The organism is Streptomyces sp. NPDC101181, from assembly GCF_044767975.1.
Classification (GTDB): domain Bacteria; phylum Actinomycetota; class Actinomycetes; order Streptomycetales; family Streptomycetaceae; genus Streptomyces.
The window spans coordinates 286,267-343,937 of record NZ_JBIWOX010000004.1 but is presented as its reverse complement, the minus strand read 5'-3'; the positions used below and the strand labels follow the sequence as shown (position 1 = coordinate 343,937).

Annotated in this window: 39 protein-coding genes; 27 read left to right on the top strand and 12 right to left on the bottom strand. The window is 70.8% G+C overall.

Annotation, left to right across the window (positions count from 1 at the left end):
• The first annotated feature begins 93 nt into the window (after positions 1–93).
• Together ACIRRU_RS09905 and clpX are read left to right on the top strand one after the other, a co-directional pair.
• On the top strand, positions 94–777 hold the full coding sequence (locus ACIRRU_RS09905; RefSeq protein ID WP_403678348.1) for an ATP-dependent Clp protease proteolytic subunit: 684 nt from the start codon (positions 94–96) through the stop codon (positions 775–777).
• Positions 778–933: 156 nt separating this feature from the next.
• A complete protein-coding gene (gene clpX, locus ACIRRU_RS09900) occupies positions 934–2,229 on the top strand; it encodes an ATP-dependent Clp protease ATP-binding subunit ClpX (RefSeq protein WP_363199528.1) in 1,296 nt (431 codons plus the stop codon).
• Between the two features lie 87 nt (positions 2,230–2,316).
• Here the strand turns inward: clpX and ACIRRU_RS09895 are convergent, their stop codons facing one another.
• On the bottom strand, positions 2,317–3,297 hold the full coding sequence (locus ACIRRU_RS09895) for a hypothetical protein (RefSeq protein ID WP_403678346.1): 981 nt from the start codon (positions 3,295–3,297) through the stop codon (positions 2,317–2,319).
• A 136-nt stretch (positions 3,298–3,433) separates the two neighbouring features.
• Between ACIRRU_RS09895 and ACIRRU_RS09890 the strand changes: the two genes are divergently transcribed.
• The 18 genes from ACIRRU_RS09890 to galE all read left to right on the top strand — a co-directional run bounded on the left by ACIRRU_RS09890 (position 3,434) and on the right by galE (position 30,990).
• The gene (locus tag ACIRRU_RS09890; protein WP_403678344.1) at positions 3,434–6,055 is read left to right on the top strand and encodes a valine--tRNA ligase; all 2,622 of its coding nucleotides are present in this window, start codon (positions 3,434–3,436) and stop codon (positions 6,053–6,055) included.
• A gap of 122 nt (positions 6,056–6,177) precedes the next feature.
• Positions 6,178–7,710 carry a bifunctional folylpolyglutamate synthase/dihydrofolate synthase gene (locus ACIRRU_RS09885; RefSeq protein ID WP_403678343.1) on the top strand — a complete coding sequence of 511 codons (1,533 nt, stop codon included), beginning with the start codon at positions 6,178–6,180 and terminating at the stop codon, positions 7,708–7,710.
• 5 nt (positions 7,711–7,715) lie between these two features.
• On the top strand, positions 7,716–8,069 hold the full coding sequence (locus ACIRRU_RS09880) for a DUF4233 domain-containing protein (RefSeq protein ID WP_363199524.1): 354 nt from the start codon (positions 7,716–7,718) through the stop codon (positions 8,067–8,069).
• 231 nt (positions 8,070–8,300) lie between these two features.
• On the top strand, positions 8,301–8,714 hold the full coding sequence (gene ndk / locus ACIRRU_RS09875) for a nucleoside-diphosphate kinase (RefSeq protein WP_363199523.1): 414 nt from the start codon (positions 8,301–8,303) through the stop codon (positions 8,712–8,714).
• 288 nt (positions 8,715–9,002) lie between these two features.
• Positions 9,003–10,022, top strand: a complete 1,020-nt coding sequence (locus tag ACIRRU_RS09870) for a rod shape-determining protein (RefSeq protein ID WP_084746080.1) — start codon at positions 9,003–9,005, stop codon at positions 10,020–10,022.
• A gap of 155 nt (positions 10,023–10,177) precedes the next feature.
• A complete protein-coding gene (gene mreC / locus ACIRRU_RS09865; protein WP_403678340.1) occupies positions 10,178–11,227 on the top strand; it encodes a rod shape-determining protein MreC in 1,050 nt (349 codons plus the stop codon).
• An 8-nt stretch (positions 11,228–11,235) separates the two neighbouring features.
• Complete coding sequence (mreD, locus tag ACIRRU_RS09860; RefSeq protein WP_403678339.1) at positions 11,236–11,901, top strand: rod shape-determining protein MreD; 666 nt, start codon at positions 11,236–11,238, stop codon at positions 11,899–11,901.
• A gap of 99 nt (positions 11,902–12,000) precedes the next feature.
• Positions 12,001–14,220: a penicillin-binding protein 2 gene (gene mrdA, locus ACIRRU_RS09855; RefSeq protein ID WP_403678337.1), complete on the top strand. Its 2,220-nt coding sequence runs from the start codon at positions 12,001–12,003 to the stop codon at positions 14,218–14,220.
• On the top strand, positions 14,220–15,413 hold the full coding sequence (gene rodA, locus ACIRRU_RS09850) for a rod shape-determining protein RodA (protein WP_403678336.1): 1,194 nt from the start codon (positions 14,220–14,222) through the stop codon (positions 15,411–15,413). Before mrdA ends, rodA begins: the two co-directional genes overlap by 1 nt.
• 29 nt (positions 15,414–15,442) lie before the next feature.
• Positions 15,443–16,963, top strand: a complete 1,521-nt coding sequence (locus tag ACIRRU_RS09845; RefSeq protein WP_403678334.1) for a CHAD domain-containing protein — start codon at positions 15,443–15,445, stop codon at positions 16,961–16,963.
• Between the two features lie 52 nt (positions 16,964–17,015).
• Positions 17,016–18,944 (top strand): TIGR03960 family B12-binding radical SAM protein, encoded by a 1,929-nt coding sequence (locus tag ACIRRU_RS09840; RefSeq protein ID WP_403678333.1) that lies wholly within the window; start codon positions 17,016–17,018, stop codon positions 18,942–18,944.
• 482 nt (positions 18,945–19,426) lie between these two features.
• Entirely contained in the window at positions 19,427–20,209 is a 783-nt protein-coding gene (locus ACIRRU_RS09835; RefSeq protein ID WP_403678331.1) for a TIGR03936 family radical SAM-associated protein, read from the top strand.
• 226 nt (positions 20,210–20,435) lie between these two features.
• Positions 20,436–24,638: an Rne/Rng family ribonuclease gene (locus ACIRRU_RS09830; protein ID WP_403678329.1), complete on the top strand. Its 4,203-nt coding sequence runs from the start codon at positions 20,436–20,438 to the stop codon at positions 24,636–24,638.
• A 333-nt stretch (positions 24,639–24,971) separates the two neighbouring features.
• On the top strand, positions 24,972–26,090 hold the full coding sequence (locus ACIRRU_RS09825; protein WP_403678327.1) for a DegT/DnrJ/EryC1/StrS family aminotransferase: 1,119 nt from the start codon (positions 24,972–24,974) through the stop codon (positions 26,088–26,090).
• Positions 26,087–27,112, top strand: coding sequence for a Gfo/Idh/MocA family protein (locus tag ACIRRU_RS09820; protein ID WP_403678326.1), 1,026 nt, complete (start codon positions 26,087–26,089; stop codon positions 27,110–27,112). Before ACIRRU_RS09825 ends, ACIRRU_RS09820 begins: the two co-directional genes overlap by 4 nt.
• Positions 27,109–28,722: a glycosyltransferase family 2 protein gene (locus ACIRRU_RS09815; RefSeq protein WP_403678324.1), complete on the top strand. Its 1,614-nt coding sequence runs from the start codon at positions 27,109–27,111 to the stop codon at positions 28,720–28,722. Before ACIRRU_RS09820 ends, ACIRRU_RS09815 begins: the two co-directional genes overlap by 4 nt.
• Positions 28,723–28,726: 4 nt before the next feature.
• Positions 28,727–30,013: a nucleotide sugar dehydrogenase gene (locus tag ACIRRU_RS09810; protein WP_403678322.1), complete on the top strand. Its 1,287-nt coding sequence runs from the start codon at positions 28,727–28,729 to the stop codon at positions 30,011–30,013.
• A gap of 2 nt (positions 30,014–30,015) precedes the next feature.
• Positions 30,016–30,990 carry a UDP-glucose 4-epimerase GalE gene (gene galE, locus ACIRRU_RS09805; RefSeq protein ID WP_403678320.1) on the top strand — a complete coding sequence of 325 codons (975 nt, stop codon included), beginning with the start codon at positions 30,016–30,018 and terminating at the stop codon, positions 30,988–30,990.
• Positions 30,991–31,073: 83 nt separating this feature from the next.
• On the opposite strand, the gene ACIRRU_RS09800 is transcribed toward galE, so the two are convergent.
• From ACIRRU_RS09800 to ACIRRU_RS09750, 11 genes are all read right to left on the bottom strand, one after another.
• Positions 31,074–33,194, bottom strand: coding sequence for a glycosyltransferase family 1 protein (locus ACIRRU_RS09800; RefSeq protein WP_403678318.1), 2,121 nt, complete (start codon positions 33,192–33,194; stop codon positions 31,074–31,076).
• Positions 33,191–34,567: a glycosyltransferase gene (locus tag ACIRRU_RS09795; RefSeq protein ID WP_403678385.1), complete on the bottom strand. Its 1,377-nt coding sequence runs from the start codon at positions 34,565–34,567 to the stop codon at positions 33,191–33,193. The genes ACIRRU_RS09800 and ACIRRU_RS09795 overlap by 4 nt, the downstream gene beginning before the upstream one ends.
• 111 nt (positions 34,568–34,678) lie before the next feature.
• Complete coding sequence (gene wecB / locus ACIRRU_RS09790) at positions 34,679–35,782, bottom strand: non-hydrolyzing UDP-N-acetylglucosamine 2-epimerase (RefSeq protein ID WP_403678317.1); 1,104 nt, start codon at positions 35,780–35,782, stop codon at positions 34,679–34,681.
• The gene (locus ACIRRU_RS09785; protein ID WP_403678315.1) at positions 35,779–36,990 is read right to left on the bottom strand and encodes an acyltransferase family protein; all 1,212 of its coding nucleotides are present in this window, start codon (positions 36,988–36,990) and stop codon (positions 35,779–35,781) included. Before ACIRRU_RS09785 ends, wecB begins: the two co-directional genes overlap by 4 nt.
• 90 nt (positions 36,991–37,080) lie before the next feature.
• A complete protein-coding gene (locus ACIRRU_RS09780) occupies positions 37,081–37,683 on the bottom strand; it encodes an acyltransferase (RefSeq protein ID WP_403678314.1) in 603 nt (200 codons plus the stop codon).
• Between the two features lie 79 nt (positions 37,684–37,762).
• Positions 37,763–39,610: an FG-GAP-like repeat-containing protein gene (locus ACIRRU_RS09775; protein ID WP_403678313.1), complete on the bottom strand. Its 1,848-nt coding sequence runs from the start codon at positions 39,608–39,610 to the stop codon at positions 37,763–37,765.
• A 95-nt stretch (positions 39,611–39,705) separates the two neighbouring features.
• A complete protein-coding gene (locus ACIRRU_RS09770; protein WP_403678311.1) occupies positions 39,706–40,206 on the bottom strand; it encodes a hypothetical protein in 501 nt (166 codons plus the stop codon).
• A 116-nt stretch (positions 40,207–40,322) separates the two neighbouring features.
• Complete coding sequence (locus ACIRRU_RS09765) at positions 40,323–40,784, bottom strand: hypothetical protein (RefSeq protein WP_403678309.1); 462 nt, start codon at positions 40,782–40,784, stop codon at positions 40,323–40,325.
• Positions 40,785–40,814: 30 nt separating this feature from the next.
• Positions 40,815–44,183: a hypothetical protein gene (locus ACIRRU_RS09760; RefSeq protein WP_403678308.1), complete on the bottom strand. Its 3,369-nt coding sequence runs from the start codon at positions 44,181–44,183 to the stop codon at positions 40,815–40,817.
• Positions 44,184–44,435: 252 nt separating this feature from the next.
• Positions 44,436–45,464 (bottom strand): hypothetical protein, encoded by a 1,029-nt coding sequence (locus tag ACIRRU_RS09755; RefSeq protein WP_403678306.1) that lies wholly within the window; start codon positions 45,462–45,464, stop codon positions 44,436–44,438.
• A gap of 223 nt (positions 45,465–45,687) precedes the next feature.
• On the bottom strand, positions 45,688–46,074 hold the full coding sequence (locus ACIRRU_RS09750) for a peptidase inhibitor family I36 protein (RefSeq protein WP_403678304.1): 387 nt from the start codon (positions 46,072–46,074) through the stop codon (positions 45,688–45,690).
• A gap of 556 nt (positions 46,075–46,630) precedes the next feature.
• On the opposite strand from ACIRRU_RS09750, the gene rplU reads away from it, so the two are divergent.
• The 7 genes from rplU (at position 46,631) to ACIRRU_RS09715 (ending at position 57,478) form a co-directional block, all read left to right on the top strand.
• Entirely contained in the window at positions 46,631–46,951 is a 321-nt protein-coding gene (rplU, locus tag ACIRRU_RS09745; RefSeq protein ID WP_006124389.1) for a 50S ribosomal protein L21, read from the top strand.
• Positions 46,952–46,965: 14 nt separating this feature from the next.
• Positions 46,966–47,223, top strand: a complete 258-nt coding sequence (gene rpmA / locus ACIRRU_RS09740; protein WP_403678302.1) for a 50S ribosomal protein L27 — start codon at positions 46,966–46,968, stop codon at positions 47,221–47,223.
• Between the two features lie 158 nt (positions 47,224–47,381).
• Positions 47,382–48,818, top strand: coding sequence for a GTPase ObgE (obgE, locus tag ACIRRU_RS09735; RefSeq protein WP_403678300.1), 1,437 nt, complete (start codon positions 47,382–47,384; stop codon positions 48,816–48,818).
• A 468-nt stretch (positions 48,819–49,286) separates the two neighbouring features.
• On the top strand, positions 49,287–50,786 hold the full coding sequence (locus ACIRRU_RS09730; protein ID WP_403678298.1) for a D-ribitol-5-phosphate cytidylyltransferase: 1,500 nt from the start codon (positions 49,287–49,289) through the stop codon (positions 50,784–50,786).
• A 227-nt stretch (positions 50,787–51,013) separates the two neighbouring features.
• Positions 51,014–53,113, top strand: a complete 2,100-nt coding sequence (locus tag ACIRRU_RS09725; protein WP_403678296.1) for a hypothetical protein — start codon at positions 51,014–51,016, stop codon at positions 53,111–53,113.
• Between the two features lie 180 nt (positions 53,114–53,293).
• Positions 53,294–54,526, top strand: a complete 1,233-nt coding sequence (locus ACIRRU_RS09720) for a glycosyltransferase family 2 protein (protein WP_403678294.1) — start codon at positions 53,294–53,296, stop codon at positions 54,524–54,526.
• Positions 54,527–54,709: 183 nt separating this feature from the next.
• On the top strand, positions 54,710–57,478 hold the full coding sequence (locus ACIRRU_RS09715; protein ID WP_403678293.1) for a CDP-glycerol glycerophosphotransferase family protein: 2,769 nt from the start codon (positions 54,710–54,712) through the stop codon (positions 57,476–57,478).
• Positions 57,479–57,671 lie beyond the last annotated feature (193 nt).

The following is a 57,671-nucleotide window of genomic DNA, read 5'->3' as shown; positions in this document are numbered from 1 at the left end:
CCGGTCCCCACCGGACCGGCGGCACCCCTTACCGCCCCTCTCCCGTACGCCGAGCCGTACGCCGAGACCTCCAGCCCACCGAACGCCACCAGGATGGTGAACACCCACATGAACAACTTCCCCGCCGCCTCCGCGAGCGGCCTCTACACCGGCCCGCAGGTGGACAACCGCTACGTCGTCCCGCGCTTCGTGGAGCGCACCTCGCAGGGGGTGCGCGAGTACGACCCGTACGCGAAGCTCTTCGAGGAGCGCGTGATCTTCCTGGGCGTCCAGATCGACGACGCCTCCGCCAACGACGTCATGGCGCAGCTGCTGTGCCTGGAGTCGATGGACCCGGACCGCGACATCTCGATCTACATCAACAGCCCCGGCGGCTCGTTCACCGCGCTCACCGCGATCTACGACACGATGCAGTTCGTGAAGCCGGACATCCAGACGGTCTGCATGGGCCAGGCCGCCTCGGCCGCCGCGATCCTGCTGGCCGCCGGCACCCCGGGCAAGCGCATGGCGCTCCCGCACGCCCGCATCCTCATCCACCAGCCGTCCTCGCAGACCGGCCGCGAGCAGCTCTCCGACCTGGAGATCGCGGCCAACGAGATTCTCCGTATGCGCAAGCAGCTGGAGGAGCTGCTGGCCCGCCACTCGACCACCCCGCTGGAGAAGATCAGCGAGGACATCGAGCGCGACAAGATCCTGACGGCCGAGGGCGCCCTGGCCTACGGTCTGGTCGACCAGATCGTTTCCACCCGCAAGACCACCGCGGGCGCATCGCTCTGACGTCGGTCTTTCCCCTTGGCACATTCCGTATCCACGGCCACGGCCGTGTGAACCGTGCCAAGGGGGGCCCGAACGGGGGCCCAGGCAAGGTACCGTCGGATAGAGGCACCAGGAGCCGCTGAACCAGGCGTCTCCCAGGCGAAGGGGAAGCACCTCGTGGCACGCATCGGTGATGGCGGCGACCTGCTCAAGTGCTCGTTCTGCGGAAAGAGCCAGAAGCAGGTGAAGAAGCTCATCGCGGGACCCGGTGTGTACATCTGCGACGAGTGCATCGATCTCTGCAACGAGATCATCGAGGAGGAGCTCGCCGAGACGAGCGAGGTCCGCTGGGAGGAGCTTCCCAAGCCTCGCGAGATCTACGAGTTCCTGGAGGGGTACGTCGTCGGGCAGGAGCCCGCGAAGAAGGCCCTCTCCGTCGCGGTGTACAACCACTACAAGCGGGTCCAGGCCGGGGAGAACGGCGGCGGCGCCGGTCGTGAGGACGCGATCGAGCTGGCCAAGTCGAACATCCTCCTGCTGGGCCCCACGGGCTCCGGCAAGACGCTGCTCGCGCAGACGCTGGCCCGCATGCTCAACGTCCCCTTCGCCATCGCGGACGCCACCGCGCTGACGGAGGCCGGCTACGTCGGCGAGGACGTCGAGAACATCCTGCTCAAGCTGATCCAGGCGGCCGACTACGACGTCAAGAAGGCCGAGACCGGGATCATCTACATCGACGAGATCGACAAGGTCGCCCGCAAGAGCGAGAACCCCTCGATCACCCGCGATGTCTCCGGCGAGGGCGTGCAGCAGGCCCTGCTGAAGATCCTGGAGGGCACCACCGCCTCCGTCCCGCCGCAGGGCGGACGCAAGCACCCCCACCAGGAGTTCATCCAGATCGACACGACGAACGTGCTGTTCATCGTGGGCGGCGCGTTCTCCGGACTGGAGAAGATCATCGAGTCCCGGGCCGGGGCCAAGGGCATCGGTTTCGGCGCCACGATCCGCTCCAAGCGGGAGATCCAGGCGAGCGACCAGTTCCAGGAGGTCATGCCGGAGGACCTGGTGAAGTTCGGGATGATCCCCGAGTTCATCGGCCGTCTCCCGGTCCTCACCTCGGTCCACAACCTCGACCGCGAGGCCCTGCTCCAGATCCTCATCGAGCCGCGCAACGCCTTGGTCAAGCAGTACCAGCGCCTCTTCGAACTCGACGGCGTGGAGCTGGAGTTCGAGCGCGAGGCGCTGGAGGCCATCGCCGACCAGGCGATCCTGCGCCAGACCGGCGCCCGCGGCCTGCGGGCGATCATGGAGGAAGTCCTCCAGTCCGTGATGTACGAGGTCCCGTCCCGCAAGGACGTCGCCCGCGTGGTCATCACCCCGGACGTGGTCCGCGACAACGTCAACCCCACCCTGGTCCCGCGCGAGCCGCGCACGATCGGGAAGAACGACGGCCGCCACGAGAAGTCGGCGTAGCCGCAGGGGAGTCACGCACACGCCGAAGGGGCGTTCACCGGGCGGCCGGTGAACGCCCCTTCGGCGTCGGGTGGACCGGACGCCGGGTCAGATCTTGGTGCGGGAGGTGTTGTAGAGCTTCGCGGCGATGGCCGCCACGTCGTCCTGCGCCATCGACTTCCCCGTCAGGGCCGAGCCGATGTCGATGCCGACAACGATGCCGACCGTGCTGTAGTCGGCCCAGATGCAGACCGGGGTGGTGAACTCCTTCGGGCCCTTCGCCGCGGTGCCGTTGATCGACTTCATGTCCTGGCACCGCATCAACGCGCCCTCGAACCCGGCCGGCTTCACGTCCTTGGGCTCGCCGATCAGGGAGACCTTCTCACCGTCGGAGTCCTTCGCCATGTTCTTCTCGGCCTCGCTGAAGGCCTTGTCGAGCGTCTCCGCCGGGTCCGACACCTCGCCCCAGATGCCCTGGAGCAGCAGCATCTTCTGCGCCAGCGGGTTGGCCTTGGTGCCGGACATGTACTGGGCGGCGGCCTCGTTGGGCGATGTGACCCCCATGGCCTCGGCGTCGGCCTTGTCCTTGCCCGTCATCGGCCCGGACGGCGGCTTCGACGTGGAGTCCTGCCGGTAGTCGTCCACCGACTCCGCGGGCGTCAGCTTGTACCCCTTGGTGGAGTCCGCCACATCGCTGCTGCCGCCGCTGCCGGAGGTCAGGAAGTACACCCCGCCCGCGATGACCGCCAGCGCCACCACGGCGACCCCGATGATCAGCCCGGTCTTCTTCTTCGGCTGCGGCGGCTGCTGGCCGTAGACCGGCTGGCCGCCGTACGGAGGCTGCGGCGGCTGCTGACCGTAGGGGCCCGGCTGCTGGGCCTGCGGGTAGCCGTAGCCCTGCGGGGGCTGCTGGCCGCCGTACGGGTTCTGCTGCGGCGGCACACCCTGGGGGGCCTGCTGCGGGTAACCGTAGCCGGGCTGGCCCTGCGGCGGAGGCGGAGCACCGTAGGGGCCGGGCTGCTGTCCGTACGGGCCCGGCTGGCCCTGCGGCTGCTGGCCGCCGTATGGCCCCGGCTGGTTGTAGCTCATCGCGGTGTCCCCTCCACAATCCTTATACGTTGCGAACATCCTGACGGAAGCCGCCCTGACATGGGGAAGCGGGCCCGACACCGTTACGCAAACAACCCGTTTCAATGCACGACTGTGACGGCCCTAAACTATCCGCGTGACCGAGAACTCGACGCAGCCCAGCATCAGCACTCCCGAACTGCCGACCACGTACGCGCCGGCCGACGTAGAGGGGAAGCTGTACGAGCGCTGGGTGGAGCGCGGTTACTTCGAGGCCGACGAGCACAGCGACAAGCCGCCCTACAGCATCGTCATCCCGCCGCCGAACGTCACCGGCTCCCTCCACCTGGGCCACGCCTTCGAGCACACCCTGATCGACGCCCTCGTCCGCCGGAAGCGGATGCAGGGCTTCGAGGCGCTGTACCAGCCGGGCATGGACCACGCGGGCATCGCCACCCAGAACGTCGTCGAGCGCGAGCTGGGCAAGGAGGGCAAGTCCCGCCACGACCTGGGCCGCGAGGCGTTCGTCGAGCGCGTCTGGCAGTGGAAGAACGAGTCCGGCGGCCAGATCTCCGGCCAGATGCGCCGCCTCGGCGAGGGCGTCGCCTGGTCCCGTGAGCGCTTCACCATGGACGAGGGTTTGTCCCGGGCCGTCCAGACCGTCTTCAAGCAGATGTACGACGACGGGCTGATCTACCGCGCCGAGCGCATCATCAACTGGTGCCCGCGCTGTCTCACCGCGATCTCCGACATCGAGGTCGAGTACCAGGAGGACGACGGCGAGCTCGTCTCCATGACGTACGGGGAGGGGGAGGAGACCATCGTCGTCGCCACCACCCGCGCCGAGACGATGCTCGGTGACACCGCCGTCGCCGTCCACCCCGACGATGAGCGCTACCGCCACCTGGTCGGCAGGCGGATCAAGCTGCCGCTGACCGACCGCACCATCCCCGTCGTCGCCGACCACCACGTCGACCCGGAGTTCGGCACCGGCGCGGTCAAGGTGACGCCCGCGCACGATCCGAACGACTTCGAGATCGGCAAGCGCCACGACCTGCCGTTCCTCACGGTCCTGGACGAGCGCGCGGTCATCACCGTCCCCGGCCCCTTCCAGGGCCTGGACCGGCTGGAGGCCCGCTCCGCCATCGTCGCGGCCCTGCGCGCCGAGGGCCGGATCGTCGCCGAGAAGCGCCCCTACGTCCACTCCGTCGGGCACTGCTCGCGCTGCAAGACCACCATCGAGCCGCGCCTGTCCCTCCAGTGGTGGGTCAAGGTCGCCCCGCTCGCCCAGGCCGCCGGTGACGCGGTCCGCGACGGCAGCGTCAAGATCCACCCGCAGGAGATGGAGAAGCGCTACTTCGACTGGGTCGACAACCTCCACGACTGGACGATCTCGCGCCAGCTCTGGTGGGGTCACCGCATCCCCGTCTGGTACGGCCCGAACGGCGAGACGGTCTGCGTCGGACCCGACGACGAGGCGCCCACGGGCGAGGGCTGGACCCAGGACAGCGATGTCCTGGACACCTGGTTCTCCTCGGGCCTGTGGCCCTTCTCCACGCTCGGCTGGCCCGAACAGACCGACAGCCTCGCGAAGTTCTACCCGAACTCCGTCCTGGTCACCGGCTACGACATCCTCTTCTTCTGGGTCGCCCGGATGATGATGTTCGGCCTGTACGTCAACGACGGCGTCCCGCCGTTCGGGACCATCGTCCTGCACGGCATGGTCCGCGACGAGCACGGCAAGAAGATGTCGAAGTCCTTCGGTAACGTCGTCAACCCGCTGGACTGGATGGACAAGTACGGCTCCGACGCCCTGCGCTTCACCCTCGCGCGCGGCGCCAACCCCGGCACCGACGTGCCGATCGGCGAGGAGTGGGTCCAGGGCTCGGCCAAGTTCTCCAACAAGATCTGGAACGCCACCCGCTTCGCCCTGATGAACGGCGCGACGATCGAGGGCGAGCTGCCCCCGGTCGAGGAGATGTCGGTCACCGACCGCTGGATCCTGTCCCGGCTCAACAAGACGGTCGCGGACGTCGACGCGTTCTACGACGACTTCCAGTTCGCGAGGATCAGCGAGGCGCTGCGCCACTTCGCCTGGGACGAGGTCTTCGACTGGTACGTCGAGCTGTCCAAGACCACGTTCTTCGCGGGCGGCCGCCCGGCGGAGGTCTCGGGCCGGGTCCTCGGCGAGGTCCTGGACGTGATGCTGCGGCTGCTGCACCCGATCGTCCCGTTCGTCACGGAGGCGCTGTGGACCGCGCTCACCGGGCGCGAGTCGATCGTCATCGCCGAGTGGCCCGGCGACTCCGGCTTCCGCGACGACGCGGCCGAGAAGGAGATCGAGCTGGTCCAGCAGGTCGTCACCGAGGTCCGCCGGTTCCGCAACGACCAGGGCCTCCAGCCCGGCCAGAAGGTCCCGGCCCGGCTGACCCTGACCGGCACCGCGCTCGCCCCGCACGAGGCGGCCATCCGCCAGCTGCTGCGGCTCCAGCCCGCCGAGGACGGTTTCCAGGCCACCGCGTCCCTGCCGGTCGCCGGGGCCACCGTCGCCCTGGACCTGTCCGGCACCATCGACGTGGCGGCCGAACGCAAGCGCCTCGGCAAGGACCTGGAGGCGGCGCGCAAGGAGCACGCCCAGGCCACGGGCAAGCTCGGCAACGAAGCCTTCCTGGCCAAGGCCCCGGACCAGGTGGTCGACAAGATCCGCGGGCGGCTCGCCAAGGCCGAGGCCGACATCGAGCGGATCTCCGCCCAGCTGGCGGCGCTCCCGCAGAGCTGACCGGCCGACCGCGCAGCCCCCGTACCCCCGGCCGCCCCGGGGGAGCGGGGGAGTCGCCGTACCCCCGGGCGACAGCCCCGGGTGCCGCGCGCGTTGTCGGCGGCCATCCGTAGACTGGCCCCGTGAGTGAGCCCCGCCCTTCAGACCGGCACGACGAGCCCGATCCCGACGACGCCTTCGAGGAGATCGTCGACGAGGAGACCCAGCGCGACCCCGACCTGGCGGTGATCGAGGCCGGGAGCCGCACGCTGCGCGCCCACTCCGGCCAGCCGCAGGGCGAAGCGGTCCCGGCCCGCCCCGCCGACCCCGAGACCGACAGGGCGCTGCGCGCGGTGGAGCAGGAGCTCGCCGGGCGCTGGGGCGAGACCAAGCTGGAGCCCTCCGTCACGCGCATCGCCGCCCTGATGGACGTCCTCGGCGAGCCGCAGCGCGCCTACCCCTCGATCCACATCACCGGGACCAACGGCAAGACCAGCACCGCCCGCATGATCGAGGCCCTGCTCAACGCCTTCGAGCTGCGCACCGGCCGGTACACCTCCCCGCACGTCCAGTCGATCACCGAGCGGATCAGCCTGGACGGCTCCCCGATCGAGGCCGAGCGGTTCATCGAGACGTACGAGGACATCAAGCCGTACGTCGAGATGACCGACGCCCAGCAGCCCTACCGGCTCTCCTTCTTCGAGGTCCTCACCGGCATGGCGTATGCGGCCTTCGCCGACGCCCCCGTCGATGTCGCCGTCGTCGAGGTCGGCATGGGCGGCACCTGGGACGCCACCAACGTCATCGACTCCACCGTCGCCGTCGTCACCCCGATTTCGCTGGACCACACCGACCGGCTCGGCACGACACCCGCCGAGATCGCGGGGGAGAAGGCCGGGATCGTCAAGGAGGGCGCCACGGTCGTCCTGGCGCAGCAGCCGGTGGACGCCGCGCAGGTGATGCTGAAGAAGGCCGTCGAGGTGGACGCCACCGTGGCCCGCGAGGGCATGGAGTTCGGCGTCGTCTCCCGTGAGATCGCGGTCGGCGGCCAGCTCATCACCCTGCGGGGCCTGGGCGGTGCGACCACCGAGTACACCGACATCTTCCTCCCGCTGTACGGGGCCCACCAGGCGCACAACGCGGCCGTCGCGCTCGCCGCCGTCGAGGCGTTCTTCGGCATCGGCGCCGAGCAGGCCCGCACCCTGGACATCGACGCCATCCGCAAGGCGTTCGCCTCGGTGCTCTCGCCCGGCCGCCTGGAGGTCGTGCGCTCCAGCCCGACCGTCGTCCTGGACGCCGCGCACAACCCGGCCGGGGCCAAGGCCGCGGCCGACGGCATCTCCGAGGCGTTCAGCTTCTCCCGGCTGATCGGCGTGGTCGGCACCAGCGGCGACAAGGACGTCCGCGGTCTCCTGGAGGCCTTCGAGCCGATCTTCGCCGAGATCGTCGTCACACAGAACTCCAGCCCGCGCGCGATGGACGCGGACGAGCTGGCCGCGATCGCCGTGGAGGTGTTCGGCGACGACCGGGTCCAGGTCGAGCCGCGCCTGGACGACGCCCTGGAGGCGGCGATCACGCTGGCCGAGGAGGACGACGAGTACGCGGGCGCCGGGGTGCTGGTGACCGGTTCGGTGATCACGGTCGGCGAGGCCCGGCTGCTGCTGGGAAGGGGCTGAGGGGGATGCGGACGCTCTGCGCCTCGACGCTGATCGGTGAGTTCTTCGTGATCGGCTTCGCCGGTCTCGTCGCGATGAAGCTGGACGACGTCTCGATGGCCGCGGTCTGGACGGTCTGTGGCGTCGGGATGGCGCTGTCCGTGCTGCTGTGCGGGATGATCACCCGGCCCGGCGGGGTCCAGCTGGGCTGGGCCCTCCAGGTCGCGCTGGTCCTCAGCGGTTTCGTGGTCCCGATGATGTTCATCCTGGGGCTGGCCTTCGGCGGGCTGTGGTGGGCCTCAATCCACTACGGCCGCAAGATCGACGAGGCGAAGGCCCGCTGGGCCGCCCAGCAGGAGGCGGGCGGAGCGGCTGCCTGAGGAGGCGGCCCGGAAGCGCGGACAGGGGCGGGCGAGCGTGGCCCGGGGGCGCGGAACAGGGGCCCGCGCTCACCCGTCCGGCGGCCCGACACGCCCGCCCGGCCACCCGGTCCCGGCCGCGCTCAGGCCAGAAGGTGACCCTCGGTGAACCCGGTGCGCGAAGGGGCCCCCGCGCCCCTGTAATCTCGCCCTCACCGCACCCGTAACGCCTGGCATTGCAAGGAGCCGCACATGACCCAGCGCACCCTCGTCCTGCTCAAGCCCGACGCCGTCCGCCGTGGCCTGATCGGCGAGATCGTCGGCCGCATCGAGCGCAAGGCCGGCTGGCGGATCACCGCGCTGGAGCTGCGCACCCTGGACCAGGAGACGCTGGAGCAGCACTACGGCGAGCACAAGGGCCGCCCGTTCTACGAGCCGCTCATGGAGTTCATGGCCTCCGGCCCGGTCGTCGCCCTGGTGGCCGAAGGTGAGCGGGTCATCGAGGGCATCCGGGCCCTGGCCGGACCCACCGACCCGATCGCCGCCGCGCCCGGGTCCATCCGTGGCGACTTCGGCACGATCACCCGGGAGAACCTCATCCACGCCTCGGACTCCGAGCAGTCCGCAGAGCGAGAACTGAAGCTTTTCTTTCCCGGACTTTCCTGACCCGATCGGCCAAACAGCGCTGTCCGCCCGGGGCGACCGAAGTAATTCGGTCGCCCTTCGGCATAGGGTTCGGTGTCGCGGGAACGCATCCCTCCGACGTAACGTCACCATGGGTAGGACGGGCACCCGTTCCGCCCACACCGGCGAAGGACCCTCGCGCTGTGTCCGTGCATGCGGCACTACGATGGAAGCTTCCACGCCCACAGCGCCAACCTCGCCGACCAGAACAAGCCATCTTCGCTTCCTGGGAAGGCCCGACGCATCCTCATGGGGAACAAGGGGAACTCAATGTCGTTCATCGGCCGTGACATGGCTATCGACCTCGGGACTGCCAACACGCTGGTGTACGTCAGGGGGCGCGGCATCGTCCTGAACGAGCCGTCCGTCGTGGCCATCAACACCAACACCGGCGGAATTCTGGCGGTCGGCTCCGAGGCCAAGAAAATGATCGGCCGTACACCGGGCAACATCGTTGCCGTACGGCCGCTGAAGGACGGCGTGATCGCCGACTTCGAGATCACCGAGCGGATGCTCCGCTACTTCATTCTCAAGATCCACAAGCGCCGCTACCTGGCCCGCCCCCGGGTCGTCGTCTGCGTGCCCTCGGGCATCACCGGGGTCGAGCGCCGCGCCGTCATCGAGGCGTCCACGCAGGCCGGCGCGCGCCAGGTGCACATCATCGAGGAGCCCATGGCGGCGGCGATCGGCTCCGGGCTCCCGGTGCACGAGGCCACCGGCAACATGGTCGTCGACATCGGTGGCGGCACCACCGAGGTCGCCGTGATCTCGCTCGGCGGCATCGTCACCGCCCAGTCGATCCGCACCGCCGGTGACGAACTGGACAACGCGATCATCCAGCACATCAAGAAGGAGTACTCCCTCCTCCTCGGTGAGCGGACCGCCGAACAGATCAAGATCACCATCGGTTCGGCGTACGACATGGACAAGGACGAGCACACCGAGATCCGCGGCCGCGACCTGGTCTCCGGGCTGCCCAAGACGGTCGTCATCTCGGCCGCCGAGGTCCGCAAGGCCATCGAGGAGCCGGTCAACGCGATCGTCGACGCCGTGAAGACGACGCTCGACAAGTGCCCGCCCGAGTTGTCCGGCGACATCATGGACCGCGGCATCGTCCTCACCGGCGGCGGCGCGATGCTCCGCGGCCTGGACGAGCGGCTGCGCCGCGAGACGGGCATGCCGATCCACATCGCCGAGGACCCGCTGGACTCGGTGGCGCTCGGCTCCGGCAAGTGCGTCGAGGAGTTCGAGGCGCTCCAGCAGGTGCTGGACGCCCAGCCCCGCCGCTAGCGGCGGACACCACCCGATCCGGTGTGCGGGCGCTGCCGCTCCGCGCACCGGATCGTTGATATAGATCGTTGCCGTACGGGTGCCGACGCGGAGCCACGCGCGGCGGCGTACATCCAGGCACGAACATTCCGACGAGGAAGGCACGGCCGCCGCACGTGAGGGACACACGAGAGAGCCGGCTGCTCCTGGTGCTGCTCATCGCCATCGCATTCGCCCTGATCACGGTCGATATCCGAGGCGGCGAGGAGTCACCGGTCGACGGCGCGCGGCAGGCCGCCGCCACCGTCTTCGGGCCGATCGAGAACGGCGTGGCGACGGCGGTCGACCCGGTGGGCAACGCCATAGGGGCCGTCCGGGACTCCGGCAACCGGCACGACCGGATCTCCACCCTGGAGCAGGAGAACGCCGCCCTGAAGGCCAAGCTCGGCAGCGACGACCGCACCAACAGCCGGGTCCGCCAGCTCGACGCCATGCTGAAGAACGCGGGCGCCGGACAGTACGGGATCAAGGGCGCCGAGGTCATCGCCATAGGAGCGGCCCAGGGCTTCTCCTGGACGATCACCATCGACGCCGGATCCGACGACGGCATCCGCCGCGACATGACCGTCCTCAACGGCGAAGGGCTGGTCGGCCGGGTCACCACCGTCGGCCCCGGCACCGCGACGGTCCTGCTCGCCAACGACCCCGACTTCACCGTCGGCACCCGGATGGAGAAGACCGACGAGCTGGGCTTCGCCACCGGCCAGGGCTCGCGCCCGCTGTCGGTCCAGTTCCTCAACGGCAAGGCGAAGGTGAAGGCGGGCGACCGGCTCGTCACCTTCGGCTCCAGCAAGGACAAGCCCTTCGTGCCCGGCGTCCCGGTCGGCGAGGTCGTCCGGGTGGACCCCTCCGGCGGTGCCCTGACCCGGACCGTCTACGTCAAGCCGTACGTGGGCTTCACCAAGCTCGACATCGTCGGCGTCGTCGTCCAGGCCCCGCGCCAGGACCCCCGCGACATGGTGCTCCCCAAGCAGCCCGCCAAGGCGAAGCCGAAGCCGACCCCCACGGTCACCGTCACCGTCCAGCCCAACGGCGACCTCGTCGACGGTTCCGGCAAGGTCGTCGGCAACACCGACGAGCAGCAGGGCGGTGACGCCGCCGGAGACCAGGCGGGCCAGAACCAGGCCGGCGACGCCCCGCCCGGCACCGCGGACAACGAGGAATAGAGCTGCCCATGCCCCTCAACCGGACTCTGCTCTCCACCGTCCTGGTCGTCGTCGCCCTGGTCATCCAGGTCTCCGTCCTCGCCCGCCTCCAGCTCCCCGGCGCCGTCCCGGACCTGCTGCTCCTCACCGTCCTCGGCCTGGCGTTCGTCTACGGGCACGTCAGCGGGGCGCTCATCGGCTTCGGTGCGGGACTCCTCGCCGACCTGGCCCCGCCCGCCGACCACGCCGTCGGGCGCTACGCCCTGGTGCTCTGCGTCATCGGCTACCTCGCCGGGCTGGTCCGCCCGGAGAACGGGCAGCTCAAGTCGGCGCTCGCCCCGATGGCCGTGGTCGTCGCCGCCGCGCTCGGCACGACGCTGCTCTACGCGGGCGTCGGTGCGCTCGTCGGCGACACCGCCGCCCGCCATGTGGGCCTCGGCAGCCTGCTGTTCACCGCCGCCGTCTACGATCTGCTGCTGGCGCCCTTCACCGTGCCGCTGATCATGGCGCTGGCCAGACGTACCGAGAACGACCCGGTCTCCGAGGCCTCCGGCGGCAGCAGCGATGTGGCCGCGGGCTGGCTCTCCTCCGGCACCGGGCTCCGCATCGGCAACCAGCGCGGCGGACTGCGCGTCAAAGCAGCCCGCAGCCGCGCGGCCCGCGCGGGCCGTATCAAGGGGGTCAAGCGACTGTGAAGCCGTACGCGACCGAGGGCACCGGGGGCACCGCGTGAGGCTCCGCCGCCCGGGGGAGCACCCCCGTACCCCCAGCCCGACCACCACCGGGGGCGCCCCGTGAGCAACATTCCCGAGACCGGGCGGACCCAGCGGGTCCAGATCCGGCTCATCGTCATCCAGGTCCTCGTCTTCTCCCTGCTGCTCACCCTCGGCGGCCGCCTCTGGTACCTCCAGATCCGCAACGGCGAGGAGTACACCGCCGAAGCGGCGGGCAACGGCGTCCAGCAGGTCGTCCAGCCCGCCGTCCGCGGGTCGATCCTCGACGCCCGGGGCGTGCCGCTGGCCGACAACGAGACCCGTCTCGTCGTCTCCGCCAGCCGGACCGAGCTGCTGAAGATGAAGGACGACGGCGCCGGGGTCCTCGCCCGGCTCGCCGACGTCCTGGACATGGAGCCCAAGGACGTCCAGGACAAGGTCCGTCTCTGCGACTCCAAGACCCCCCAGCCCTGCTGGAACGGCTCGCCCTACCAGCCGATCCCGGTCACCGACGAGGCCACCACCCAGCAGGCCCTCCAGATCCGGGAACGCGCCGAGGACTTCCCCGGCATCACCGCCGAACCCACCGCCGTACGCCGCTACGCCGCCCCCGGCAAGGCGAAGTCCGCGCAGGTCCTCGGCTATCTCTCGCCCGTCACCGACGAGGAGATCGAGAAGGCCAAGGACGGCCCCTCGCCCTACCTCCGCTCCGACCAGGTCGGCCGCTCCGGTCTGGAGCGCACCTACGACAAGGAGCTGCGCGGCAAGGCGGGTGTGACCCGCTACGAGGTCGACAACCTCGGCCGCGTCATGGGCGAGGCCGAGAACGACCCGGCAGTCCCCGGCTCCAACGTCGTCACCAGCCTGGACGCCCGGGTGCAGGCGGTGGCCGAGTTCGAGCTGGCCGCCGCGATGAAGACGGTCCGCGGCGAGACCGACAAGATCACCGGTCGAAAGTACGAGGCGGACTCGGGCGCCGTCGTCGTGATGGAGTCCAAGACCGGCCGCGTCGTCTCCATGGCCTCCCAGCCCGACTACGACCCCAACGCCTGGGTCGGCGGCATCTCCGGCAAGGAGTACGCCAAGCTCACCGGCAAGAAGTCCAACTACCCGCTGCTCAACCGGGGCATCCAGGGCCAGGCGCCCGCCGGGTCGATCTTCAAGGTGGTCTCCGCGAGCGCCGCCGTGCGGGCCGGGTACGGCTTCGACGACCGCTACAACTGCAGCAGCTCCTACAGCCTCGGCAACCAGACCTTCGCCAACTTCGAGTCCCAGGGGCACGGCCCCATCACCCTCGGGGACGCGCTCAAGTACTCCTGCAACACGGTCTTCTACCGCCTCGGCCACGACGAGTGGGCGAAGGACGGCGGCATAAAGCCGAAGAAGGACGCCAAGAACTGGTTCTACCGCACCGCCCGGGACTTCGGGCTCGGCGGCGAGACCGGCATCGACCTGCCCAACGAGGTCACCGGCCGCATCCCCGACCGGCAGTGGAAGCAGGACTTCTGGAAGGCGAACAAGGACGCCTGGTGCAAGGAGGGCAAGAAGGGCGGCACCTACGTGCAGCAGATCGCCTACGAGAGCTGCCTCGAAGGCAACCAGCTCAAGGCCTACGACAGCATCAACTACGCCATCGGCCAGGGTGACGTGCTCGTCACGCCCATCCAGATGGCCACCGCCTACGCGGCGATCAGCAACGGCGGCACTCTCTACGCGCCCACCGTCGGCAAGGCCGTGATCAGCCCGGACGGCAAGTCGGTCCAGGAGATCAAGCCCAAGTCCACCGGCAAGCTCCCCATCAACGCCCAGACCGTCAAGGACCTCGACAAGGGATTGCGGTCGGTGGTCGAGCCCGGCGGTACCGCGGCCTGGCGCTTCAACGGCTGGCCTCAGGACAAGATCCCGATGCGCGCCAAGACCGGCACCGCCCAGGTGTACGGCAAGCAGACCACCTCGTGGTTCGCGACCTACACCGACGACTACACCATCGTCATGACGATCTCCCAGGGCGGCACCGGCTCCGGCGCCTCCGGACCCGCCGTCCGCAAGATCTACGACGCGCTCTACGGCCTGGACGCCGCGGGCAAGCAGGACCCGAAGAAGGCCCTGCTGCCGCAGCCGCAGAAGGCGCTGCCGAAGATCCAGCCCGACGGCTCGATCGACGCCCCGAAGGTCAAGCCGTACAAGCCCCGGCCGACCCAGCCGGAAGGCACCGAGGCGAACCCCGAACTCGTGGTGCCGCAGCCCCCGGGCCAGCCCGGACTCACCGGATCACCGGCGTCCACGGGGAGGCGGCCCTGATGGCAGGTGGCTTCTCCGTCTCCCGGTACGCCCCCGAGCGCGGCTCCTGGGCCAGGCTGACCGCCCGCGACTCCGTCGTCCGGCGGCTGGACTGGCCGCTGCTCTCGGCCGCGCTCGCGCTCTCCTTCCTCGGCTCGCTGCTCGTGTGGTCCGCGACCCGCAACCGCGACCACCTCACCCAGGGCGACCCGTACTTCTTCCTGCTGCGCCACGCCATGAACACCGGCATCGGCCTGGCCCTGATGGTCGGCACGATCTGGCTCGGCCACCGCACCCTGCGCGGGGCCGTCCCGATCCTCTACGGCATCTCCGTGCTGCTGGTCGCGGCCGTCCTGACCCCGCTGGGCACCACGATCAACGGCGCCCACGCGTGGATCAAGCTCCCGGCGGGCTTCTCGATCCAGCCCTCGGAGTTCACCAAGATCACCATCATCCTGGTGATGGCGATGCTGCTGGCCGCCCGGGTCGACGCGGGGGACCAGGCCCACCCCGACCACCGCACCGTCGCCAAGGCGCTCGGGCTCGCGGCGATCCCCATGGCCGTCGTCATGCTGATGCCGGACCTCGGCTCGGTGATGGTCATGGCCGTCATCGTCCTCGGCGTCCTGCTCGCCTCCGGCGCCTCCAACCGCTGGGTCCTCGGCCTCATCGGCGCGGGCGCGGTCGGAGCCCTGTCCGTCTGGCAGCTCGGACTGCTCGACGACTACCAGATCGCCCGGTTCGCCGCCTTCGCCAACCCGGCGCTCGACCCGGCGGGCGTCGGCTACAACACCAACCAGGCCCGGATCGCGATCGGCTCCGGCGGGCTCACCGGCACCGGCCTCTTCGAGGGCACCCAGACCACCGGCCAGTTCGTCCCCGAGCAGCAGACCGACTTCGTCTTCACCGTCGCTGGTGAGGAGCTGGGCTTCCTCGGCGCCGGGCTGATCATCGTCCTCCTCGGCATCGTCCTGTGGCGCGCCTGCGCCATCGCCCGCGACACCACCGAGCTGTACGGCACGGTCGTCGCCGCCGGGATCATCGCCTGGTTCGCCTTCCAGTCCTTCGAGAACATCGGCATGACGCTCGGCATCATGCCGGTCGCCGGACTGCCGCTGCCCTTCGTCTCCTACGGAGGGTCCTCGATGTTCGCCGTCTGGGTCGCGGTCGGACTGCTCCAGTCGATCCGGGTGCAACGGCCGATGTCCGCCTGAAACGCGCCCATCCGGGTACCTGTCCGTACATGGCGGACACCAAGCGCGAGATCGAGCGGAAGTACGAGGCCAACGACGGCACCCGGCTGCCCGGCCTCGGCCGGGTGGCCGGGGTCGGTGAGGCGGTCGCCCGCGGCCGGAGCGAGCTGGACGCCGTGTACTGGGACACCGCCGACCTGCGCCTCGCGGCCGACTCCCTCACCCTGCGCCGCAGGACCGGCGGGTCCGACGCGGGCTGGCACGCGAAGTTCCCCGTCGCCGTCGGCATCCGGGACGAGATCCACGAACCGCTCTCCGACACTCCGCCGCCCCCGCTGGCCGCCCTGCTCCGCTCCCGGGTCCGCCACGCCGAACTGGCCCCCGTCGTCCGGCTGCTCTCCTCCCGCGACGTCCAGCACCTGCTCGCCGAGGACGGCACCCTCCTCGCCGAGGTCAGCGTCGACACCGTCCTCGCCGAACGCCTCGCGGGGGAGGGGACCGGCACCACGGCCACCTGGACCGAGATCGAGGTCGAGCTGGCCGACGACGGCGACCCCGCCTTCCTCGACGCCGTCGAGAAGCGGCTCCGCAAGGCCGGGGTGCTCCCGGCGACGTCGTCCTCCAAGCTCGCCAGGGCGCTGGCGGAGACCGGACCCGGCGATCCGCCGGCGCGGCCGCGGGAGCCCCGCACCGCGGGCGACCACGTCCTCGCGTACGTGCGGGAGCAGATCCGCGCCATCGTCGCGCTCGACCCCGCCGTCCGCCGTGACCTGCCCGACTCCGTGCACAAGATGCGCGTCGCCACCCGGCGGCTGCGCAGCGCCTTCACGACGTACCGGACCGTCCTCGACCGCGAGGCCACCGGCCCCCTGGGCGCCGAGCTGAAGTGGCTCGCCGCCGAACTGGGCGTCGACCGCGACCAGGAGGTCCTGGACGACCGGCTCGGCGCCCGGATCGGGGCGCTGCCCGCACCCCTGGTCCTCGGACCGGTCGAGAACCGGCTGGGCGCCTGGTCGGCCGCCCGCCGCACCGGATCGCGCCGCAGGATCGCCGACGTCCTGGACGGCGAGCGGTATCTGGCCCTCCTGGACGCCCTCGACGCGCTCACCGCCGACCCGCCGCTGCGCCCCGCCGCCTCCCGCAAGGCGGAGAAGGTCCTGCCCAAGGCCGTGCTCAAGGACTACGACCGGCTCGCCGCCCGCATCGGCGACGCCCTGGACCGGGAGGCGGGGCCCGAGCGGGACACGGCGATGCACGAGGCCCGCAAGGCCGCCAAGCGCGCCCGGTACGCGGGGGAGGCCGCGCGGCCCGCCCTCGGCAAGCCCGCCGCGAGGTTCGCCAGGCGCATGAAGGCCGTGCAGACCGTACTCGGCGACCACCAGGACAGCGTCGTCGCCCGCGAGGCCCTGCGCACCCTCGGCGTCCAGGCGCACGCGGCGGGGGAGACCGCCTTCACCTGGGGGCTGCTGTACGGCCGGGAGGAGGCGGCCGCCGACGCCCGCGAGCGCGAGCTTCCCGAGGTGTGGGCCCGGGCCTCGGACCCCGTACTGCGGGCGGATCTGAAACCCTGAGACGCGGGGTAGGCTGGATGGTCACCCCTGCCGGCTCACGAAGGTTCGCGAGATGTCTGCCGCATCGGTCTTCCCACAGCTCGAAGCTCTGCTCCCGCATGTGCAGAAGCCCATCCAGTACGTCGGCGGTGAGCTGAACTCCACCGTCAAGGACTGGGACAGCTGTGACGTCCGCTGGACCCTGATGTACCCCGACGCCTACGAGGTCGGGCTGCCCAACCAGGGCGTCATGATCCTCTACGAGGTACTGAACGAACGCGAGGGCGTCCTCGCCGAGCGCACCTACAGCGTCTGGCCCGACCTCGAAGAGCTGATGCGCGAGCACGACGTGCCGCAGTTCACCGTGGACAGCCACCGCCCCGTCGGCGCGTTCGACGTCTTCGGCCTCAGCTTCTCCACCGAGCTGGGCTACACCAACATGCTCACCGCCCTGGACCTCGCGGGCATCCCGCTGGAAGCCGGGGACCGCACGGTGGACCATCCGATCGTCGTCGCGGGCGGCCACGCCGCGTTCAACCCCGAGCCGGTCGCGGACTTCATCGACTGCGCGGTCATCGGCGACGGTGAGCAGGCCGTCCTGGAGATCACCGACATCATCCGCGCCTGGAAGGCCGAGGGCCGCCCCGGCGGCCGCGACGAGGTGCTGTTCCGGCTGTCGAAGACCGGCGGCGTCTACGTCCCGCGCTTCTACGACGTCGAGTACCTCCCCGACGGCCGCATCGGCCGCGTCGTGCCCAACCGCTCCGGCGTGCCGTGGCGGGTCTCCAAGCACACCGTGATGGACCTCGACGAGTGGCCCTACCCCAAGCAGCCCCTCGTCCCGCTCGCCGAGACCGTGCACGAGCGGATGTCCGTGGAGATCTTCCGCGGCTGCACCCGAGGCTGCCGTTTCTGCCAGGCCGGCATGATCACGCGCCCCGTGCGGGAGCGGAGCATCACCGGCATCGGGGAGATGGTCGACAAGGGCCTCAAGGCGACCGGTTTCGAGGAGGTCGGCCTGCTCTCGCTCTCCTCCGCGGACCACAGCGAGATCGGTGACATCGCCAAGGGCCTCGCCGACCGCTACACCGAGGACAAGGTCGGCCTCTCGCTGCCCTCCACCCGGGTCGACGCGTTCAACGTCGACCTGGCCAACGAGCTGACCCGCAACGGCCGCCGCTCCGGGCTCACCTTCGCCCCCGAGGGCGGCTCCGAGCGGATGCGCAAGGTCATCAACAAGATGGTCTCCGAGGAGGACCTGATCCGGACCGTCGCCACCGCCTACGGCAACGGCTGGCGGCAGGTGAAGCTGTACTTCATGTGCGGGCTGCCCACCGAGACCGACGAGGACGTCCTCCAGATCGGGGACATGGCGGTCAACGTCATCGCCAAGGGCCGCGAGGTCTCCGGCCAGAACGACATCCGCTGCACCGTCTCCATCGGCGGCTTCGTGCCCAAGCCGCACACCCCCTTCCAGTGGGCCCCGCAGCTGAGCGCGGAGGAGACCGACGCCCGGCTGAAGAAGCTCCGGGACAAGATCCGCGGCGACAAGAAGTACGGCCGCTCCATCGGCTTCCGCTACCACGACGGCAAGCCCGGAGTCGTCGAGGGCCTGCTCTCACGCGGTGACCGCCGGGTCGGCTCCGTCATCCGCGCGGTCTACGAGTCCGGCGGCCGCTTCGACGGCTGGCGCGAGCACTTCAGCTACGACCTCTGGATGAACTGCGCCGAGAAGACGCTCCCCGAGTACGGGGTCGACGTCGCCTGGTACACCACCCGCGAGCGCACCTACGAGGAGGTCCTGCCCTGGGACCACCTCGACTCCGGCCTGGACAAGGAATGGCTCTGGGAGGACTGGCAGGACGCGCTCGACGAGACCGAGGTCGAGGATTGCCGCTGGACCCCCTGCTTCGACTGCGGCGTCTGCCCGCAGCTCGACCTGGACATCCAGATCGGCCCGACCGGCAAGAAGCTCCTGCCGCTCAGCGTGGTCAACAAGTAGCGCCGCCCGCACGGCGCCGCGACGACGTCAGGCCCGGTCCGGGGTTTCCGGACCGGGCCTGCGGCGTCCCCGCGGCCGTGGTGCCGGAGGCTCGCGATCCCGTTCCGCGCGGACGGGCCCGGCGCCGCCCGCACCGCCCGGCTCCGGTGGCGGGAGAGGCGGGCCGCGCCGCCCGTTCGGCCCTCGCCGCCGCCCGGGAATCCGTACGCCGGCACGGGACGGCGGCGCGAGCGGCGCGCGGTCAAGGGAACCGGTGGGGATCGCTGCGCGTACTCTGGGTAGTACAACGACTGTCCCCAGCGCGGCGCAGGCATCCGAGAGCGCCCCGCCCGGCGAGAACTTCGCCGAGCGGGTGTGAGCCGGAGCGGCACCCCGGGGTCCACCCCGTATTTCGTGGGCGGCGCGCCACCGCGCCCGCCCCGCACCGAGGAGAAGAACCACTGGGCAAGCGACAGCCCGAAGGCCCGCCGCCCGCACCGGCAGTGCAGCGCATCCGACTGCGCTACACCAAGCGCGGCCGCCTCCGGTTCACCAGCCACCGCGACTTCCAGCGGGCCTTCGAGCGGGCCCTTCGCCGCTCCGAGGTGCCGATGGCGTATTCGGCGGGCTTCACCCCGCACCCCAAGGTCAGCTACGCCAACGCCGCACCCACCGGCACCGGCAGTGAGGCCGAGTTCCTGGAGATCGCCCTCACCGAGACGCGGGACCCCGAGGTGCTGCGCGGACTGCTCGACGCCTCGATGCCGGACGGCCTCGACATCGTCGACGCGGTGGAGGCCCGCACCCCGGGCCTCGCCGAGCGGCTGACCGCCTCCGTCTGGGAGACACGCCTGGACGGCGTCGACCCCGAGGACGCCCGCGCGGCCGTGGCCGCCTTCAACGACGCCGGGACCGTCGAGGTCCAGCGCAAGGCGAAGAACGGCGTCCGGACCTTCGACGCCCGCGCCGCCGTCGCCGACCTGCGGGTCCTCGAATCCGCCGTCGATAGGCCCGGGGAGCGGCCCTGTGCGATACTGCGGCTGGTTGTTCGGCACGTGACACCTGCCGTTCGACCCGACGACGTCCTGTCCGGTCTCCGAGCTGTGGCCGACCTGGCGCCGCCCGTCCCCGCCGCGGTGACGAGGCTGGCGCAGGGGCTCTTCGACGAGGAGTCCGGCACGGTGACCGACCCGCTCGCGCCCGACCGCGAGGCCGCCCCGACCGCACAACCCGCGGTCGCCGGGGCAGCCGTCGCGACGGCGCCGGAAGGTGCAGGTTCCGCGTAAGGCGGTCGTTGTAGCGCAGCCCTCCGACCCGGGGCCCCTGGGTCGGGCCGCGCACTGACCCACAAGACTTTCGCCAGGCCGTACGCACACCGCATACGGAACCGGCGAGCCAGACATCAGCTCCCGTGCGGCGCCCGCGCCCCGGACGGCCCTGCCGCAGCACAGCGGCCCGAGCCGGACCGGAATCAGACGCGGCGCCCGGGAGCACGACGGGAGAACCGCCCGCATGCCTCAGCCGAACGAACCCGGCACGACCGGGAACAACGAAGAGAACACCCCCGGGGACAAGCTGCCGCCGCGCCGCAGGCGCCGCGCCGCCTCCCGCCCCGCCGGTCCGCCCGGCGCGGCCGGGACGCCCGCCGCGGACCTCGCTCCGGCCATACCGGCCGCCGAGTCCGCCGCCCCGGCGGTGGACGACACACCCGACGCCCCGGTCGCCGAGACCGCCCCGCCCGCCCGCACCCGCCGCCGCGCCGTCCGCAAGGCCGCCGCGCCCGCGGGCGCCCCCGCACCGGTGGAGCCCGCCGAGGCCGCACCGGCCCCGGTCGCCGCCGCACCCGACGCGCCCGCCGTGGCGGAGCCTGACGCGCCCGCCGAGGCCGCGCCGCGCACCCGCCGCCGCGCGGTCCGCAAGGCGACCGCCCCGGCCGGCGCCCCGCAGTCGGCCGAGGCCGCGGCGGAGTCCGTCCCCGAGACCGGGACGGCGGCCGCCGACGAGACCCCGGCGCCCCGCCGCCGTCGCGCCTCCCGCAAGGCCTCCGCGCCCGAGAGCGCCCCGCTGCCCGCCGAGACCCCCGCCGAGGCCGAGCCCGCCGCACTCGCCGAGCCCGCCGCGGAGCCGGACACCGCGGCGCCCGCCGCCGAGGCCCCGCGTGGCCGCACCCGCCGCCGGGCCTCGGCCCCCGCCGGTGCGCCCCAGGCCGCCGCCCCCGTCGCCGAACCGGCCGCCGAGCCCGCACCGGTCGCCGAGCCCGCACCGGTCGCCCCCGCCGCCGAGGTGGAGGCCGCGGCGGAGACCTCCGCCCCGCGTGTCCGCCGTCGCGCCTCGCGCAAGGCCACCGCGCCCGCCGGAGCCCCCCGGGCGGAGGACGCCGCGGCGGAGTCCGCCGGGACCGGCGAGAGCCTGCCCGCCGCGGTCGCCGAGGAGTTGGCGGCCGAGACCGACGAGGTCCAGGAGGCGGCCCCGCGCGGCCGCCAGCGCCGCCGGGCCACCGCCGCCGCGGGGAGCCCCGAGTTCACCGCGAAGGCGCAGGAGCCCAGCCGTAAGGACCGTCGCGCGACCCGCCCCGCGGTCGCCGTCTTCCAGGCGCCGGTCTTCGCCGAGCCCATGTTCCAGACCCCCGAGACGGCGGCCGCCGCCGCTGCCGCGGCCGGTTCCGCCGCGCCGTACGACGAGGTGGACGAGGCCGAGGAGCAGCAGACCGCCGAGGCCGAGCAGAGCCCCGCACCCGCCGAGGCGGCTCCGCAGGGCGGCTCGCGCCGCCGTCGCCGCCGCCGTGGCGAGGCCGTCGAGGCCGAGCAGGCCGCCGAGTCCGCCGTCGTGGTGGAGGAGCCCGTAGAGGCCGAGACGGACGCCGAGCAGGAGGGCGAGGACACCGACGAGTACGGCGACCGACCCTCGCGCCGTCGCCGTCGCGGTGGCCGCCGCCGCCGTCGCGGCGAGGCCGGTGACACCGACGAGGCCGAGCAGAACGCGGACGACGCGCGGACGCCGTCCCCCTCCGACGAGGCCCGCGCCGAGGACGAGTCCGCCCAGGAGCGGGACGCCGAGGAGAGCGACGAGGACGACGACTCCGCGGCCGCGTCCGGGTCGAGCAGCAGCCGCCGCCGTCGCCGTCGCCGGCGTCGCAGCGGAGACGGGGCCGCCGACACCGACAACGGCTCCGACGACCCGGAGCGTACGGTCGTCAAGGTCCGCGAGCCCCGCAAGAAGGAGGAGCGCGAACCGGGCACCGGCTTCGACGAGGTCCAGTCCATCAAGGGGTCGACCCGGATGGAGGCCAAGAAGCAGCGCCGCCGCGAGGGCCGCGAGCAGGGCCGCCGCCGCGTCCCGATCGTCACCGAGGCGGAGTTCCTGGCGCGCCGCGAGGCCGTCGAGCGCGTGATGGTCGTCCGGCAGAACGGCGAGCGCACCCAGATCGGCGTCCTCGAGGACAACGTGCTCGTCGAGCACTACGTCAACAAGGAGCAGTCCACCAGCTACGTCGGCAACGTCTACCTGGGTAAGGTCCAGAACGTCCTGCCGTCGATGGAGGCCGCCTTCGTCGACATCGGCAAGGGCCGCAACGCCGTCCTCTACGCCGGTGAGGTCAACTTCGAGGCGCTCGGCATGGCCCACGGGCCGCGCCGCATCGAGACCGCGCTCAAGTCCGGCCAGTCGGTCCTGGTCCAGGTGACCAAGGACCCGATCGGCCACAAGGGCGCCCGCCTCACCAGCCAGGTCTCGCTGCCCGGCCGCTACCTGGTCTACGTGCCCGAGGGTTCGATGACCGGGATCAGCCGCAAGCTGCCCGACACCGAGCGCTCCCGCCTCAAGACGATCCTCAAGAAGATCGTCCCCGAGGACGCGGGCGTCATCGTGCGCACCGCCGCCGAGGGCGCGAGCGAGGACGAACTGCGCCGTGACGTCGAGCGGCTCCAGCAGCAGTGGGCGGACATCCAGAAGAAGGCGAAGGGCACCAGCGCCTCCAACGCGCCGACGCTGCTCTACGGCGAGCCGGACATGACCGTCCGGGTCGTCCGCGACATCTTCAACGAGGACTTCTCCAAGGTCATCGTCAGCGGCGACGAGGCGTGGGAGACCATCCACGGTTACGTCGCGCACGTCGCGCCGGACCTCACCGAACGACTCTCCCGCTGGACCTCCGAGGTCGACGTCTTCGCGACGTACCGCATCGACGAACAGCTGATGAAGGCGCTGGACCGCAAGGTCTACCTGCCCAGCGGCGGTTCGCTGGTGATCGACAAGACCGAGGCGATGGTCGTCGTCGACGTCAACACCGGCAAGTTCACCGGCCAGGGCGGCAACCTGGAGGAGACCGTCACCAGGAACAACCTGGAGGCGGCCGAGGAGATCGTGCGCCAGCTGCGGCTGCGCGACCTCGGCGGCATCGTCGTCGTCGACTTCATCGACATGGTGCTGGAGTCCAACCGGGACCTGGTGCTGCGGCGTCTGCTGGAGTGCCTGGGCCGGGACCGCACCAAGCACCAGGTCGCCGAGGTCACCTCGCTGGGCCTGGTCCAGATGACCCGCAAGCGGGTGGGCCAGGGTCTGCTGGAGTCCTTCTCCGAGACCTGCGTCCACTGCAACGGGCGCGGCGTCATCGTCCACATGGAGCAGCCGACGGCCCCTGGTGGCGGTGGCGGCGGCAAGAAGTCCCGCAAGCGCGGCCGGGGCTCCTCGGGCCAGGATCACGAGCACGGCCACGAGCACGCTCACGACGAGGCCCCGGCCGAACCCGCCGAGACGGAGACCGAGGCCGAACTGGCCGCCGAGGTCGCCGCCCCGGTGGCCGTGGAGTCCGGGACCACCGCCGACGAGGAGTTCTACAGCAGCCCCGCCGAGGCCGAGGCGGCCGCCTCGCGCCGTGGTCGGCGCCGGGCCTCCCGCAGGGCGTCGGCCCCGGCCGGCGCGCCCACCGCGGAGGCGCCCGCCGAGGCTGCCGCAGCCGACGCCGCGCCCGAGCCGGTCGCGGAGACCCCGGCGACGGAGGCCCCCGTTCCCGGAACCCCGGTGGCGGAGACCCCCGTTGCCGAGGCTCCGGCCGAGGCCGCGCCCCAGGGGCGTACCCGCCGCCGGGCCACCCGTAAGGCGTCCGCCCCGGCGGGCTCGCCGAAGCAGGCCGAGGCCGCCGAGCCGGTCCAGCCGGCCGAGCCCGCCACGGATCCGGTCGCCGTCGAGGACCCGGTCGTCGAGGCCCCCGCGCCCCGGGCGGCCGAGACCGAGAAGGCTCCCGAGGCCGAGCCGGTGGAGGCCCCGCAGGCGGCCGCCCCGCCGCGTGCCCGCCGCCGGGCGACCCGTAAGGCCACCGCACCGGCGGGCTCGCCCTCCGGTACGGACGAGGCCGCCGTGGTCGTGGTCGCGTCGCCGCCCGAGGACCAGGAGGTCTCCGTGAACCCGGAGGCGTCCACGGGCTCCGGCTCCGAGGCTCCCGCGGCTCAGGCCCCGGACGCCCCGGAGGCCGCTTCCGCGGACGGGTCCGCGGAAGCGGCCCCGGCGAAGAAGACGGCCCGTAAGGCCGCCGCCAAGAAGGCCCCGGCGAAGAAGGCGGCGGCCAAGAAGACCGCCGCCAAGAAGACGACCGCGAAGAAGACGACGGCCAAGACGGCCGCGAAGAAGGCGACGAAGAAGACCGTCGCCGCCGAGCAGTCGTCGCCTTCCGTAACCGCCTCCGCGTCCTCGGCGGAGGGCGAGCAGTCGGCCGGCTGACGACGCCGTAACCGGTCGTTCACTTTCAGGTGTCCCGCTCCGAGCGCAGGGGAGCGGGACACCTGCTTTGTTTCAGAACTGATGCAAGTCCCGGTTAACGGGTCCGAAATGGGTCGGGAAATCCCTGATAATGTGACGACGGTTGCCATACCTGGGAGTTTTCTGAACGAAACTACAGGCGGTGACCAGGCCCGGTGACGATTCCGACCGGACCAGATTCCTCGGCAGGGCGTCGGCATAACGCCGGTGGGGTTACGCGCGACCTCGTAGGGCGCCCCGCACCTCAGAGCTCTGCCTGGTAACGAGCTCTTGCGGTGTTCAAGGAGGACGTCCATGACGAGCATCAACGAGCAGCCGATCCCTGCTGCCCGTCCGGTCATCGGAGAAGACGAGATCGAGGCGGCCGTACGCGTGCTGCGCAGCGGTCGCGTCGTGCAGGGCCCGGAGGTCGCGGCCTTCGAGGAGGGCTTCTCGCGGCTGGTCGACGGCCGGCACTGCGTCGCCGTCAACTCGGGCACCTCGGCCCTGCACCTGCTGCTCCTCGCCCTGGGCATCGGACCGGGCGACGAGGTGATCGTCCCCTCCTTCTCCTTCGCGGCCTCTGCCAACGCGGTCCGCCTGGTCGGCGCCGACGTGGTCTTCGCCGACATCGAGCCCGGCAGCTTCAACCTCTCCCCGGCCGCCGTCGAAGCCGCGATCACACCGCGCACCGCCGCGATCATGCCGGTCCACCTCTACGGCCACCCCGCCGCGATGGACCGGCTCATGCCCATCGCCGAGAAGCACGGGCTCGCCGTGGTCGAGGACGCCTGCCAGGCCCACGCGGCGGCGCTGAACGGCACCCCCGTCGGCGCGTTCGGCTCCGGCGGGACCTTCAGCTTCTACCCGACGAAGAACATGCACTCCCTCGAGGGCGGCATGGTCTCCACCGCCGACGCCGAACTGGCCCGTACCCTGCGCCTGCTGCGCAACCAGGGCATGGAGCAGCGCTACGCCAACGAGATCGTCGGCGCCAACATGCGGATGACCGACGTCTCCGCCGCCGTCGGCCGCGTACAGCTCGGCAAGCTGGACGGCTGGACCGAGCAGCGCCGCGCCAACGCCGCCCACCTCGACGCCCACATCACCGCCCCCGGCGTCACCACCCCGCCGGTCGCCGAGGGCGCCCGGCACGTCTACCACCAGTACACCGTGCGCATCCAGGGCGACCGGGACGCCGCGATGGCCCACCTCACCGAGGCGGGCGTCGGCAACGCGGTCTACTACCCGACGCCGATCCACCGCCTGAAGCCCTACTGGGAGCCGGACCAGAAGGCGGGCCGCACCTGGGACCTGCCCGAGACCGAGAAGGCCGCCGCCGAGGTCGTCTCGCTGCCCGTGCACCCCTCCCTCACCCGGAACGACTTGGAGCGCATCGTGACCGCCGTGAACTCCCTGGGGGAGAAGCTGTGAGTGCCGTACTGAAGGCCGGGCTCGTCGGCCTCGGCTCCATGGGCCGCAACCACGCCCGTGTCCTCGCGGGTCTGGAGGGCGTCGAACTGGTCGGCGTCGTCGACCCGATGGGCGACAAGAACGGCTGGGCCCAGGGCGCCCCCGTGCTCTCCACCGTCGAGGAACTGCTCGCCCTCGGCGTCGACTACGCCGTCGTGGCCTGCCCGACCGCACTGCACGAGCAGGTCGGCCTCCAGCTCGCCGACGCCGGGGTCGGCGCCCTGATCGAGAAGCCGCTCGCGGACACCGTCGAAGGCGCCCGCCGCCTCGTCGAGGCCTTCGAGTCACGCGGCCTGGTCGCGGGCGTCGGCCACATCGAACGCTGCAACCCCGCACTCCTCTCCCTCCGCGCCCGCCTGGAGTCCGGCGAGCTGGGCGACGTCTACCAGGTCGTCACCCGCCGCCAGGGCCCCTTCCCGCACCGCATCGCGGACGTCGGCGTGGTCAAGGACCTGGCCACCCACGACATCGACCTCACGGGCTGGGTCACCGGCCAGACGTACGCCTCGATCGCCGCGCACACCGTCTCCAAGTCGGGGCGCGCCCACGAGGACATGGTCTCCGCGGTCGGCCAGCTGTCCGACGGCACCATGGTCAACCACCTGGTCAACTGGCTGAGCCCGCTCAAGGAGCGCTTCACCTCGGTCACCGGCGAGCGCGGCTGCTTCATCGCCGACACGCTGACCGCCGACCTCACGTTCCACTCCAACGCCGCCGTCGCCACCGAGTGGGAGGCGCTGCGCGCCTTCCGCGGCGTCGCCGAGGGCGACATGATCCGCTACGCCATCCCCAAGCGCGAGCCGCTGCTTGTCGAGCACGAGCTGTTCCGCGACGCTGTGCAGGGCAAGCCCGCCGACATCTGCACACTGCGCCAGGGGCTTCGTACGGTGGAGGTGGCGGCGGCCGTACTGGAGTCCGCGACGTCCAGCACCACGGTGCGGATCACGACGGGCAGCGAAGAGAAGCAGGGATCGAATAGGTGACCAGACCCGATGTCACGGTCGTCGTAGCCGTCTACAACACGATGCCGTACCTCACCGAGTGTCTCGATTCGCTGGTGGGCCAGAGCATCGGTCTTCAGCGGCTCCAGGTCGTCGCGGTGGACGACGGTTCGACGGACGACAGCGGTAAGGAGCTCGACCGCTTCGCCGAGCGGTACCCGGACGTCTTCACGGTCGTTCACCAGCCCAACTCCGGCGGTCCCGCGGCTCCCAGCAACCGGGCGCTGGAGCTGGCCACCGGACGCTACGTCTACTTCATCGGCTCCGACGACCACCTCGGCGAGGAGGCGCTGGAGCGCATGGTCTCCTACGCCGACGCGCACGAATCCGACGTGGTCATCGGCAAGATGGTGGGCACGAACGGGCGTTACGTCCACCAGAAGCTGTACACCGGAAATCGCGACGTCACCCTGGCGGATCCCGATCTCCCTTTCACGCTGTCCAACACCAAACTCTTCCGCCGGGAATTGGTGGAGCAGTACGGGCTCCGCTTCCCCGAGGACATGCCGGTCGGAAGCGACCAGCCGTTCACCATCGAGGCCTGTGTCCGCGCCCGGAAGATTTCCGTGATCTCGGACTACATCTGCTATTACGCGGTCAAGCGGGGCGACGCCAGCAACATCACCTATCGCGCGGACCACGTGGCCCGGCTCCGCTGCACCGGCCGGATCATGGAGCACACGGCTGCTCTGATCCCGGCCGGCCCCCGGCGGGACGCGGTCCTGAAGCGGCACTTCGACTGGGAGCTCTCCAAGCTCCTGCAGAAAGACTTTCCCGCCCTCGACCTCGCCACCCGGCGCGAGGTGAGCGAGGGCGTCGGCGCGCTCGTGGACACCTACCTCACCGACGGCCTCCGCGACGGCACCGGGGTCAAGCGCCGGGTGCGCTTCGGCCTGGCCCGCAGCGGTGCCGTCGGGGAACTGACCCGCGCCATCGCGGACGAGACGGCGCACGGCGCGCCGCCCTTCCTGCTGGAGGGCGAGCGTGCCTTCGCCCTCTACCCCGGCTTCCGCGATCCGGCCGTGGGTCTGGACGAGCGGTGGTACGAGGCGACGGAGTCGGTCTCCGGCCGTCTCTCCGCCGGCACGCGGCTGCGCTCCGCAGCCTGGGACCAGCAGGGCGAGGAGATCTCTCTCGTCGTCGGACTGCGCACCGGCGTCACCGGCGACACGTCCTCGGCCGTTGTCGCCCTCGCCCAGGGCGCCCTGCCGCAGAGTGCGGACAAGGCCGGTGCGCGCAAGCTGCCCGGGGACGTGCCGCGCCCCCGGCGGAGCGGCACGCTCACCGCCGAGGCCGACGAGGAGGGCGGGGGTACCCTGCTGACCGCCCGCATCCCGCTGGCGGCCGCGAAGTCCAAGCGGGGGCTGCGCCTCTACGTGGACGTGGCGGGCTCCACGTACGAGATCCCCGTCCGCACCGACGGGCTGCCGATGCCGCTGGCGCGACGCTGGGGGAGCACGAACCCGCACCGGGTCGCGGCGGACCCGAACACGAAGGGCCGGCTCGTGATCACGACGGCCCCCCTGTGGGAACCGAAGTCCGGCGTCGGCGCGCGGCTGCGCCGGACGCTGTCCAGGTCGAAGAGGAAGTAACCCGATGAACATCTGTGTAGTCGCGCTCGGCAAGATCGGGCTTCCGCTCGCCGTGCAGTTCGCCGCCAAGGGCCACCAGGTCATCGGCGCCGACGTGAACGAGAAGGTCGTCGAGCTGGTCAACGCGGCCACCGAGCCGTTCCCCGGCGAGCACGACCTGGACGTCAAGCTGAAGGAGACCGTCGGCGCGGGCCTGCTCTCCGCCACCACGGACACCACGGCCGCCGTCGCCGCGTCCGACGCCGTCGTGGTCGTCGTCCCGCTCTTCGTGGACGCCGAGGGCACCCCGGACTTCGGCTGGATGGACGCCGCCACCAAGGCCATCGCGGCGGGCCTGAAGCCCGGCACCCTGGTCAGCTACGAGACCACGCTCCCGGTCGGCACCACCCGGACCCGCTGGGCGCCGATGCTGGCCGAGGGCTCGGGCCTCACCCCGGGCGAGGACTTCCACCTGGTCTTCTCGCCGGAGCGGGTGCTCACCGGCCGGGTCTTCGCCGACCTGCGCCGCTACCCCAAGCTCGTCGGCGGCATCGACGAGGCGTCCGCCGCCGCGGGCGTCGCCTTCTACGAGGCCGTCCTCGACTTCGACGAGCGCGAGGATCTGCCCCGCCCGAACGGCGTCTGGGATCTCGGTACGGCGGAGGCCTCCGAGCTGGCGAAGCTGGCCGAGACCACCTACCGGGACGTCAACATCGGTCTGGCCAACCAGTTCGCCCGGTTCGCCGACCAGAACGACATCGACGTCAAGAAGGTCATCGAGGCCTGCAACAGCCAGCCCTACAGCCACATCCACCAGCCCGGCATCGCCGTCGGCGGTCACTGCATCCCGATCTACCCGCGGATGTACCTGTGGAACGACCCGGAGGCCACCGTCGTGCGCTCGGCGCGGGAGGCCAACGCCGCGATGCCCGCGTACGCCGTGGACCTGCTGGCCGCCGCCTACGGCGACCTGGACGGCGTCGGGGTCCTGGTGCTGGGCGCCGCCTACCGCGGCGGCGTCAAGGAGGCCGCGTTCTCCGGCGTCTTCGGCGTCGTGGAGGCCCTGAAGGCACGGGGCGCGGTGCCCTTCGTCTCGGACCCGATGTACACGCCCGAGGAGCTGACCGCGCTGGGCCTCGTCCCGTACGACAGCCACCAGGCGGTCACCGCGGCGATCCTCCAGGCCGACCACGCCGAGTACCGCGAGCTGTCCGCCGCCGACCTCCCGGACGTCCGCGTCCTGGTCGACGGCCGCCGCACGACGGACCCGGCCAACTGGGCGGGCGTGCGCCGCGTGGTCATCGGCGGCTGACGATGACCTGGCTGATCACCGGCGGCGCCGGCTACATCGGATCGCATGTGGTCGCGGAACTGGCCGGGGAGGAGTCCCTCGTCGTCCTCGACGACCTCAGTACCGGACGCGCCGACCGCCTGCCCGAGGGCGTCCCGCTCGTCGTGGGCTCGGTACTGGACCGGGACCTGCTCGACAAGGTGCTGGCCGATCGCGCGGTGACGGGCATCGTGCACATCGCGGGCAAGAAGCAGGTCGCGGAGTCCGTGGAACGACCGCTGTACTACTACCGCGAGAACGTCGACGGACTGCGTACCCTGCTGGAGGCGGCCGTCATGGCCGGGGTCCGGCGCTTCCTGTTCTCCTCCTCGGCGGCGGTCTACGGCATGCCCGACGTCGACCTGGTCACCGAGCGGACCCCCTGTCTGCCGCTCAGCCCGTACGGCGAGACGAAACTGGCGGGCGAGTGGCTGGTGGCCGCCGCCGGCCGTGCGCACGGCATGGCGACCGCCTCGCTCCGCTACTTCAACGTGGCGGGCGCCGCCTCGCCCGAGCTGGGCGACGACGGGGTGTTCAACCTGGTCCCCATGGTCTTCGAGCGCCTGGAGGCCGACGAGTCGCCCCGTATCTTCGGCGACGACTACCCCACCCCGGACGGCACCTGCGTGCGCGACTACGTGCACGTGGAGGACGTCGCCTCCGCCCATGTCGCCGCGGCCCGCCGTCTGGCCCAGGACCCCGGGGCCGAACTGGTTCTGAACATCGGCCGGGGCGAGGGCGCTTCCGTGGCCGAGATGGTCGGCGTCATCCTCGATGTCACCGGCCGTACCGGCCTTCCCCCGGTCACCGCGGCCCGCCGCGCGGGAGACCCGGCGCGGGTGGTCGCCTCGGTGGACGCCATCGTGAAGGAGCTGGACTGGTCGGCCCGGCACGACGTACGCGCCATGGTCGAGTCGGCCTGGGCAGGGTGGCGCCTGCGGCACCCCGGGCCCCTCTGACCGGCGCCCCGCGGATACGGCGGAGGGCCCGCACCCCTTGTGGGGTGCGGGCCCTCCGCCGTATCGCGTGCGCGGAACGGTGGTCAGCCCAGGAACAGGTCGTCGAAACGCTTCTGGACGACGGACCAGTCCCACGTCCCGACCGCGTGGGCGGCGGCCTGCTCGCGGGCTTCGCGCCAGGACTCCTCGGACGCCGTCACCTCCAGGACGCGCTTCGCGGCCTCCTCGGGGGAGTCCACGACCCAGCCCTCCGGATAGAGCGTGCGGGCGCTGTGCGGTTTTCCGGCGTAGAAGGGCCAGTCGCGGACGACCGGTACCGCGGCGCTGGCCGCTCCCTCCATCAACCCCACGTGGCATCCCTCGCGGACCGACGAGCTGAGGATGACCCCGATGCCGGTGAGCGCGGCCGGTACGTCGTCGGTAGGGCCGAGACGCACGACGGCGCCGGACTCCTCCAGCGGCTTCAGCTCCCGCTGGAACAGCTTCAGGTAGTCGGCCGTGGCCTTGCTCGACTTCGGGTTCATGTCACTGCCCACCAGGAGCAGCCGGTAGCGCTCGTCGTGCTGACGCACGCGGTTGAGGACGTCCACGGCCCACCGCGGGTCCTTGGCGACCTGGCTGATCCCGACCAGGCCGAGGTTGAAGCGCGCGTCGGCGGACTTCGGAAGGCCGAACCCCTCCAGGTCCATGGCGTTGTCCAGCACGTGCATACGCGGTGCGGACGCCTCGCGCAGCTGCGGCACCAGAGAGGTCACCAGGTCCCGCACATGCGGGGCGACGAAGACGAGGTCGTCGATCCGGGAGAAGTCCGTCATGTGCGGCCAGCGGGTGAACGCCTCGTAGCTGTGCAGCCGCACGACGACCCGGGTGTCACCGGGGTCGATCGTGGTCAGCATGGCGGCCGGGCCAACCGACCAGTCGGCGAACACCGTGTCCGCCCAGTCGAGATGCGGCCGCATCAGCCGTTCCACGTCGGACTGGTACTCCGACGTGCCCTCGGACAGCCGGTCCTCCAGCATCTGGGGCGCCGCCCAGGAGATCTTCTTGAGCGGCTTGTGGGCGGCCAGGTCCAGGAAGCGCAGCTCGACACCGGGGTGGTTCTCGTACCGGTCGAGGATGTGCCGCAGGAAGTTGGCGTTGGTGCTGGTGGTCACCAGCAACCGCAGCGGCCGGTCCGACGGAGGGCTCTTGGGGGGCGTCCGCCTGCCGCGCGGCTGGGCGACGGCGCGGAAGGCGGCGGACTTCGTGAACGGCGCGACGAACCGCTCGGCGTCCCGGGCCAACGGCGAAGTCAGCTGGTCGATGTGCAGGACACGGTGGAAGGCGAGGGAGAGGGCACGGTGCAGCGGGACCGACGCCTCCTCGTACGCGCCCTTGGCGTACCGCTCGTCGGCGTGCGCGAGATGCCCCTCGACGGCCTTGCCGAGCTCCCGCGGGCTGATCCCCTTGGAGACCTCGGTCATGACGCTCTCATGCAGCAGCTGTGCCTTGAGTTCCGGGTCGGGAATCCTGGCGGCGGCGGCACTGAGCGCTATGGCCGCTCCGCTGATCCGGCCCGCTTCCTCCATCCCCTCGGCCACATACCGCGACGCGGAGGCCCTGACCGTCCCCGGCATGCCGGGGACGGTCACGGCGGAGCGCCAGAGCCTGGCCCCGACCGTGGAGCGCATGACGGGACGCGCGGTGGCGGTGCGCATCACCGTGGCGGGCAGACCGCTGATGGAACGCCGTACGTCCCGGGCCACGGCACCGACCGGAGGCAGCGCCGCGGAGCGGACCGCCCCGCCCGAGACGCGTTCGACGGCACGCAGGGCGGGCGCGATGCCGAAGTGCGCCTCCGCCGTGGTGTTGTACTGGGCGAGCCGCCAGACGGTGTAGACGGCGCCCGGGTCCAGAGCGACGATGACATGGGCCGTTCGGGCCTGCCGTCGCAACCAGCGGTCCCGCTGGGCCTGCATCCACACACGCATGCCCGCGGGGGACTTCCTCGCCTTGCGGCGCATGGCGGAGCTGCGCTTGCCCAGACCGCGCGGCAACTGGCGGAGTCCGTCCAGTTCGGCCTGGGTGAGCTCCTCCTGGACCGCGGCCAGGTTGAACGTTCCGGCGAGGTACACCCGGGCGCCCCGGTCCCGGAACTTCACCAGGGAGTCGGTGAAGACCCCGAGTTGGGGTCTCTTGGTGGCGATGAACAGGACGTCGGTCACGACGCGGGTCCTCCGGTGACGATCGGCTTCTCGGGAAGGGCGGCCGTGCTCCCGACACCGGCCGTCCGGGGCTTGTCCTCGGCGAGCCGGTCGACCAGTTCGCGTACCGCCACGGTCATGAGCGACTCGCGGGTGTACTGGTCGGCGTGGGCCATCGCCTCGGCGTGGGCCTCCTCGCTCGTCTCGACCGCCAGATGCGCGGCGCGGACGAACGCCTCGGTCATGCCCTCGACGTCCAGACCCACGGCCCCCGTCCACAGCGGGTGGCCCCGCAGGACGTTGGACGCGTCGTGTTCCACGACATGGGCCGACACGATCGGCAGACCCGTCGCCATGTACTCGTAGACCTTGCCCGAGGTCACATAGCGCCCCCCGATGAGGATGAGGACCATGGCGTCCCAGCGCGCGTAGATCTCGGCCACTTCGGCCTTGGAGGCAGGCCCGCCGAAGTGGACCCCGTCCGCCTCCGCCTCCTTCAGTATCTCCGTGTGCCGGGTGGCCCCGCGGCCCGCGCCGTTGCCGATGTGGCCGCGTACCTCGAAACGGGCGTTGGCCAGCAGGGGCTCCCGTTCACGTGCCGCGCGCCAGGCGTCCAGCACGGTCTCCAGGTGCGTCGCGGTGAAGTTCACCGTGCCGAGGTAGCCGAAGGTCAGGCCCGCTTCGAGGTCGGGCTTGTGGGCGTGGCCCGGCGAGCTGTCCGCGTCGTAACCGTTGCGTACGACCCGGACGCGGTCGGCGAACTCCGGGTAGCGGGCGCGGTAGTGGTCCGCGATCGGGTCGTTGACCACCCAAAGCGAGACCGCGTGGTCGAGGATCTTCTGTTCCCAGCGGCCCAGCTCGGAGTCCTTGGAGAAGGCGACCGTGCCGTCGATGACGTCGATGGACCAGCCGTCGCGGAAGTCGACGGCGTACGGGACGCGCGCCTCCTCCCACAGCTTCCAGGCGGCGGCCAGATTCACGTACGGGACGCAGCTGGCGAGCAGGAGGTCCGCCGGGTGGTCCCGGTGGATGTCCAGCGCCGTCTGCTCCAGGACCGCACGCCATTCGCCGAAGCTGGCCTCGGGGAAGGTCTCGGCCTGACGCTTGCGCAGCTCGGTGACCCACTTGGCTGGGCTCAGCGCCCGCGCTTCGTCGAAGCGGCGGATGTCGGTCTCCAGGTCCTCACGTGAGAGCGGCAGCTCGACCACTTTCACGCGGGGGTCGACCTGCTCCAGAAGGGTGAGGTCGATGCCGGAGTCCAGTTCCCACGATTCCTGGGCGATGGTCACCACGGTGACGTCCCAGCCGACGTTGATGAATTGGTTCGCGGTCTCGCGCATGCGGTAGGCACAGCTCTTGGCGGCCGGAGGGAATCCGATGGCGAAATAGATCAGATGAGGTCGCGTGCCTTTTGCGGGCAGCCCGGACCGGGGAGACGCTGACATAAATGGTGACGCTAGCACGGTGACATATACGTATTAGCGCCGAACATGGCGCTGCGCATGTCACGCGGACCGGCTGCCCCCTTTCCACTCTTCCATGATCCGGACGACGTTTTCCGCGGCATGCCCGTCGCCGTACGGCGTACCGGGATCACCCGCCGGAGCGGGGCGGGAGACGGTGGCGGCCCACTGGGCCGGGTCCATCTCGTGCGGGTCGGGTACCAAGACGTTCCAACCGGTGCGGACGGTTTCCACCCACTCGGTCTCGGGACGAATGGTCGTGGTGATCCGCTCCAGGAGGAACGCCTCCTTCTGGAGCCCTCCCGAGTCGGTGACCACGCCCGACGACGCGAGCACGGCGGCGATGAGGCCCGCGTACGGCAGCGGGCGGCCGACGTGGACGGCCCCTCTGGCCAGCTCGATGCCGTGCGCCTCGGCACGGGCCACCAGACGGGGATGGGCCAGGAGTGCGACGGGCACGGGCAGCCCCGCGAGCGCGTCGATGACCGCCGACAGCCGGGCGGGGTCGTCCGTGTTGTCCGGGCGGTGCAGCGTGGCGAGCAGGAACGGCTGCGAGGGGTCGATGCCCTCGGGCAGAGCCGGAGCCGGGTGCTCACCGGAACGCACGGCGTCCCGGATGCGGAGGCAGATGTCGACCATGACGTCCCCCGCCAGTTCGGTGCGGTCGGACAATCCCTCGGACGCGAGGTGACGTACGGCCTCCGCGGTCGGCGCGAGCAGCAGATCGGCGCAGTGGTCGGTCAGGACCCGATTGTGCTCCTCGGGCATCCGGCGGTTGAACGACCGCAGGCCCGCTTCGAGATGGGCCACCGGAAAATGCTGCTTCACCGCGGAAAGGGCCCCGGCGATGGTGGAGTTCGTGTCGCCGTAGACCAGCACCCAGTCGGGCTTCTCCGCTTCCAGGACCGGGTCGAGTGCGGAGAGCACCGATCCGGTCTGTACCCCGTGGCTGCCGGAACCGACGCCGAGGTGCACATCGGGATCCGGGATACCGAGACCCTCGAAGAAGACGTCCGAAAGGTCCGCGTCGTAGTGCTGTCCGGTGTGGACGATGACGTGCTGGTGATCGGTCCGGGCGAATGCCGCTGCCACAGGAGCCAGTTTCACCAACTGAGGGCGAGCACCGACGATGCTGATGACTTTCATTGCACGCTCTTCTTCTGAATCGCTTGACCTGGAGATGTGGAAAGGGTGTGCTCGCCCGGCCGGTGTTCACCGGGTCCCCGGCCCCCGCCGTCCACCGGGCGGGAGCGGGACGCTCCGCCCGGCCCCCGCCGACGAAGCAGGCGTTCGAGCGGATGTTCCACGCCATGGTAAGCAATCGCGGCCAGTGCCAAGCTCAGCACCAGGGTGGCGCCCCAGAAGCCCGCCGTCTCCAGCTGCCCGACCGGTTTGCCGAAACGGCCCGCCAGCGCTCTCAGCACGATCTCGTGGAAGAGGTACCAGGCGAACGACCACTGACCGAGCCTGACCATGACGGGCCCCGCCAGAGTGGTCCGCCGCCCTTCCACGTCGGCCGCCGCGGCGGCGGCGACCAGCATGGCGAAGATGGGGGCCGACAGCAGTTGGGACGCGCTGTACGGGCTGTACCACAGGCTGTCGGGCACGGCGCGTGACCAGGGGATGAGAGCGAGGTGCCAGACGAGTACAGCCCCCACCGCGAAGGGCATCCCGCCCGCCGGGCGCCAGCCCCGCTTCACCGCCAGCCCGGCGGCGACACCCAGGACGAACTGGAGGGTCCGGGTCGGCGGGAAGTAGTCGAGTGCCCACACCCGCAGCAGCGGGTCCGTGAGCAGAGCGCCACCCAGCCACACCCCCAGCGAGGCGACGCAGACGACGACCGCGACGGCCCCGCGGCCCCGCGGACTCCGCATCAGGGGAAGCGCCAGCAGAGCGGGGAACAGCAGATAGAACCAGGCCTCGTCGCTGAGCGACCAGGCGGCGGGGTTTCCGCCCACGAGATAGGAGCTTTCGGGCACCCAGGCGTTCACCAGGGCCAGCGTCGCCACGGCCCCCCGCAGGGAGAAGTCGGTGCCCAGCGCGCGCCAGACCGCCACGGACACGACGGTGGACACGGCCAGCAACGGCCAGATCCGGGCGAACCGACGCCACAGGAACACGGCCGTGGGCACGGTTTTGCCGTCATACGTCCACGCCAGTACGAAGCCGGACAGGACGAAGAAGAAGGTGACCCCGCTCCGTCCGTACCAGGTGACATCACTGATCCACGGAAGCTGACCGGCCTGCCGGGACAGGTGGTAGAGCACCACGGCCAGCGCAGCCCAGAAGCGCAGCCCGGTGAGCGAGTCCAGTCGGGAGTGCCCGGCGGCCTTCGATGCGGTGGCCCCCGCCATGCGCGTCACCCTCTTCTGTGCGGACGTATGAACCACGCGCGCGCGGCCATCACGCCCGTCACGGTGGAACGCCGGAGATCGGTCACGGTGTCAGACGGCCCGCTCGGAGAGAGACCCGTCCCTCTCCTCGTACAGCCCCCCGCTCTGCGGGCACTCCCACACGCCCGGCTCGCCCGCACGCTCCACCAGGCGCACCCCGTCGCGCCCCACCCAGCCGATCTGCCGGGCCGGGACGCCCACGACCAGGGCGAAGTCCGGGACGTCCTTGGTGACCACGGCCCCGGCCGCGATCATCGCCCACCGGCCGATACGGACCGGCGCGACGCAGACCGAGCGGGCGCCCAGCGAGGCGCCCTCGGCGACCGTCACACCGACGGCCTCCCAGTCACCGCCGCGCTTCTGCTTGCCGTCCGGGTCCACCGAGCGCGGGTTGTGGTCGTTGGTGAGGACGACGGCGGGGCCGACGAAGACGCCGTCGCCGAGTACGGCCGGCTCGTACACCAGGGCGTAGTTCTGGAGCTTCACGTTGTCGCCGATGCGGACGCCGGTCCCCACATACGCGCCGCGGCCGACGACGCAGCCCTCGCCGAGCCGTGCGCCCTCGCGGATCTGCGCCAGCTCCCAGACGCTGGAGCCGGCCCCGATCTCGGCGGACTCGTCGACCTGGGCGGTGGGCTGGACCCTGTAGTTCACGACATGCCTTTCGGAGAGCTGATGCGCCCCGAAAGCATAAGGGGGTCCGGCCCGCCGCCCGGCGCCTGGGACCGTTCGGTCAGACGACGCTGCCGGTCCAGTGCTTCACGGGGGCACGGACTCCGGTTCCGGTGCTGATGAAGGAGAACAGGCTGTCCACGCGTCGGCCGTCGGCCGACGTACCGGCGCGGTAGAGGACACCCACGTCGGACTTGCCGTCCTTGTCGAAGTCACCGGAGACCGGCTGGCTCACGTCCCAGTTGAACGATCCGCTGCTGGACCACACCTCGCGGGGCGCGGCGAAGTCCGTGCCATTGCTCGCGAAGGTGAAGAGCGCGGACTGGTGCACGCCCGCCTCCGTCGTACCGCGGTTGTAGAGGACCGCGACGTCGTCCCGGCCGTCCCCGTTGTAGTCGCCGGAGGTCGGCTTGGTGGCGTTCCAGTTGAAGGAGCCGCTGCTGGTCCACGTCTTGCGAGGGTTGTCGAAGTCGGCTCCGCCGCTGGTGAAGGTGTAGAGCGACGAGACGAACTTGCCGTCGGCGGAGGTGCCGCCGTCGTAGAGGACGGCGACATCGTCCTTGCCGTCCTTGTTGTAGTCGCCCGAGACGACCTTGCTCCTGCTCCAGGTGAAACTGCCGGAGGCCGTCCAGGTCTTCCGCGGATTGGCGAAGCCCGTCCCGGTGCTGGTGAAGGTGTACAGGGAGGAGACCTGGCCGTCGGCGGAGGTGCCGCCGTCGTAGAGGACGGCGACATCGTCCTTGCCGTCACCGTCGTAGTCGCCCGAAGTCACCTTGCTCTTGCTCCAGGTGAAACTGCCGGATGCGGTCCAGGTCTGCTTCGGCGCGCTGAACCCGCCGCCGGTGCTGGTGAAGGTGTAGAGCGACGAGACGGACCTGCCGTCGGCGGAGGTGCCGCCGTCGTAGAGGACGGCGATGTCGTCCTTGCCGTCACCGTCGTAGTCACCCGCGGTCAGCCGGCTCTTGCTCCAGGTGAAACCGCCCGGGGTGCTCCACACCCTCTTCGGAGCGGCGAAGCCGGTGCCGTTGCTGTAGAAGGCGAAGAGCGAGGCCCGGTTCTTGCCCTCGAGGGAGGGGCCGTTGTCGTAGAAAGCGGCGATGTCCTCCCGTCCGTCGCCGTTGAAGTCGCCGGAGACGACCTGCGACTCGCCCGGCAGCCCTCGGACCTGGGTGACCCAGTCGACGACGTCGTCGGTCCGGGTCTCCACGGCGCCGGCGCGGGTCTCGTCGGAACCGAAGCAGCCCGCCTGCCAGGAGGCGCTGTGGACGGCGGCCAGCAGGACCTTTCCGTCCCGCTCGCGCAGGGCGGGGCCGCCGGCGTCGCCCTTGCAGATGGCCCCGCCGTCGCGGGTGACCGACACGGTCGTCGCGTCCGTCGCGGTTACGGCGAACGAGCCGGCGTGCAGCCGGTCGGGCACCCAGGCTGTCGCGGTACGCCCGTAGCCCACGGCCCGCAGGCTTTCCCCCGCGACGGGTGCGGAGTCCGCCAGGACGACGGGCGCGATCTCGGTCACCGGCTGGGCGAGCTTGGCCATGACCAGGTCCCGGTCGGCGCGCGGGACGAGTTCGGTGACCTGGACGACCTTGCCACCGGTGCCGGTCAGGTCCGTCCGGCCGATGGTCGCGGTGGTCTTCAGCGCGGGGGCGCCTGTGGGTATCGGGTAGGCGGGCTGTCCGGCGGCCGCGAAGCAACTGCTCGCCGTCAGGATCCACTGGGCGTCGACCAGGGAACCGGTGCAGGCGCGCTTCGCGTCGCCCTCGCCGATGTCGAGCTTCGCGGTGAAGGCGTACGTGTTGTCGGCGACCGCGTCACCGACAACGGCCCGCGCCGGCGAGGAGAGGGTGAGGGCGCCGGCCGCTGAAGCAGCGGCGAGCCCGGCGATGGCCCGCATACGGCGGGACTGTCTCATGTGCACGTGTTGTCCTTGCTCATGGATAAGGATGGAAAAGATGGAGCCGCGCTCCGGCGTTCAGCGACGCCCTGGGACGGGGCCCTGACGGTGAGTCACGCAGACGTGGAGAGCTCCACAAGGACGTGGTCGCGGCCCTCGGGGTCCGCAGCCTCTCCGACGCCCTTCCATTCGTTCTTGGCGACGGAGATGTTCTGCTGGTCGTCCTCCGCCGTCAGCGTCACGTCGGTCGAGTACGAAGCCGCTCCCTTGATGCCGTAGACCGTGGGAATCTCCACGGTGAGGCGGCCGGTCGTCCCCGTCACGCGGAAGCAGACCCGGCCTTTGTCACGCGAGTACACCTCCAGGAAGCTGCCTCCGGAGGTGCAGTCCGCGAGGATGATGTGACCGTCGCCGCGCTTGAGGACGATGCCGAGCTCCGCCTCGATCCTGTCGGCGCCCGGGTAGGCAAAGCCCTCGACGGCGTACGGAGGAAGCTCCTCCGCGGCGGCCGCAGGTCTGTTCCGGGTGCCGTCGGCGTGGGCCACGGTGACGACCCCGGCGATGCAGGCGGCGGCTGCCACGCCTGTGGCGACCACGCGTCGCGCAAGCTTCATGATCAACGCTTTCCTTTCATGAGTATGTGTGCGTTGTCGCTGTGTGGAAATCTGGATCACTGGATCAAGGTCCCGCGTCTGAAGTCGGGTCGGTGTGTGGTGCCTGATTCCTCCCTCTATCCCGTAAGCCACCTAGCGCCTACCGCAGCCGCCACCGGTAGCACCAACAGCGCCATTCCCAGGACCGTCGGGAACGGCCCCCGGCTTCGTACGACCTGACGGACCGCGAACGCCTTCTGCAGCGCCGCGTCCACCCGCTCGCCCGGAAGGGGAGTGAGAACCCCCACCGCCGCGAGCGCCACCTCCCGCCATCGCAGCCGGCCCTCACCACGCGACGCGAGTGTCCAGGAGGACACCCAGTGGCGGAACGGTGCCAACGCCAGCACGACGCCCCAGAGAAAGCCCGCGCAGGTGGCGAGGACGGCCGGCCATGGCTGGTCGGCGAGGAGCCGCAGCGTCAAGGCCATGAGGACGGTCACCGGCAGTGGCATCGCGGCGATCCAGCGCTCCCGGCGCACGGGCAGCCAGCGCAGCAGCGCGCAGGTGAGCACGGCTTCGGGCACCAGCGCCACGAGCACCCACAGGGGGAGAACCACAGGACTGCCCGCCTACCAGGTGAGGCAGCCGACGACCGCGGTCACCGCATCGCTCACGGCGCCGGAGACATTCGCGCCGATTTCCTCAACCAGGCCGAACTTGCTGAACAGCCGACCCTTGCCGAAAAAGATGCCGCCGACCAGGAACAGCCCGAGTGCCTGGTGGAACTTGCTGCTGTCCCAGCCGTAGCCCCAGCCGCTCAGCCCCGCGCTGACCCCTTGGAGGCCCCAGGAGGTGACCCCGGCTCCGACGGCCAGCCCGCCGAGCACCGGTGAGGCCGGCGTGGGGAACATGGCCGCCACGCCGAGCACCACCGAGGCGGTGCCGAAGAGGGTGCTCCAGTGTCCGGTGGCCGACGCCCAGTCCCTGGGGTCTTTCATGTCCTTGGGCCACATGCCCAGCCACTTGGTGTCGCCGGTGTCGTCGTTCTCCGGCTTGTCGGCGGGGTTGGTGCCGTTCTGCTGGTGCTTCCGGGCTTCCTCAGCCGCAGTCTTCGCCGCCGCCGCGGCCTCGGCCTGCCGCTTCTGCGCCGCAATGGCGTGAGCCTGGCTGGCGGCCGCCGCGGCGGCCCGCGCGTCTTGACCCGCCTGCTGGGCGGAGGCCGCCGCCCGGGACGCGGAGGCCTGTGCGTCCACCGCGAAGGCCACGGCCTGCTGGGCCGAGGCCGAGGCCTGACGCATCGAATAGTTCGCCGACCGCGCCGCACCCCGCGCGGTCGTCGCCGCGGCACTCGCGTCCTTGGCCGACTGGGCTGCCGACGCCGCCGACTTGTCGGCGGCGTCCGCGTTCGCCTTCGCCTGAGCTGCCGAATTCGCGGCGTCCTTGGCGTAGGTGTCCGCCTTGGTGGCCCACTCGGCCGCTTCCTTGGCCGCCTGCCGGGCTTCGGCGGCCGCCTTGGAGGCGCGGGCCGCGTCCTCCAGAGCCTTCGCCGCGACCTTCGCCGCGTGCGCGAGGGTCGCCCGGATCGCGGAGACGTGGGTGGCGTGGTCGTGATCCAGGCGGGCGATGTTGAACTTGTCGCGCACCACGAAGGCGCGCCGCATCCGCGAGGAGCCCTCCAGGACGATCTGCGCGGCCGAGCGCATGTAGAGGCCGCCGGTCTCCAGAAGGCGGAACACCTCCACTTGGTCGTCCTCCTTCGTCGCCTCGGAGAGCTCGACGGTGAGGAAGTGATGCAGCGCCTGGGGCGTTCCGGCGTCCAGCGCCGCCTGGGCTTTCACCTTGACGGTCCGGCCCGGGTCCTGGGAGAGGATCTTGAAGACGGCGACCCGGTTCTCCACCGCCCCCGCCTCGACAGCCCCGGTCTCCAGGAAGGCGGTGGCCGCGTTGGGGTCGCTGTCGGTGAGCGCGCGCTCGGCGCCCTCGGAGACCCCGGCCGTCGAGGCCTGGGCCAGGGCGAGCACGTTCTCCCGGTCGTCCTGCTGCTGGGCGAGCAACCGGTCGGCGTCGATCCAGTTGGCCACGTCGTGCTCGGTGCCGGAGAGGGCGAACTCGGCCGCCCCCCGGGTCCAGGTGCCGGTGGAGTCCAGGAGCCGCACGGCCGCCCTGCGGCCGACCGTCACGGCGGACGCGGTGTTACCGGCAGCCAGGGCTGCCTCGGCGGTGGCGATGAGCCCCTTGATCTCGTCCGAGGTCTGGGCGGCCTGAGTGAGCTTCTTCTCCACCCGTGCGGCGTCTGCGGTCTCGGCCTCCGCCAGCGTCCGAGCTTCCAGGGCGCCGAGCTCGGTCTCCTCGGCGATCCGGTCGGTCTCCGCCTTCCGGGCCGCCGCTTCCACCTCGTGGGCCTCCTTGACGGCGTCGGCTGCGGTGTTGGCTGCCTCGACCGCCTGCTTCGCGTACTCCGTGGAGCGCTTGGCGTACTCGATCGCCTTACCGGCGTTGGCAGCAGCCTCCTCCGCCGCGGCTGCTGCCCTGTCGGCGTGAGCGGCAGCGCTGTTGGCCGCGTCACGAGCCACCCGGGCCGCTGCCGCAGCACGGTTCGCGAGGGTCTGGGCGGTGCCTGCGGCGCGACTCGCGCGGGCCGCGGCCGCATTGGCCTCGGCTGCGGCCTGGCGTGCCTTGGCGGCCTGGGACTGTGCTGCGCCCGCGGAGGCGGCGGCATCGGCCGACGCGTTGGCGGCCGCAGCGGCGTTGCGGGCCGCGCTCGCGGCGGCCGATCCGGCGGCGGATGCCTGGCTGGAGGCGGTGGCGGCGTAGTCAGCAGCCTTGGCAGCGGTACGTGCACGGGCGGCGGCGTTCCGTGCGCCCACGGCGGCCGAGCGGGCCGCGGCGGCCTTCGAGGCGTCCTTGGACGCGCCGATCGCGGCGTTGTAGGCGCCGGCGGCGGCGCTCCCGGCCGAGGCGGCGGCAGCGGCAGCGGCCTGTGCGGCCTGGGCGGCACGGCTGGAGGCGGCCTGAGCCGTACGGGAGGCGGCGATGGCGGTGTTGGCGGCGGACGCGGCCCCGCTCGCGGCGCTCGCGGCGTTGTTCGCCGCGTTGGCCGACTTGCGGACGTCCTGCTGGGCCGCCTTGGCCTCCTCCGCCGCCTTCAGGGCGGCGGCCTTGGCCTTCTCGGCGGCTTCCTTGGCGCGCTCGGAATAGGCGACGGCCTTGTCCGTCGTCTGCTTGGCGCGCTTACCCTCCCGCTCCACGATCGCGACCAGCTGTTCAATCGTCGCGGCTTCCTCGTCGCGGGCCCGCGCGATGTGCTGGCCGGAGGAGAGGAAGAGGCGGATCGCATCGGAGGACCCGACGTCCAGGGCGCGCTGAGCGTACTTCTTCACCTCGGGCGAGGCGGAGCCGAGCATGGTGAAGACCGCTACTCGGTCGTCCTCCTCCTGAGCGGTGTACTGGGTCGCGGTCAGGAAGGTCTCCAGCGCGTCCTTGGTGTCCGCATCCAGGGCCTTGGAGGCTTCCCGCTTCACGGCGGAGCCGCCGTTCTCCAGGGAGGAGAACACGGCCACTCGGAGGTCTTCCTTGATCGGCGCGCTGAAACCGTTGCTCAGGAACGCGGCGGTCGTGGCGTCCCCGCCTGACAGCGCCTCTCCGGCGCTCGTCTGCACGGACCGGCCTGCCTTGGAGAGGCTGGCCAGGATGGCGAAGCGGTTGTCCTCGGCGCGCGCCAGGGGAAGTTCGGTGGTGAGGAACGCGGAGAGAGCGGCCGGCGTGCCGACGAGCGCGGCCGCGGCCCCTTCGCGAACGGCGCGCCCACCGGTCTTGTAGGCCCAGACTGCCTTGCCTTGATCGGTGGCGGGGAGGCCGTTCTCCGGATCGCTGGGCGCCGTGGGCGCGGCGTGGGCGGGGGTGGCGCTGAGCGTGAGGATCGACGGTAGTGCGGGGGTCGCCGCGGTTCCCGCGACGGTGGCGAGTATCCGGCGTCTGCTCCATAGCGAAGGCGACAAAACGTAAATCCTGCCTGTTCTGGGTATGTTGGTGCAGACATGCGCACATTCCCCAACTGCTGCCATATGTGGCGCTGAAGGGAAACGTGGCGTGTCGCGATTTCACGGAGACATTACCTGCACCGCACAGAGGTTCACGAATCGTCAAAAGTTTCTTCACAAAACGGCGTTAAAAATGGCGCGAACCCCCCCCGTCCCGGGCTGAGTTCCTCGCATCGGAGGATCTCAGCCCTCGCATGACGGACAAAGCGGTCAGCGTCGGCGGAAGTTGTTGAACGCGATTCCGTTGGTGAGCGAGGTGACCCCGCTCTGCACCCCGTCGATCTTCACCGTCTGGCCGGAAACGTGTTTCAAGTAGACGCGCAGGAGAAAGGTCCGGGTGCCACAGGCTGGGTCGATGGGGATGTCGGACAGACTGGAGTAGGTGACCGCGTGGTGTGCGTCATCGGTGATGGTCCGGTCCGCGGCGAAGGTATGGGTCCTGCACGCGCGGGCGGCGGAGTCGAGCTGCACGAGCTCGAAGCGGGTGTGAACGACAGCGTTCCGGCCGCGCGGATAGACGTGCATGGTGCTCGCACAGGACGCCGTTCCCCGATAGCACGTCGTCAACTCGACATTGGCCTGTGCCGACACCGTGACCGCGTCCGGATGTGCCTGCCAGGTGTGGACCGGCGTTCCGTCGTCGTGGAAGACCCACGCCTCCCGGGCTGCGGCTCCGTCGCCCACGTAGGTGCAGCCACCAGCTGCGTCGGCGCTCTCGCAGGCGCCGTTCTGCCACCAGTGCGCGCCCAGTTGGTCCGCGTCGTCCGTTTCCAGCCAGGTGTTGTCCGCCACCGCGGTCAGGTGATAGGTGCCCGGCAGTGTCGAGTAGGCGGTGCCTTGCAGAACGCAGGTGTAGTCACCCGCGGCTGGTGCGGTGAAGAGCAGGTCGGCGTAGAGCGGGAGATGACCCGGTTTCGCGTAGGTAGTGGTGTCGTTGCCCTCATGGTTGCGGGCCGAGGCGGCGACGACGGGCACCGTGCTTCCGGACGCGTTCAAGCACCGGATGCGCTGGGTCATGCCGACGATCCCGGTCGTGCTGCTCGTGGCCTCCAGACGGCCGCGCAGGTGGCGCTTCTCTCCGGCGGCCAGCGTCATTGTCCTCCGCAGCAGGTCGACCGTGACCCCGCGCGGAATGTCGGTGTCGGTGGTCAGGGTGGTTCGGGTGACACTGCCGGGCCCTGCCGCGGCGGGAGCGGACCAGAGCGGCACCAGCGTCAGCGCGAGGACGGCGATGAGCACCGTGCGGGCGAGTCTCGGTGTGGAGGGCATACGGATAGGAGTTCCTGTCTCGGTGCGAGCGCTTCGGGGCGTCCGGGCGCGGAGAATCCGGACCCCGAGCGGCCGACGTGGCGAGCGCTCGGGGTCCGGACCGCGCTGCTGTCACAGGCGTGCGCCGCGGATCAGGCATTTTGCCTTACTGGCGGACTTTCCCAATGAACGCGTGGCGCTCGCAGTGCGTGGATCAGGGCGTCGCGGACCCCAGGCAGACCTTGTCGTACTGGCCGCCTCCGACCGGTGTTCCGATGTCGCTGCTGAAGCCGCCGGCCGGCAGGGTGCGCACCGCGGTGTAACCGCTTCCGCTGTTCTTCTTCCACACCTTGGCGGTGACGGAGGAGTTGCTCACGTACGACCTGATGCTCCCGAAGGCAACGGTGTTCCACGGGGTGAAGCAGGCGTTGGTGCTGGCGCTGGTGATCCGGTCCCCGGTGAAATCGGTCCCGTCGTAGATGCACAGACGTGCGGCCGGGCAGTCGTCCGCCGCCGAAGCGGGGGTTGCCGACATGGCTATTCCGCTTCCCGCGAGGGCGAGAACGGACAGGGCTGCCGCGGACTTTCTCTTCCAGTTCATGCGAAACCTCTCTCGTGACGCGAGCAAATAATTCTGGCCAACCCCGCGAATGAGCGTCTTGAAAAACCCGCCGGTCATTCGCAAGCTTCCTGGGTGTTTGCGCTTAGGCCTCGCGTTGATACTTCCCGATGGCAGGGGAGTTCAGCAACCTCTTTTAGCGCTGCGGAAAGTGTGGGTGTGGAAACAAGCCGTCGGCGACACTGAAATCGGCCCGATTTTCTCTTTGCCTGACAGGGCTTGCCGAATGTGCTCAACGTATTCGTGCCCGGAGGCTGCAATTCCGGAATGCCCCACTGGCTCCGTCGGCCCGTGTCCCCCCCCGGCTGCCCCGAGCAGCGGCCCGGACCCGGTTTGACCCCCGTCACTCCGCCCCGTAACCTCGTCCATCGGTGTGTTTCCTTAACGCGCCTACCCCTGAGCACATCCCTCCCGGTAACGGTCGGTGTTCGCGCCGTCCGTCGGGAGAGGCCGCTCATCCTTCCGGATCGACTCGGGCCCCCGGCCCGTGCGGGCGGCTGGCATCAGGGGTTCCGTTCCGAGCGAGAGAGAGATCCGCGTGTACGCCATCGTGCGCAGCGGTGGTCGCCAGCACAAGGTTGCTGTCGGCGACATCGTTGAGGTTGACAAGATTTCCACCGCCAAGGTTGGCGACACGGTCGAGCTCTCGACCCTGCTCGTTGTCGACGGTGACTCGGTCACCAGCGACCCGTGGGTGCTGGACGGGATCAAGGTCACCGCCGAGATCGTGGACCACCACAAGGGCGCGAAGATCGACATCCTTCGCTACAAGAACAAGACCGGCTACCGCCGCCGCCAGGGTCACCGCCAGCAGTACACGGCGATCAAGGTCACCGGTATCCCCACGGCTGCGAAGTAAGGGACTGAGAAGATATGGCACACAAGAAGGGCGCATCGTCCACTCGGAACGGGCGCGACTCCAATGCTCAGCGGCTCGGCGTGAAGCGCTTCGGCGGCCAGGCCGTCAACGCCGGTGAGATCCTGGTCCGCCAGCGCGGCACCCACTTCCACCCCGGCACGGGCGTCGGCCGTGGCGGCGACGACACGCTGTTCGCGCTGACCGCCGGTGCGGTCGAGTTCGGCAAGCACCGTGGCCGCAAGGTCGTGAACATCGTTCCGCTCGCCGTCTGATCCTTTTCGACGCGCGCAGAACGGCACACAGCACCTTCCGAGGGCGGATCTCAGCTTTCCCGGCGAACGGGGAAGCGGGTCCGCCCTCGGCGTGTTACGACAGAGACAATTCCGCTTTTTCCGCTGTACCTGCACCTGCTCATCTGGAGGCACCCACCATGACCACCTTCGTGGACCGCGTCGAGCTGCATGCCGCCGCGGGTAACGGAGGCCACGGCTGCGCCTCCGTCCACCGTGAGAAGTTCAAGCCGCTCGGTGGCCCCGACGGGGGCAACGGCGGACGCGGCGGCGACGTGATCCTCGTCGTCGAACAGTCCGTGACCACGCTGCTCGACTACCACCACCACCCCCACCGCAAGGCCACCAACGGCCAGCCCGGCGCGGGTGACAACCGCTCCGGCAAGGACGGCCAGGACCTGGTCCTGCCCGTCCCCGACGGTACCGTCGTCCTGGACAAGGCCGGGAACGTGCTCGCCGACCTCGTCGGCCACGGCACCACCTTCGTCGCCGGTCAGGGCGGCCGCGGTGGCCTCGGCAACGCGGCACTGGCCTCCGCCCGCCGCAAGGCTCCCGGCTTCGCGCTGCTGGGGGAGCCGGGGGAGAGCCGGGACATCGTCCTGGAGCTCAAGACCGTCGCCGACGTGGCCCTGGTGGGCTACCCGAGCGCGGGCAAGTCCTCGCTGATCTCGGTGCTCTCCGCCGCCAAGCCGAAGATCGCGGACTACCCGTTCACCACCCTCGTGCCGAACCTCGGCGTCGTCACCGCAGGCTCCACCGTCTACACCATCGCCGACGTCCCCGGCCTCATCCCCGGCGCCAGCCAGGGCAAGGGGCTCGGCCTGGAGTTCCTGCGCCACGTCGAGCGCTGCTCGGTGCTCGTGCACGTCCTGGACACCGCCACCCTGGAGTCCGACCGCGACCCCGTCTCCGACCTCGACATCATCGAGGAGGAGCTGCGCCAGTACGGCGGCCTGGAGGACCGGCCCCGCATCGTCGCCCTCAACAAGGTCGACATCCCCGACGGCCAGGACCTCGCCGACATGATCCGCCCCGACCTGGAGGCCCGCGGCTACCGCGTCTTCGAGGTCTCCGCGATCGCGCACAAGGGCCTCAACGAGCTGAGCTACGCGCTCGCCGGGATCATCGCCGAGGCCCGCGCCGCCAAGCCGAAGGAGGAGGCGACCCGGATCGTCATCCGCCCCAAGGCCGTCGACGACGCGGGCTTCACGGTCACCGCGGAGGACGAGAACCTCTACCGTGTGCGCGGCGAGAAGCCCGAGCGCTGGGTGCGCCAGACCGACTTCAACAACGACGAGGCCGTCGGCTATCTGGCCGACCGGCTCAACCGCCTCGGAGTCGAGGACGAGCTGGTCAAGGCCGGTGCGCGGGCAGGTGACGGGGTCGCCATCGGGCCCGAGGACAACGCGGTCGTCTTCGACTGGGAGCCGACCATGCAGTCCGGCGCCGAGATGCTCGGCCGCCGCGGCGAGGACCACCGCATGGAGGCCCCGCGCCCGGCGGCGCAGCGCCGCAAGGACCGCGAGGCCGAGCGCGACGACGCGCAGCAGGAGTACGACGAGTTCGACCCCTTCTAGGCCGTCGGGCCTCAGGCCTCCGGTTCCGGACCTCCGGTTCCGGGCCTCTGGTTCTCGACCCCCGGTTCCAGGCCTCTGGGGCACGCGGGCGCCGAGGACCTGGTGGGCCGCCCCCTCGGGTGCCCCGGTCGCCGGGGCGTCCCGCTCGACCGCCCCCGCCCGGGATCCGACCGGCGCTCCGCCCGCGGCCCGCCTCTCCGGAGGCGGGCCGTCCGGTAGCCTCGGGCGCGGGTGCCGGAAGGTTTTCGCCGGTCACACCGGGTGTACGTGCCTCAGATGTGCGGATTACGCAACAGCTCTGTGGGTTCGCTCACCCCGTGTGCCGGCCCGGCGGCGCCCAACCTCCCTGGCCAGAGGGTTAACTGCGGGTATCCGCAGGGCGAGCTGCGGACGACGTCCACCTTGCGAGACGGTCACGGAGAGTGCGACCATCACACTGTTCCCCCGTCATAGCAAGGTAGGTCGTCTGTGTCTGTGCCGCATGAAGCCAAGCCCCGGACCACAGCGGTCGTGCTCGCCGGTGGGACCGGCCAGCGCGTGGGCCTGGCGATCCCCAAGCAGCTGCTGAAGATCGCCGGTAAGGCCGTCATCGAGCACACGCTGACGATCTTCCAGAACGCCGAGGAGATCGACGACGTCATCGTGCTGATGGCGCCCGGATTCGTGCCCGACGTCGAGAAGATCGTCGCGAAGGCCGGACTGGACAAGGTCACCCGCGTCATCGAGGGCGGGAACACCCGCAACGAGACCACCGAGCGGGCCATCGCGGCCCTCGGTGAGGGGCTCGCCGACGGCGAGGACCGCAACGTCCTCTTCCATGACGCGGTCCGCCCCCTGCTGTCACAGCGTGTGATCAAGGACTGCGTCGACGCGCTCGACCGCTACCAGGCCGTCGACGTCGCCATCCCGTCCGCGGACACGATCATCGTGACCCGTACGCACGGTGAGGACGGCGAGTTCATCACCGACGTGCCCGACCGCTCCCGGCTGCGCCGCGGCCAGACACCGCAGGCCTTCAAGCTCTCCACCATCCGCAAGGCCTACGAGGTCGCGGCGGGGGACCCCAACTTCCAGGCCACCGACGACTGTTCGGTCGTCCTCAAGTACCTCCCCGACGTGCCGATCCACGTGGTCGCGGGCGACGAGTACAACATGAAGGTGACCCAGCCGGTCGACGTCTTCATCACCGACAAGCTCTTCCAGCTGGCCTCCACCGCCGCCCCGCGCCAGGCCGACGAGGCCGCCTACCGGAAGCTGCTCACCGGCAAGACCCTCGTCGTCTTCGGCGGCTCGTACGGTATCGGCGCCGACATCGCCGCCCTGGCCGAGAGCTACGGCGCGAAGGTCTACGCGCTCGGCCGCTCCACCACGGGGACGCACGTGGAGAACCCCGAGCACATCGACGACGCGCTCTCCACGGCGTACGGCGAGAGCGGACGGATTGACTACGTCATCAACACCGCGGGCGTGCTGCGGATCGGCAAGCTGGCCGAGACCGACAACACGACGATCCAGGAAGCGCTGAACGTCAACTACCTGGCTCCCGTCCAGATCGCCCGCGCCTCCTACAAGTATCTCGCCGAGACCCAGGGCCAGTTGCTGCTCTACACCTCCAGCAGCTACACCCGCGGCCGCGCCGAGTACAGCCTGTACTCCTCGACCAAGGCCGCCATGGTCAACCTCACCCAGGCGCTCGCCGACGAGTGGGCCGGGGAGGGCATCCGGGTGAACTGCGTGAACCCGGAGCGCACCGCGACGCCCATGCGGACCAAGGCGTTCGGCCAGGAGCCCGAGGGTTCGCTGCTCTCCTCCCAGGCCGTGGCGCGCACCTCGCTGGACGTCCTGCTCTCCGCGCTGACCGGCCACGTCATCGACGTACGGCAGCAGGATCCGACCGCGGGCGCCGCCGAGTCCTCCGGGTTCGAGCAGGCGCTGGCCTCGGTGCTGGACCGTCAGGAAGATGTGTAATAATTCTTGACAAATGTGCTTTTTCGGGCCTCTGCTATCGCTTCACGCGAGCGCAGAGGCCCGAATGCGTGAAGCCGCACCTTCACATTTCCCTCAATAGGTGATTCAACCGGCACCCCCCTGGAGCAGGTTCTTCCGTGATCTCGAAAGCCATTCGCCTGGCCCGTGTGGGCAGCAGGTCAGAACTGGCGGCAGCAGTGTTGATGGGGCTGGGATATCCCTGCGTCATGCTCGCCGCGCTCATTCCGAACGTCTGGTTCTTCGCGGCGGCCACGGCTGTCACGTATGCCGCGGACTGGCATCTGCACCAGCGGGGGAGCTATCTGATCAACCGGCTCGGCAAGGTGCGGGCCGGACTGTCCATCCGGTTCCTGCTGCGCCAGCTGATGCTCATCCTGCTGCTGGCCCGGCTGGATCTCGCGGAGGAGCCGCTGTTCTACACGGCGGTCGCCTGCTTCCTGCTCTTCTACGGCCTCCAGGCGCCGCACGGCGCGCTGACGACCCTGATCCGGCTCCGCCGCACCATGCCGGTGGTCACCCGGAACGTGGACCTGCACGCCGTCCGCATCCCGGACGCCCCGCCGGGCGCGCTGCTGCGGCGCTCCGCCGAGAAGATGCTGCACCTGGACATCCCGGCCGTGGCCGGCATCCTGATCGCCGCCGGGACCGGTGAGGATCTCGTCGGCTACGCGGGCATCGGCCTGACGCTCCTGCTGGCGCTGCTCTACCTGGTGGCGCTCGTCCCCTACGTGCGCCGCGGCCGTCTGGTGCCGCCGGCACCCGCCGTGCTCAAGGCCGTCGACAGCTGGCTGCGCGCCTACCAGCCGACCGTGGTGCTCTACTTCTCCGGCTCCAACGAGTCCGCCTACCAGGGCAACATGTGGCTGGAGACCATGGCCCGTGTCGAGGGGCGGCCGCTGATCATCATGCGGGAGCGCGGTCTCGTCCCGCAGCTGGCCGAGTCGTCCGTCCCGGTCATCTGCGTCCCCGCGGGCACCCACCTGATGAACCTGGACCTCTCCACCGTCCGGGTCTGCCTCTATCCGGCCAACGTCGGCAAGAACATCCACATCCTGCGTGTCCCGACCATGAAGCACGTCTTCATCGGCCACGGCGACAGCGACAAGCTCGCCAGCGTCAACCCGTTCTCCAAGGTCTACGACGAGGTGTGGACGGCGGGCCGCGCCGGGCGCGACCGCTACGCCCTGGCGGACGTGGGCGTGCGCGACGAGGACATCGTCGAGGTCGGCCGCCCGCAGCTGGAGCCCATCGAGAGCTGGACCGGCGCGGTCAGGAACCCCGTACCGACCGTGCTGTACGCGCCCACCTGGGAGGGCTGGGACGACAATCCGGGCAACACCTCCCTCCTGCTGGCGGGCGAGAACATCGTGCGGCGGCTGCTCGGCGCCGACCGGCCGGTCCGGATCATCTACAAGCCGCACCCCTTCACCGGCATCCGCAGCGCCAAGGCCAAGGCCGTCAACGCCCGTATCCGGGCCATGCTGGAGAAGGCCGCCGCCGAACGCGCCGCCGAGCCCCGCTGGGCGAAGGAGGCCGCGTCGAGCGCCGCCGGGCGGGCCGCGGCCCAGGCCGAGATGGCCCGGATCGAGACGCGCATCGCGCGGCTCGCGGCCACCGGCCGTTCCGGCGGCGACGAGGCCGAGGAGTCGCGGGTCTCGCTCGCCGACCCGGCCCGCGAGGCCGAGGCGGCCCAGCTGCGGGCCGCGTGGAACGACGCCTACTGGCGCTCCTTCGGCTGGTGGGAGCACCGTACGGTGACCGGCGCGCAGCCCAGGCTGTACGACTGTTTCAACGAGTCCGACGCGATGGTCTCGGACATCTCCAGCGTGGTCTCCGACTTCATCGCGAGCGGCAAGCCGTACGCGGTCACCGACTCCGCGGGGCTCGGAGCCGAGGAGTTCAAGCGGCAGAACACCGCCGTCCGGGCCGCGGTCATCCTCTCCAACAGCGCCGAGGAGGTCGACGCGCTGCTCGCCGCGGTGGCCGACCCGGCGGCCGACAGCCTGGCCGAAACCCGCCGGGAGCTGAAGACCTACCTCCTGGGGCCGGACGAGCCGACGTCCATGGAGCAGTTCAACGCCGCCGTACGGGCGCTGGCCGCCAAGGCCGAGGCCCGCAACCAGGGTGTCGCCCAGCGGCTCGGCGAGCAGCCCCTCGCCGCCCCGGAGGCGGAGGCAGCGACCAGCGGCGCCGGGACCGCGGACCCGCAGGCCGTCGCCGAGGCGGACGCCGCGGCGAACCCGGACGTCCCGGACGTGCCCGACGCCGAAGGCGCCGTCACCGGGGGAACCTCGCCCGTGCGCTGACCCCGCACATCCGGCCAACCCTGGCACACCTGATCGAAATGGCCGAAACCGAGGCAACCCCGATCGCGACCCGTACGTCTCTCCTCCGGGAGGGGTGTACGGGTCGTTCGGCATGGTGATGCACAAAAGGTGCAAAGTCGAGCAATCCGCCTTCTTTCGTGATCCAATCGACAGGTGCACATGGCCGACATGCCCAGGAAGAACCACGAGCCCGATGTCAGTGTGATCATCGGTGCTTATGACGCTATGCCCTACCTGGTCCGGTGCCTGGAGTCCGTCGAGGCGCAGACCATCGGCGCGGACCGGATGGAGATCGTCGCGATCGACGACGGCTCCACCGACGGCACCGGCGAGTATCTGGAGGATTTCGCCGCCCGGACCGCCGTCCCCGTACGGGTCGTCCGGCAGGAGAACTCCGGCGGTCCCAGCGGCCCGCGCAACCGCGGACTCGCCCTCGCCCGCGGCCGGTACGTCTTCTTCCTCGACGCCGACGACTACTTCGGCGAGGAAGCCCTGGAGCGCATGGTCGCCATGGGGGACCGGGCGGGCACGGACGTGGTGCTCGGGAAGATCGTCGGCGTCAACCGCGGTGCCGCCAAGTCGATGTGGAAGGAGACCGTCGAGCGCGCCGACCTGTACTCCTCCAACATCAAATTCACCCTCAGCGCGCAGAAGCTCTTCCGGCGCGACCTCCTCGTACGCCTCGGCATGAGTTTCGACGAGAAGCTGAAGACCGGCGAGGACGCGCTGTTCACCATGGAGGCGTATCTGCGCGGCAACGGAGTCTCCGTCGTCGCCGACTACACCTGCTACTACCTGGTGGGCCGCGAGGACCGCAACCAGATGACCAAGAAGGGCGGTTACCAGCGCCGCTTCGACTCGGCCCGCGCGCTCATGGGGCTCATCGCCGAGTACGTACCGCCGGGCCCCCGCCGCGACGCGCTGATGATACGGCCGTTCGTCATCACGCTGCTGCCCCAGTTCGGCCCCGGACTGGTGAAGCAGAAGCCCGCGGTCCACGACCGCAAGATGGCCCTCGCCGCCCCCCTGATGAAGGCGTACTGGACCCCCGGGGTCAGCCGCGGCCTCAAGGTGAACGAACGGCTGCGGCTGATGTGCGTCGCCGAGGGGCGACTCGACCTCCTCCTGGACATCGCGGCCTTCCTGCGCGACAAGAAAGAGCCGGAGGTTCTCCACCGCGACGGCCGCGTCCTGCTGGCCTACCCGCACTTCGGCGACGGCGCCCCGCTCCCCGACCAGGCCTACGAGGTCACCGTCACCGAGTGGGCCGGCGGCCGCCGGATCGAACCGCCGCGGACGCGGCCCCGGGTCTCGTTCGCCCGACGGGCGGTCCGCAAGGCCCGCCGTACCCTGCTCAGCGCCCTGCGCGCCCCCCGCGCCCACCGCGTCTGACCACCCGGCCGGGGAGCCCGGCAGCCGCACGCCCGCCCCGGAGAGTGACCGGGGCGGGCGATTCTGTGAGGGGAGTCACGTCATACTGTTGGGCAACCGTGAGACCGTTGGAGCAGTCTCATTAACGCCCCGTCTTCCTGGGGTTCACCTTCTGCACGTCCCCCCGGAAAGGCCCTTTCTCCCGTGGCGTCCCTCGAAGCGATCCCCGACGAGCTCAGCCGGCTCATGAAGTACTTCCCGGAGACCCCGGCCGAGGAGCGCGCGGCCTTCCACGGCGCGGCCCGGGACTTCCTGGACCGCGCCGCCCCCAAGCTCGTACGGAAGTTCTCCCCGATGGCCCGGGTCAAGTGGCACCTGGCGGCCAGCGGGCGCGGCGACGAACTGGTGGAGCTCCTGCACCACGAGCGGGAGAACCCGGGCGCCTTCTCCGTCCGCGGCCTGCGGCGCGCCCGCATCGAACTGCCCGGCGTCGAAAGCTCCTCGCTGCCCTCCTCGGTGCGCAACTTCAACCGCAGTGAACTGCCCGTACGCGGCAAGCTCCTCGACCTCGTCTGGGAGGACGGCAAGCTCCTCGTCAAGGGCTACGCCTACATCCCCAACGTCCCCTCGGCCACCGGCAAGCGCTCGCTGCGCGTCGCCGTGCTCCGCCGCCAGGGCAGCCGCTCCACCCTCCCGCTGCGCCTGCGCACGGTCCGGGAACCCCTCGCCACCACGGAGGCCAAGGGCGCCCTGCACCACTACGACTGGTCCGGCTTCGAGATCGGCGTCGACCCGGCCCGGCTCCGCGTCCGCGGCCAGTGGCAGCCCGGCACCTGGCGCCTGGGCATCGGTATCCCGCGCCCCGGCGGCATGTCGGTCGGCGGCATCACCAAGAACAACGCGGGCGCCGCCGGACACAGCCTCACCCGGGTCCTGGACGACGGGGTGCGCCTCGTCGCCGGATTCGACCGCAACCGCCTCAAACTCTCCGTGGACGTCGTCCCCGCCGAGATCATCGCCCAGGAGTCCGACGGCGAGAGCCTCACCGTCACCCTGCGATCCCGCGTCACCACCCCTGCGGGCAAGTACCCCACCGTCCTGCGGATCGACCACGAGGCGAGCGGCTTCGCCACCGACCTCCCGCTCCAGCAGGGCGGGACCGGCGCCGACGGCTGGCTCCGCCACACCGCCCGGCTGCCCCTGGCCGGGCTGCCCGCCGACGCCGTACAGCCCGGCACGTCCGTCAAGTACCGGGCGCTCATCGTCTTCGCCGACGGCACCACCCGCCGCGCCACCAACGGCACCGGGCCCGTCACCGGCGTCCACCCGCTGCCCGGGGGCCGCGAACTGGCCCTCATCACCGACGGCGCGGGCAACTTCACCCCGCAGCTGCGCACGGTCCAGCCGGTCGTCGACGCCGTCGAGTGGACCGCCGACGGCGAACTCGTCCTGAGCGGCGCCTACACCGGCCCGGCCGAGCAGATGACGATGGTCCTGCGCCACACCGGCCGCAACGAGGACCGCCCGCTGCCCGTCGAGTTCGCCGAAGGCCGCTTCACCGCCCGGCTGCGCCCGGACTCCATGCCCAGCTACGAGGGGACCGTGCCGCTTCGCGCCGGCCGCTGGATGCCGCGACTGCGCCGGACCACCGAGTGGGACCACACCCACGACCTCCCCGTCACCCTCCGCCCCGACCTCGTCGGCACGCTCCCGCTCGCCCACCAGGGCGAGCACCGCACGTACACCGTCGAGCGGGTCGACTTCGACCGGATCTTCGTGGAGTCGGGGCCGGTCCTCGACCCGGAGCTGCGCGGCGCCTACCGTCAGCGCCTGATGCGCGACGTCTACACCCCCGAGCAGCGCGAACTCCCGCTGCGCGAGGCCGTGCTCTACAACAGCTTCGGCGGCAAGCAGTTCTCCGACTCGCCCCGCGCGGTCTACGAGGAGCTCAAGCGCCGCGGCACCGACGTCGAACACATCGCGATGGTCCACGATCAGCAGGTCGTGCTGCCGCCCGGCGTCCGGGGCGTCGAATGGGGCAGCAAGGAGTGGTACGAGGCACTGGCCCGCAGCCGGTACGTCGTCACCAACGGTGGCATCCGCGAATGGTTCGTCCGCCGCGAGGGCCAGGTCGTCGTCCAGACCTGGCACGGCACCCCGCTCAAGCGCATCGGCGCCGACCTCCTCGGCACCCCCAAGGCGAACCTGGCCTACATCGCGAGCCTCCCGCAACGCTCGCGCCAGTACAGCCTGTTCATCACGCCGAACGCCTTCACCACCCCGATCATGACCAACGCCTTCCGCCTCCAGTGCGAGGTCCTGGAGGCGGGCTACCCGCGCAACGACGTCTTCCACGCCCCCGACCGTGTCAAGCGCGCCGCGGCCGTACGCGAGAAGCTCGGCATCCCCGCGGGCAAGAAGGTCGTGCTGTACGCCCCCACCTGGCGCGACGACCAGCGCTACGGCGGCCGTCGGTTCAAGCTCGACAACCAGATCGACGTGGAGGCGGCCCGGCGCGAACTCGGCGAGGACCACGTGCTGCTCTACCGCAAGCACCACAAGGTCCTGGACTCCATCCCCGGCGCCGGCCAGGGCTTCGTCCACGACGTCACGTACTACCCGGACATCGCCGACCTCTACCTGATCGCCGACGTGCTGATCACCGACTACTCCTCGGTGCTCTTCGACTTCGCCCACTCCGGGCGGCCGATGCTCTTCTTCACGTACGACCTCGAGCACTACCGCGACACCCTGCGCGGCTTCTACTTCGACTTCACCTCCCGCGCCCCGGGCCCGCTGATCAAGACCTCCGAGGACCTGGTCGCCGCGATCCGGAACATCGACGCGGTGAGCGAGGAGTACGAGGAGAAGTACGCCCAGTTCCGGGTCGACTTCTGCGAGCCCTCCGACGGCCGCGCCGCCGCCCGGGTCGTCGACCGGATGCTCGCCGTCAAGGACGAGCAGGAGAGCTGAACCACCGGCCGCCCACCGGCCGTTCGCCTTCCCGCTGGGGCGTTTGCCTTCCGGCCGGGGCGTTCCCCCTCCCGCTGGGGCGTTCCCTCTTCCGCCGGGGGAGGCGGGCGTCCACCGGCCGTCCCGGGCCTGCGCGGGGAGGTCCACCGGTCGCTCCCGGTCGGCACCCGACGCCCACCGGTCGCTCCTGGCT

What these genes read in the sequence shown, in the direction of transcription:
- ACIRRU_RS09905 (WP_403678348.1), top strand. Translation starts at nt 94, where the DNA reads ATGGTGAACACCCACATGAACAACTTCCCCGCCGCCTCCGCGAGCGGC.
- ACIRRU_RS09895 (WP_403678346.1), bottom strand. Translation starts at nt 3,297, where the DNA reads ATGAGCTACAACCAGCCGGGGCCATACGGCGGCCAGCAGCCGCAGGGC.
- ACIRRU_RS09880 (WP_363199524.1), top strand. Translation starts at nt 7,716, where the DNA reads ATGCGGACGCTCTGCGCCTCGACGCTGATCGGTGAGTTCTTCGTGATC.
- ndk (WP_363199523.1), top strand. Translation starts at nt 8,301, where the DNA reads ATGACCCAGCGCACCCTCGTCCTGCTCAAGCCCGACGCCGTCCGCCGT.
- ACIRRU_RS09870 (WP_084746080.1), top strand. Translation starts at nt 9,003, where the DNA reads ATGTCGTTCATCGGCCGTGACATGGCTATCGACCTCGGGACTGCCAAC.
- mreD (WP_403678339.1), top strand. Translation starts at nt 11,236, where the DNA reads ATGCCCCTCAACCGGACTCTGCTCTCCACCGTCCTGGTCGTCGTCGCC.
- rodA (WP_403678336.1), top strand. Translation starts at nt 14,220, where the DNA reads ATGGCAGGTGGCTTCTCCGTCTCCCGGTACGCCCCCGAGCGCGGCTCC.
- ACIRRU_RS09845 (WP_403678334.1), top strand. Translation starts at nt 15,443, where the DNA reads ATGGCGGACACCAAGCGCGAGATCGAGCGGAAGTACGAGGCCAACGAC.
- ACIRRU_RS09840 (WP_403678333.1), top strand. Translation starts at nt 17,016, where the DNA reads ATGTCTGCCGCATCGGTCTTCCCACAGCTCGAAGCTCTGCTCCCGCAT.
- ACIRRU_RS09830 (WP_403678329.1), top strand. Translation starts at nt 20,436, where the DNA reads ATGCCTCAGCCGAACGAACCCGGCACGACCGGGAACAACGAAGAGAAC.
- ACIRRU_RS09825 (WP_403678327.1), top strand. Translation starts at nt 24,972, where the DNA reads ATGACGAGCATCAACGAGCAGCCGATCCCTGCTGCCCGTCCGGTCATC.
- ACIRRU_RS09810 (WP_403678322.1), top strand. Translation starts at nt 28,727, where the DNA reads ATGAACATCTGTGTAGTCGCGCTCGGCAAGATCGGGCTTCCGCTCGCC.
- galE (WP_403678320.1), top strand. Translation starts at nt 30,016, where the DNA reads ATGACCTGGCTGATCACCGGCGGCGCCGGCTACATCGGATCGCATGTG.
- wecB (WP_403678317.1), bottom strand. Translation starts at nt 35,782, where the DNA reads ATGAAAGTCATCAGCATCGTCGGTGCTCGCCCTCAGTTGGTGAAACTG.
- ACIRRU_RS09785 (WP_403678315.1), bottom strand. Translation starts at nt 36,990, where the DNA reads ATGGCGGGGGCCACCGCATCGAAGGCCGCCGGGCACTCCCGACTGGAC.
- ACIRRU_RS09775 (WP_403678313.1), bottom strand. Translation starts at nt 39,610, where the DNA reads ATGAGACAGTCCCGCCGTATGCGGGCCATCGCCGGGCTCGCCGCTGCT.
- ACIRRU_RS09770 (WP_403678311.1), bottom strand. Translation starts at nt 40,206, where the DNA reads ATGAAGCTTGCGCGACGCGTGGTCGCCACAGGCGTGGCAGCCGCCGCC.
- ACIRRU_RS09750 (WP_403678304.1), bottom strand. Translation starts at nt 46,074, where the DNA reads ATGAACTGGAAGAGAAAGTCCGCGGCAGCCCTGTCCGTTCTCGCCCTC.
- rpmA (WP_403678302.1), top strand. Translation starts at nt 46,966, where the DNA reads ATGGCACACAAGAAGGGCGCATCGTCCACTCGGAACGGGCGCGACTCC.
- obgE (WP_403678300.1), top strand. Translation starts at nt 47,382, where the DNA reads ATGACCACCTTCGTGGACCGCGTCGAGCTGCATGCCGCCGCGGGTAAC.
- ACIRRU_RS09725 (WP_403678296.1), top strand. Translation starts at nt 51,014, where the DNA reads ATGCTCGCCGCGCTCATTCCGAACGTCTGGTTCTTCGCGGCGGCCACG.
- ACIRRU_RS09720 (WP_403678294.1), top strand. Translation starts at nt 53,294, where the DNA reads ATGGCCGACATGCCCAGGAAGAACCACGAGCCCGATGTCAGTGTGATC.